At 31.1% G+C, this 57,671-nt stretch carries 60 protein-coding genes and 1 other annotated feature (1 of these 61 running past the window's edge); of the genes, 2 read left to right on the top strand and 58 right to left on the bottom strand.

Annotation, left to right across the window (positions count from 1 at the left end; translation table 11 throughout):
- From V7Q02_RS06010 to gpr, 21 genes are all read right to left on the bottom strand, one after another.
- On the bottom strand, positions 1–123 hold the beginning of the coding sequence (locus V7Q02_RS06010; RefSeq protein WP_333860107.1) for a cytidine deaminase. It extends 294 nt beyond the left edge of the window; 123 of the gene's 417 nt are visible here — the first part of the coding sequence; it begins with the start codon at positions 121–123; the stop codon falls past the left edge of the window.
- A gap of 45 nt (positions 124–168) precedes the next feature.
- A complete protein-coding gene (locus tag V7Q02_RS06005; RefSeq protein WP_333860106.1) occupies positions 169–867 on the bottom strand; it encodes a diacylglycerol kinase in 699 nt (232 codons plus the stop codon).
- A 46-nt stretch (positions 868–913) separates the two neighbouring features.
- The gene (gene ybeY, locus V7Q02_RS06000; RefSeq protein WP_333860105.1) at positions 914–1,408 is read right to left on the bottom strand and encodes an rRNA maturation RNase YbeY; all 495 of its coding nucleotides are present in this window, start codon (positions 1,406–1,408) and stop codon (positions 914–916) included.
- The gene (locus V7Q02_RS05995; protein WP_333860104.1) at positions 1,405–3,531 is read right to left on the bottom strand and encodes an HD family phosphohydrolase; all 2,127 of its coding nucleotides are present in this window, start codon (positions 3,529–3,531) and stop codon (positions 1,405–1,407) included. Before V7Q02_RS05995 ends, ybeY begins: the two co-directional genes overlap by 4 nt.
- Before the next feature lie 20 nt (positions 3,532–3,551).
- On the bottom strand, positions 3,552–4,739 hold the full coding sequence (yqfD, locus tag V7Q02_RS05990; RefSeq protein ID WP_333860103.1) for a sporulation protein YqfD: 1,188 nt from the start codon (positions 4,737–4,739) through the stop codon (positions 3,552–3,554).
- Entirely contained in the window at positions 4,726–5,007 is a 282-nt protein-coding gene (gene yqfC, locus V7Q02_RS05985; RefSeq protein WP_333860102.1) for a sporulation protein YqfC, read from the bottom strand. Before yqfC ends, yqfD begins: the two co-directional genes overlap by 14 nt.
- A gap of 265 nt (positions 5,008–5,272) precedes the next feature.
- Positions 5,273–5,518, bottom strand: a complete 246-nt coding sequence (locus tag V7Q02_RS05980; RefSeq protein ID WP_333860101.1) for a GatB/YqeY domain-containing protein — start codon at positions 5,516–5,518, stop codon at positions 5,273–5,275.
- Positions 5,519–5,546: 28 nt separating this feature from the next.
- Positions 5,547–5,723, bottom strand: a complete 177-nt coding sequence (gene rpsU, locus V7Q02_RS05975; protein WP_007061146.1) for a 30S ribosomal protein S21 — start codon at positions 5,721–5,723, stop codon at positions 5,547–5,549.
- A gap of 148 nt (positions 5,724–5,871) precedes the next feature.
- Positions 5,872–6,216 (bottom strand): histidine triad nucleotide-binding protein, encoded by a 345-nt coding sequence (locus V7Q02_RS05970; RefSeq protein WP_333860098.1) that lies wholly within the window; start codon positions 6,214–6,216, stop codon positions 5,872–5,874.
- 59 nt (positions 6,217–6,275) lie between these two features.
- A complete protein-coding gene (gene mtaB / locus V7Q02_RS05965; protein ID WP_333860141.1) occupies positions 6,276–7,580 on the bottom strand; it encodes a tRNA (N(6)-L-threonylcarbamoyladenosine(37)-C(2))-methylthiotransferase MtaB in 1,305 nt (434 codons plus the stop codon).
- Between the two features lie 87 nt (positions 7,581–7,667).
- A complete protein-coding gene (locus V7Q02_RS05960; RefSeq protein WP_333860096.1) occupies positions 7,668–8,423 on the bottom strand; it encodes a 16S rRNA (uracil(1498)-N(3))-methyltransferase in 756 nt (251 codons plus the stop codon).
- Positions 8,424–8,451: 28 nt separating this feature from the next.
- A complete protein-coding gene (gene prmA / locus V7Q02_RS05955; protein ID WP_333860095.1) occupies positions 8,452–9,390 on the bottom strand; it encodes a 50S ribosomal protein L11 methyltransferase in 939 nt (312 codons plus the stop codon).
- A gap of 87 nt (positions 9,391–9,477) precedes the next feature.
- Positions 9,478–10,620 (bottom strand): molecular chaperone DnaJ, encoded by a 1,143-nt coding sequence (dnaJ, locus tag V7Q02_RS05950; RefSeq protein WP_333860094.1) that lies wholly within the window; start codon positions 10,618–10,620, stop codon positions 9,478–9,480.
- Between the two features lie 130 nt (positions 10,621–10,750).
- Positions 10,751–12,598 (bottom strand): molecular chaperone DnaK, encoded by a 1,848-nt coding sequence (gene dnaK, locus V7Q02_RS05945; RefSeq protein WP_333860093.1) that lies wholly within the window; start codon positions 12,596–12,598, stop codon positions 10,751–10,753.
- A gap of 83 nt (positions 12,599–12,681) precedes the next feature.
- Entirely contained in the window at positions 12,682–13,329 is a 648-nt protein-coding gene (grpE, locus tag V7Q02_RS05940) for a nucleotide exchange factor GrpE (RefSeq protein WP_333860092.1), read from the bottom strand.
- 102 nt (positions 13,330–13,431) lie between these two features.
- Entirely contained in the window at positions 13,432–14,472 is a 1,041-nt protein-coding gene (hrcA, locus tag V7Q02_RS05935; RefSeq protein WP_333860091.1) for a heat-inducible transcriptional repressor HrcA, read from the bottom strand.
- A gap of 189 nt (positions 14,473–14,661) precedes the next feature.
- A complete protein-coding gene (gene hemW / locus V7Q02_RS05930; protein ID WP_333860090.1) occupies positions 14,662–15,816 on the bottom strand; it encodes a radical SAM family heme chaperone HemW in 1,155 nt (384 codons plus the stop codon).
- Positions 15,817–15,827: 11 nt separating this feature from the next.
- Positions 15,828–17,636, bottom strand: a complete 1,809-nt coding sequence (lepA, locus tag V7Q02_RS05925) for a translation elongation factor 4 (RefSeq protein ID WP_333860089.1) — start codon at positions 17,634–17,636, stop codon at positions 15,828–15,830.
- A 79-nt stretch (positions 17,637–17,715) separates the two neighbouring features.
- Positions 17,716–18,039, bottom strand: a complete 324-nt coding sequence (locus V7Q02_RS05920) for a hypothetical protein (RefSeq protein WP_333860088.1) — start codon at positions 18,037–18,039, stop codon at positions 17,716–17,718.
- 70 nt (positions 18,040–18,109) lie between these two features.
- Entirely contained in the window at positions 18,110–19,174 is a 1,065-nt protein-coding gene (locus tag V7Q02_RS05915; protein ID WP_373844592.1) for a stage II sporulation protein P, read from the bottom strand.
- A 140-nt stretch (positions 19,175–19,314) separates the two neighbouring features.
- Positions 19,315–20,289 (bottom strand): GPR endopeptidase, encoded by a 975-nt coding sequence (gpr, locus tag V7Q02_RS05910; RefSeq protein WP_333860087.1) that lies wholly within the window; start codon positions 20,287–20,289, stop codon positions 19,315–19,317.
- Between the two features lie 300 nt (positions 20,290–20,589).
- Here gpr and rpsT point away from each other — a divergent pair, with 300 nt between their 5' ends.
- Complete coding sequence (gene rpsT, locus V7Q02_RS05905; protein ID WP_333860086.1) at positions 20,590–20,856, top strand: 30S ribosomal protein S20; 267 nt, start codon at positions 20,590–20,592, stop codon at positions 20,854–20,856.
- Positions 20,857–20,885: 29 nt separating this feature from the next.
- Here the strand turns inward: rpsT and holA are convergent, their stop codons facing one another.
- From holA to V7Q02_RS05875, 6 genes are all read right to left on the bottom strand, one after another.
- Positions 20,886–21,920 (bottom strand): DNA polymerase III subunit delta, encoded by a 1,035-nt coding sequence (gene holA / locus V7Q02_RS05900; protein ID WP_333860085.1) that lies wholly within the window; start codon positions 21,918–21,920, stop codon positions 20,886–20,888.
- Between the two features lie 38 nt (positions 21,921–21,958).
- Positions 21,959–23,764, bottom strand: coding sequence for a ComEC/Rec2 family competence protein (locus V7Q02_RS05895; protein ID WP_333860084.1), 1,806 nt, complete (start codon positions 23,762–23,764; stop codon positions 21,959–21,961).
- 42 nt (positions 23,765–23,806) lie between these two features.
- A complete protein-coding gene (locus tag V7Q02_RS05890) occupies positions 23,807–26,395 on the bottom strand; it encodes a cation-transporting P-type ATPase (protein WP_333860083.1) in 2,589 nt (862 codons plus the stop codon).
- Between the two features lie 140 nt (positions 26,396–26,535).
- A complete protein-coding gene (locus tag V7Q02_RS05885; RefSeq protein WP_333860082.1) occupies positions 26,536–27,447 on the bottom strand; it encodes an AEC family transporter in 912 nt (303 codons plus the stop codon).
- Between the two features lie 51 nt (positions 27,448–27,498).
- Positions 27,499–28,689 (bottom strand): pyridoxal phosphate-dependent aminotransferase, encoded by a 1,191-nt coding sequence (locus tag V7Q02_RS05880; protein ID WP_333860081.1) that lies wholly within the window; start codon positions 28,687–28,689, stop codon positions 27,499–27,501.
- Between the two features lie 147 nt (positions 28,690–28,836).
- Entirely contained in the window at positions 28,837–29,439 is a 603-nt protein-coding gene (locus V7Q02_RS05875; protein WP_333860080.1) for a helix-hairpin-helix domain-containing protein, read from the bottom strand.
- Between the two features lie 246 nt (positions 29,440–29,685).
- Between V7Q02_RS05875 and V7Q02_RS05870 the strand changes: the two genes are divergently transcribed.
- The gene (locus V7Q02_RS05870; RefSeq protein ID WP_333860079.1) at positions 29,686–30,909 is read left to right on the top strand and encodes a D-alanyl-D-alanine carboxypeptidase family protein; all 1,224 of its coding nucleotides are present in this window, start codon (positions 29,686–29,688) and stop codon (positions 30,907–30,909) included.
- Between the two features lie 50 nt (positions 30,910–30,959).
- Here the strand turns inward: V7Q02_RS05870 and V7Q02_RS05865 are convergent, their stop codons facing one another.
- The 31 genes from V7Q02_RS05865 to V7Q02_RS05715 all read right to left on the bottom strand — a co-directional run.
- Positions 30,960–31,859, bottom strand: a complete 900-nt coding sequence (locus tag V7Q02_RS05865) for an RluA family pseudouridine synthase (RefSeq protein WP_333860078.1) — start codon at positions 31,857–31,859, stop codon at positions 30,960–30,962.
- A gap of 78 nt (positions 31,860–31,937) precedes the next feature.
- A complete protein-coding gene (locus V7Q02_RS05860; RefSeq protein ID WP_333860077.1) occupies positions 31,938–32,318 on the bottom strand; it encodes a RidA family protein in 381 nt (126 codons plus the stop codon).
- Positions 32,319–32,355: 37 nt separating this feature from the next.
- On the bottom strand, positions 32,356–32,931 hold the full coding sequence (gene yqeK / locus V7Q02_RS05855) for a bis(5'-nucleosyl)-tetraphosphatase (symmetrical) YqeK (protein WP_333860076.1): 576 nt from the start codon (positions 32,929–32,931) through the stop codon (positions 32,356–32,358).
- 32 nt (positions 32,932–32,963) lie between these two features.
- Positions 32,964–33,575 carry a nicotinate-nucleotide adenylyltransferase gene (nadD, locus tag V7Q02_RS05850; RefSeq protein ID WP_333860075.1) on the bottom strand — a complete coding sequence of 204 codons (612 nt, stop codon included), beginning with the start codon at positions 33,573–33,575 and terminating at the stop codon, positions 32,964–32,966.
- Between the two features lie 14 nt (positions 33,576–33,589).
- Positions 33,590–34,864, bottom strand: a complete 1,275-nt coding sequence (gene obgE / locus V7Q02_RS05845) for a GTPase ObgE (protein ID WP_333860074.1) — start codon at positions 34,862–34,864, stop codon at positions 33,590–33,592.
- 211 nt (positions 34,865–35,075) lie between these two features.
- Positions 35,076–35,378 (bottom strand): 50S ribosomal protein L27, encoded by a 303-nt coding sequence (gene rpmA, locus V7Q02_RS05840; RefSeq protein WP_333860073.1) that lies wholly within the window; start codon positions 35,376–35,378, stop codon positions 35,076–35,078.
- Positions 35,379–35,381: 3 nt separating this feature from the next.
- Positions 35,382–35,711, bottom strand: a complete 330-nt coding sequence (locus V7Q02_RS05835; protein ID WP_333860072.1) for a ribosomal-processing cysteine protease Prp — start codon at positions 35,709–35,711, stop codon at positions 35,382–35,384.
- Between the two features lie 3 nt (positions 35,712–35,714).
- Positions 35,715–36,026, bottom strand: coding sequence for a 50S ribosomal protein L21 (rplU, locus tag V7Q02_RS05830; protein WP_333860071.1), 312 nt, complete (start codon positions 36,024–36,026; stop codon positions 35,715–35,717).
- Positions 36,027–36,157: 131 nt separating this feature from the next.
- The gene (locus V7Q02_RS05825; protein ID WP_333860070.1) at positions 36,158–37,594 is read right to left on the bottom strand and encodes a ribonuclease E/G; all 1,437 of its coding nucleotides are present in this window, start codon (positions 37,592–37,594) and stop codon (positions 36,158–36,160) included.
- Between the two features lie 45 nt (positions 37,595–37,639).
- Entirely contained in the window at positions 37,640–38,356 is a 717-nt protein-coding gene (locus V7Q02_RS05820) for a TIGR03936 family radical SAM-associated protein (RefSeq protein ID WP_333860069.1), read from the bottom strand.
- Entirely contained in the window at positions 38,325–40,178 is a 1,854-nt protein-coding gene (locus V7Q02_RS05815; protein WP_333860068.1) for a TIGR03960 family B12-binding radical SAM protein, read from the bottom strand. Before V7Q02_RS05815 ends, V7Q02_RS05820 begins: the two co-directional genes overlap by 32 nt.
- Positions 40,179–40,318: 140 nt before the next feature.
- Positions 40,319–41,164, bottom strand: a complete 846-nt coding sequence (locus V7Q02_RS05810; RefSeq protein ID WP_333860067.1) for a M50 family metallopeptidase — start codon at positions 41,162–41,164, stop codon at positions 40,319–40,321.
- 18 nt (positions 41,165–41,182) lie between these two features.
- Positions 41,183–41,551 (bottom strand): endopeptidase, encoded by a 369-nt coding sequence (locus tag V7Q02_RS05805; protein WP_333860066.1) that lies wholly within the window; start codon positions 41,549–41,551, stop codon positions 41,183–41,185.
- 197 nt (positions 41,552–41,748) lie between these two features.
- Positions 41,749–42,873, bottom strand: a complete 1,125-nt coding sequence (gene rodA, locus V7Q02_RS05800; protein WP_333860065.1) for a rod shape-determining protein RodA — start codon at positions 42,871–42,873, stop codon at positions 41,749–41,751.
- A 69-nt stretch (positions 42,874–42,942) separates the two neighbouring features.
- On the bottom strand, positions 42,943–43,209 hold the full coding sequence (gene minE / locus V7Q02_RS05795; RefSeq protein ID WP_333860064.1) for a cell division topological specificity factor MinE: 267 nt from the start codon (positions 43,207–43,209) through the stop codon (positions 42,943–42,945).
- Between the two features lie 13 nt (positions 43,210–43,222).
- Positions 43,223–44,020, bottom strand: a complete 798-nt coding sequence (gene minD, locus V7Q02_RS05790) for a septum site-determining protein MinD (protein ID WP_333860062.1) — start codon at positions 44,018–44,020, stop codon at positions 43,223–43,225.
- Positions 44,021–44,034: 14 nt separating this feature from the next.
- On the bottom strand, positions 44,035–44,664 hold the full coding sequence (gene minC, locus V7Q02_RS05785; protein WP_333860060.1) for a septum site-determining protein MinC: 630 nt from the start codon (positions 44,662–44,664) through the stop codon (positions 44,035–44,037).
- Between the two features lie 228 nt (positions 44,665–44,892).
- Positions 44,893–47,574, bottom strand: a complete 2,682-nt coding sequence (locus tag V7Q02_RS05780) for a penicillin-binding transpeptidase domain-containing protein (protein ID WP_333860059.1) — start codon at positions 47,572–47,574, stop codon at positions 44,893–44,895.
- 42 nt (positions 47,575–47,616) lie between these two features.
- Positions 47,617–48,108, bottom strand: coding sequence for a rod shape-determining protein MreD (gene mreD, locus V7Q02_RS05775; RefSeq protein ID WP_333860058.1), 492 nt, complete (start codon positions 48,106–48,108; stop codon positions 47,617–47,619).
- A gap of 10 nt (positions 48,109–48,118) precedes the next feature.
- Positions 48,119–48,979, bottom strand: a complete 861-nt coding sequence (gene mreC / locus V7Q02_RS05770; protein ID WP_333860057.1) for a rod shape-determining protein MreC — start codon at positions 48,977–48,979, stop codon at positions 48,119–48,121.
- Between the two features lie 16 nt (positions 48,980–48,995).
- Positions 48,996–50,006, bottom strand: a complete 1,011-nt coding sequence (locus V7Q02_RS05765; RefSeq protein WP_333860056.1) for a rod shape-determining protein — start codon at positions 50,004–50,006, stop codon at positions 48,996–48,998.
- Positions 50,007–50,028: 22 nt separating this feature from the next.
- Positions 50,029–50,715 carry a RadC family protein gene (radC, locus tag V7Q02_RS05760; RefSeq protein ID WP_333860055.1) on the bottom strand — a complete coding sequence of 229 codons (687 nt, stop codon included), beginning with the start codon at positions 50,713–50,715 and terminating at the stop codon, positions 50,029–50,031.
- Between the two features lie 14 nt (positions 50,716–50,729).
- Positions 50,730–51,308 (bottom strand): Maf-like protein, encoded by a 579-nt coding sequence (locus tag V7Q02_RS05755; RefSeq protein ID WP_333860054.1) that lies wholly within the window; start codon positions 51,306–51,308, stop codon positions 50,730–50,732.
- An 11-nt stretch (positions 51,309–51,319) separates the two neighbouring features.
- Positions 51,320–51,580, bottom strand: a complete 261-nt coding sequence (locus V7Q02_RS05750; RefSeq protein ID WP_333860053.1) for a DUF4321 domain-containing protein — start codon at positions 51,578–51,580, stop codon at positions 51,320–51,322.
- Between the two features lie 182 nt (positions 51,581–51,762).
- A complete protein-coding gene (locus V7Q02_RS05745; RefSeq protein WP_333860052.1) occupies positions 51,763–52,449 on the bottom strand; it encodes an SPOR domain-containing protein in 687 nt (228 codons plus the stop codon).
- Between the two features lie 57 nt (positions 52,450–52,506).
- Positions 52,507–53,019: a GNAT family N-acetyltransferase gene (locus V7Q02_RS05740; protein ID WP_333860051.1), complete on the bottom strand. Its 513-nt coding sequence runs from the start codon at positions 53,017–53,019 to the stop codon at positions 52,507–52,509.
- Positions 53,020–53,171: 152 nt separating this feature from the next.
- A complete protein-coding gene (gene thrB / locus V7Q02_RS05735; RefSeq protein ID WP_333860050.1) occupies positions 53,172–54,074 on the bottom strand; it encodes a homoserine kinase in 903 nt (300 codons plus the stop codon).
- Positions 54,075–54,104: 30 nt separating this feature from the next.
- Positions 54,105–55,346, bottom strand: a complete 1,242-nt coding sequence (locus V7Q02_RS05730) for a homoserine dehydrogenase (protein ID WP_333860048.1) — start codon at positions 55,344–55,346, stop codon at positions 54,105–54,107.
- A 78-nt stretch (positions 55,347–55,424) separates the two neighbouring features.
- Positions 55,425–55,711 (bottom strand) — a binding site (T-box leader).
- A gap of 75 nt (positions 55,712–55,786) precedes the next feature.
- Complete coding sequence (locus tag V7Q02_RS05725) at positions 55,787–56,224, bottom strand: ACT domain-containing protein (protein WP_333860046.1); 438 nt, start codon at positions 56,222–56,224, stop codon at positions 55,787–55,789.
- 189 nt (positions 56,225–56,413) lie between these two features.
- Positions 56,414–56,962 (bottom strand): BMC domain-containing protein, encoded by a 549-nt coding sequence (locus tag V7Q02_RS05720; RefSeq protein WP_333860045.1) that lies wholly within the window; start codon positions 56,960–56,962, stop codon positions 56,414–56,416.
- 17 nt (positions 56,963–56,979) lie between these two features.
- A partial coding sequence (locus V7Q02_RS05715; protein WP_333860044.1) for a 4Fe-4S dicluster domain-containing protein occupies positions 56,980–57,671 on the bottom strand: 692 nt, incomplete at its 5' end.

The following is a 57,671-nucleotide window of genomic DNA, read 5'->3' as shown; positions in this document are numbered from 1 at the left end:
GCAGCCTGTATATATATTTCCATCCTCTGTCATCACAGCCGCTCCTACTCTAAATTTTGAATAAGGAGCATAGGCAAGTTTTTTCGCATTCACAGCTTTAGAAATCAACTTCTTATAATCCATATTATCCCCCCTGAAAGTATAAGCTTTCCCATTAAATAAACTTTTCTATCCAAATATTCTAAAAAGAAAAGCTGTTATCAAAGTCCCGAATATTCCTCCATAAACCACCTCCACTACAGAGTGTGCTTCCGAATCTACCCTACTCTGTGCCACTATAAAAGCTAAAAGATAACTTAAGACAACTACCGCTAACTGTCCCGTAATTAAAGCTATAGTAGTAGCTATGGAAAAAGCTAGAGCACTATGCCCACTTGGCATACCTCCTTTAAGTGGAGTTCCTTCTCCAAAGAGAGCCTTTACCCCTATAGTGGCTATACATACAACCATTAATATTATAAATATGGTATAGGGACTTGTACTTCTAACTTTCTTGATAACTATAAAATTTATATATTCTAATTTATCTCCAAATACTATAAATCCTACAGCTATAGCATTTATAGCAGTAATAAGTACCGCTCCTGCCGCTACATTCTTTGAAATTTTAGCTAATGGATGATAATAGTTAGTGGTTGCATCTATTGCAAATTCTACTGCGGTATTAAAGAGTTCAGCCATAATAACCATGCTTATAGTTATTATTACAGCTAGTATTTCTGCCCTGCTTAGGTCATAAAAAAAACATATAATCAACACTAAAAGAGCTACTGTCATGTGGATTCTCATATTCCTCTGAGTTCTAACAGAATATATTATCCCCTCGATAGCATAGTTAAAACTGTCCAATAACTTTTTTACCTTCATGACTCTCCTCATTTTATTAAATTAGAATTTACATGGTACCATATAATCACAATTTAAATTTCTCTAAAATATATTTTTCTCTTTGTCTCATGATTTTCTTGTCACCTGTATCTATATGATCATACCCTAAAAGGTGGAGAACGGAATGTACTATTAAATAGCAAGTTTCCCTGAAAAATGAATGCTCAAATTCCCTGCTTTGCTCTTCACATTTTTCAAGAGATATAACAATATCTCCAAGAACTAAATTTCCATCATCCATATCATATTCAGCAAATTTATGCTCCAAATAAACTTCCTTAAATACCTGGTGTTCTGGATAATCCAGCATGGGAAAAGATAAGACATCAGTTATTTTATCTATATTTCTATTTTCTCTATTTATGTTTTTAATATTCTCATTATCTACAAATACAACACTTATTTCACAGGGAACATTTACCTTTTCATCCTTTAAAACACATTCTATGCTGCTTGTAACAATATTTTGAAGTTCATCTGTGACTTCTATTTTATCCTGTCTATTATCTAAAAAAATCATTTTTTTCCTCCCTGTTTCAGTACATTAAGTTCTTGTAATTGTGCTACATGTTTTTTTGAGAACTTATCTTCTGGATATTCTATTCTGTGGTGATATATGCCAATTAAAACTGTTAAAAATGCTTTCTTTATTTTGCTCATATCCCTTAATGTAAGATCACAGTCATCAAGCTGTCCTTCGTTCAATCTATCTCTAAATATATTATCTATCATTTGCGTAATTTTAAATTCATCAGGTTCGTTTATGGATCTTACTGCTGCCTCAACGCCGTCGGCTAACATTATTATACCTGATTCCTTTGTTCTAGGAATAGGCCCTGAATACTTAAAATCATCTTCATTTATGCTCTCATATTCTTCACTTGAATTTTTCATAGTTAAATAAAAATACTTAACAATGGATGTACCATGATGTTCTTCTATAATATCCTTTATTATCTTAGGTAATTTATACTCTTTTGCCATCTCAGAACCATCTTTTACGTGAGATATTATTATTAAGGTACTCAAATTAGGTGTTAACTTATCATGGGGGTTGTCCTTGCCCAATTGATTTTCTTTGAAAAAATATGGTCTCTTTATTTTTCCTATATCATGATAATAGGCTGCTACTCTGGCCAAAAGTGAGTTACCCCCTACTTCTTCTGCAGCTACTTCTGCCAAATTTCCCACCATTATACTGTGATGATAAGTTCCCGGAGCCTCCATAAGCAACCTTTTTAAAAGTGGTGCATTAGGGTTTGAAAGTTCTAGAAGTTTTATAGTAGTTACTATATCAAACGCACTTTCAAATAATGGTAAAAATCCTATAACTAAAATTCCAGAGACTATACTCGCACTTCCAGTATATATACTTCTCTGTACTACATCTAATATGTTGCTGCTGACCAAAAATCCCATAGAAAAAGTAAGTGTGACATTTATAATAAACACATACAAGGAAGCTATTAATATATCATTTCTCTGCTGCATTTTCTTAAGTATAATGGATCCTACCACTGAATTTACAATAGCTAATATGGTTATATCCAAATTAAAACCCGATGCCACATTTATCAATACACAATTTAGCACACCTAATGTTAATGATATTCTATGGTTAACCAAAAGTGCCATTATCATAGGTATAAAAGTAATAGGCACTAAAAATGGAGAAATCATTCCTACAATTCTGGACAATAGTATAGCTGTACAATTTAATATATTTATCATCACAATCAGTTTTACATCCTGAAAAACTTTTTCATGATATTTATAGATATACATCCACTGTAATAATAATATCAATATTATAAGTATCGCTAGTGATAAATATATATGCCATTGAAAATAAGGGCTATTATTTAAAAGACCCAAATCCTTCAATATCTGTATTTGATGTTCTGTTACCGGCTCCCCTTCTTTTACTACGGTCTGATCCTTCTTTATCATAACAGGAGAAACTTTTTTTTCAGCTTCTTTTCTTAATTCTTCGGTTTTTTCTTTATCATAAAAAAAATTAGGTGAAATTTGAGAATATGCTATATTAGTTGCAAGAGTTCTCAGATCCTTAGATAGGTCAGAAGTAGTTACCTTTAACAATATATTTTCCTGAGCTTTTTTAATGTCATCTTGATTATCATTCTGAGTATTATCGCTTATGTTACTATTATCATATATATCACCTAATATTCTCTGGAGGAAATCCTGAAGTTTTTTCATGTCATCTTTTTCAAGCGTTATTACATCCCTATAAGTATCCTCTGTTATATTCATATTATATTCACTTTTTAATTTTTCTAACTTATCCTTCTCTGCAATTTGCGAATCTTTCAATTGACTTGCTTTAGTAAAAAAACCATTTAGATTATTTAATATATTTGTTTTCACTTCAGGATTCTTGTTATATTGAATAGGTACAGAATCAATAGCTTGCTGCAGCTTGGCATTTGTGGATACTTCATCTTTTACTTCCCTTGGAGCTTTTATATCAACCTTTGGAATATCCCCTACCTTCAGGCTATATCTTTTTGCGGTAAGTCCCGTGGCAAGTAAAAGATAAATAAATATAAAGCTTATTACAAAAACAATTATTTTATTAATATTTTTACCTAAAAAAAATCTTTTCAATGATAATTTCTTCAATGAAAATCACCCTTTGTTTTCTATTTTATATCTTCATACTGGTTTTCTTTATCTATGTTCTCAATTTTATCCTGAACTGCTATATTTTCCTCTGCTATAACCTGAACCTTAACTTTACAGGAATCTCCTTGTTCATAAGTAACTACTTTATCTAAAATATTTATAGATTTATTTAAATCAGAACATATATTCTTATATAACTTATTGCCCGTATCTTTTACTATTTTTTCTATATCCTTTTTTATGGGAACTTCTTTAACCTCAAAATAAGTCTCCTCTGTGAATATAAATTTACTTTCCTCTATTTTATCATACTTATTAAATTTGTTATCATTTTTTTTAAAATATAGTTTTTTTCCTCCCAAACTGATATAATAATTTTTTATCTTTTTCCCTGTTCTTTTTTTTTCTACACTATTTACACTTACCGTTTCCGTATCTTCATATAGAGTTCTACATATAACATACCCTCCTGCAGCAACACTATATGCGGAAGCTTCCTGACCCTGTTCTCCTTTTACAAGTATCTGTCCTTTTTTCACATCATCTCCTACTTTTACAACTGGAGTACCAAGTGTAGTATATATTCTTAATACCTTGCCATCCTTATTGGCTATTAAATTACAGAAACCCTCTTCTTTAATTATGTTAGGAGGGGACTTTCTTTCTATAGTTCTCACAGCTAATTTGGAACCTTCTATTCTTACCTTTGCCCACATTATATTATCATTGTTTTTCATAAGTTCTTTCTCTATTTTATACATATTTATTTTGCTTTTATTCACTCCAGGTTTTATACCATAATTTTTTAATTGCTGTCTTATTATATAAGGCGGAAGGCCCTTATCAGAAGTAATTTCTATACTCCATATAAATGTAGATAAATAATATATTATTCCTATAAATAAAATCATTCCTACTGCTAATGTTACTCTCTTTTTAAGTTTAATAATTAAAAATAAGATTCCTCTCCTTTTAATTATTTTTATTTTAGTTCCCGTTTTCTGAGCTATATCTTTTATATTATAATAATCCTTTAAGTCTATTTCCATAGTCATAGTGGTAATACTTTTCTTTTTTATATTTTTTATATAAATATTATTTTTCCACATAAGGTTAATAAATTTTTCAGGTATTAGAGACTGTATCTCGATTAAAATAATTCCTTTTCTATAGTGTGCTATATTAAATTTATTAATTTCCCTCATAAACTATAGAATTAAACCTCCCTCCTATAGTTATAGTGCTTCCTCCCATAAAAAGCACTTCAAATTTACTACCATATATAGATATTAAGCCTACACCAGAGTTAATTTTTATTTGATTTTCATCAAATAACACAATACCCCTATGATTTTCTATTACTATTTCATTTTTTCCCGTAATTTTAATCTGAGGCATGTTTAAAATTATATCTCTTGGCAAATCCAATTTATCTGCAATATTTCGTTTTGTATTATACATTTTGTCTCCCATAGTATCACCTCTAAAAATTTATCTATGTTAAATACATAGCCTTTACTAATTTATGAAACATATTTATAATAAATTCCTTAAAGGTTAAACTACATTTTAGGAGCACATAAATAAAAAAGCTGAGATAACTCCCAGCTTCTTATATTTATTTAAATATTTTTTACTATTTGACTCCTAAGCCTACCACTTTATATTATAGCTATAGTTCTTAAGTACAACAATTGTCATAATATTTTTATCTTTTATGCTTTCTGCACCCACCCTGTCAACTGCTTTCCCAAAACACGGAAAGTTTTTCCCTACTTAACTGCTGAGGAAGGTAATTCAACAAAATCCCTATTTCAGATCTCATCTTACGGATCAAATCCCATTTTTTGCCTTTTCGGAACTCAAATATAGATTGGAATTTTTGATTTAACAAAATAACCCATTTAGCTATACTTGCAGCATTTAATTTAAACTTACCTATTAATTTAAAATTATATTTCCGGCACTTTTGCTTAAGGGACATATTGTTTAATACCCTCTTTCAAAAAACTCTACTTAAACTTTCTCTTTCTTGCAGCTTCTGATTTTTTCTTTCTTTTTACACTTGGTTTTTCATAATGCTCTCTTTTTCTAACTTCTGAAAGAACACCAGCTCTAGCGCATTTTCTCTTAAATCTTCTCAATGCACTCTCTATAGTTTCATTTTCTCCAACTTTTATTTCTGACATATTATATCCCTCCCTCCGCTAGCTCAATTTAATTTTAAAAATTAAATACAGTTAACACGGGTCAAATAGCACATAGCCATTATACAATAAATCTTTAGACACTGTCAACAATTTCATGGCGGATTATACTAAACATGATTGTACTCCATTAGCCTGGAGGCCATTTTAGAGTTCTTCCTCCTAACATGTGAAAATGAACATGTGACACTGTCTGTCCTCCTTCTTTTCCACAGTTTGTTACAATTCTATATCCTTTATCTGCTATACCTAATTTAAATGCAATTTGTTTTGCAATTAAGTATATGTAAGCGATAAGCTTAGTATCCTCTTCATTGATGTCATTTATACTATCTATATGCTTCTTAGGTATTATAAGTACATGTACTGGTGCACCTGGCTCTATATCTTTAAAACATAACACCTTATCATCTTCATACACTTTTTCAGAAGGTATTTCTCCTTTTATTATCTTACAAAAAATACAATCTTCCATAAATTTCACCTCCTTTAACTGTATAATTTCAATAATTTATAATGAATATCCTTCTAAAATCACATGAAATTTTTAATCTCTCCTAAAATATATCCTTCTTTTACACTTTTAAGGTTTGTATTTAAAATTCTACCTTCTAAATTTCCCCCATCTGTAGATTCTGCAATTACCTTTATATAATTTGGCGTATAACCTTCATAATATACCTTATCTCCTGAAACTTTCTGCTCATATAACACATCCATATTATAGCCTAAAAATCTGTTCATAAACTGATTTTCCAGTACCTCATTTAACTTCATAATCTTATTACTTCTCTCATCTTTTATTTTCCCCTCTATTTGCCCCTCCATATTTGCAGCTTTAGTACCTTCTCTCCTGCTGTATTTAAACACATGAATTTTAGAAAGCTTTATTTTATGTAAAAAATTACAGGTTTTTAAAAATTCTTCTTCTGTTTCACCAGGAAAACCAACTATAATATCGGTAGTTATAGATACATTTTTTATACTATCCCTCAGTTTACAAACTATTTTTTCATACTCTGCAGTAGTATATTTTCTATTCATCCTCTTTAAAGTAGAATCACATCCACTTTGAAGGGAAAGATGAAAGTGAGGACATAATTTTGTCAGCTTTGCCACTCTATTTATAATATCTTCTGTGAAAAATTTAGGATCTATGGATCCTATTCTAACCCTATCAATACCTTTTATCTCATCTATTTCTTCCAGTATATTAATAAGGTTCCAATTTCCACTCATATCCGTACCATAAGAAGCAATATGTATCCCCGAAAGTATTATTTCCTTAAAATTATTAGCTTGAAGTTTTTTTACTTCTTCTATAATTTTATCAGGTTCTTTACTACACACAGGTCCTCTTACAAAAGGTATAAGACAATAGGAACAAAATCTGTTACACCCATCTTGGATTTTTAAAAACGCCCTTGTTCTATGTTGATATTCTCTTATATTTAAATCCTCAAACACTTTATTTTTTAATACATTATTTACTTTTATTATCTTTTTTTCATCCTTAAAGGCTTTATTTACAAAATAAAGTATGTCTCCCTTATTTTTAGTTCCTAAAACCACATCTACTCCCTCTATTTTAGATACTTTTTCTGGTGCAATTTGTGAATAACAACCCACTACAGCAATTACAGCACTGGAATTTTTCCTTTTAGCACGGTGTATCATCTGCCTTGATTTTTTATCTCCCATATTTGTTACTGTACATGTATTTATCACATAAACATCTGCATATTCTTCAAAATTTACAAGTTCATACTCTTTTTCAATAAATTTTTCAGCCATAGCTTCAGTTTCATATTGATTTACTCTGCAGCCGAGAGTTGCTATAGCTACTCTTTTTTTTCTGCCATATAGATAAAAAAATTCACCGCCTGAAAGTGTTAAATCTACTCTATTTGTGTTAATTGGTTCCACTTAACAAAAACCTCCTAAATCTCCCAATTCATACATAAGAAGTGTCATACATACAAATCCCGCAGTTTCTGTTCTAAGTATTCTAGGGCCAAGAGTTACTATTTTAGAATTAATACTTTTAAGTTCTTCTATTTCTTCTTCTTCAAATCCTCCCTCTGGACCAATTACAATGGCTATTTCCCCTATAGAATCTGTATATTCTATAGAATCTATTGCTTTTTTTATCCCAACAGACTTTTCCATTTCATAAGGGACTATAATTAAATCCATATGGGACAAATAATTTAAAAGTTCCTCAAAATAAATAGGAGACTTTACAGTAGGTATTATACTTCTTTTACATTGTTTGCAAGCCTCCAGTGCAATTTTATTCCATCTGTCTACTCTTTTAGATTCTTTAAAATCGCCTTTTACCACTACTCTATTGGTAATTATAGGGGTCACTTCCCATATTCCAAGTTCAGTAGCTTTTTGTACAATCAGATCCATTTTAGTAGATTTTGGCATACCTTGAAACAAATATACTTTAACAGGACTCTCGTTATATAATTTAAGTTCTTCTACAATATTTACCGTAACCTTATCTTTTTCTATGCTATCTATTATTCCTAAAAATTCTTTCCCATAGCAGTTATTTATGTTTACCTTATCTCCTTCTTTCAGCCTAAGTACCTTATGTATATGTTTTAAGTCATCCCCCTTAATGTATGCTGTATTAAAACTTATATTCTCTTCTGACACAAAAAATTTATTCATGGTAAATCACCTTTTTTATCCATAAAAATCACTTCATGGTTGACACTATACATACCCATTCACCATCTTTATTTATTTCCTTTATAAAAAATCCATTATTCCTAAGATTTTCAGCCACTTCTTCTTTTCTGTCTATTATTATACCTGAACATATAAAAACTCCTTGTGGAGCCAAAAACTTTTTAACTTCTTCTGTAAGAGAAAGGATAACATCTGCAATTATATTTATAACTATAATATCCGTCTTTCCATGAACATCTTCCATAAGATTTCCTTGAAATACCTCTATATTTTTTATGTTATTATAACTTATATTTTTTAAGGCAGATTCCACAGCTACAGGATCTAAGTCCACTGCAGTAACTTTCTTTGCTCCGAGTTTGGAGGCAGTTATAGCTAATATTCCAGAACCCGTTCCTATATCAAGCACATTTGAGTGAGGTTTAACATACTTTTCCAAGGCCTTTATACACATTCTCGTAGTCTCATGAGTACCGGTACCAAAGGCCATACCCGGATCAATTTCCACCACTATATCCTGAGCTTTATTTTCATACTCTTCCCAAATAGGCTTTATTACTATTTTTTCTCCAGCTCTATAGGGCTTATAGTACTTTTTCCATCCATTTTCCCAGTCCTCTTCATTTACTCTATTCGCTACAACCAAGCCTTTTCCTTTATCTATTCCCAAATCTTCTAAATTATTTACACTCTCTTTTATATATTCTAAATAACTAGAAAAACTTTCACTTTCTCTGTAATAGGCTTTAATCACTGCTCCTTCTTCAACTTTCAACAGACTCTCATCAAAATAATCCCAGTCTCCAGGATGTTTTTTCTTAAATTCTATATCTTTTGTATCTTCTATGGATATACCTTCAACTTCTGTATTGTATAATATTCCAGAAACGGCCTCTACTGCTTCGCTGCTTACAACTATGGAAACTTCTATCCATTCCTTATTCATATATTGCTCCCTTCTACACAAGTAAGTATACTAGCAGCATCAACACCGAAAACTGTCAGTATACTTACTTATTATAACTTTAAAATCCTATTTGGAATCATTTTTAAATAATTTATCAATAAATGATTTTCTTTCTCCATCTCTTGGCTGAATTTCTCCACTAGCTTCCATAAACATCATAAGGGCTTCTTTTTGTTTTTGATTTAAATTTTTAGGTACATCTACAATTACATTGACGTATTGATCTCCCCTACCTCTTCCATCAACTTTAGGAACTCCTTTTCCCTTCAATCTAAATACAGTTCCTGGCTGAGTTCCAGGAGGAATGTCATATTTAACATCTCCATCTATGGATGGAACCTTTAAACTAGTTCCAAGTGCCGCTTTTCCAAAGCTAATATGTGTATCTAAGTAAATATCGAATCCCTTTCTTTTAAATTTACTATGGGGAGAAACTCGTAAATTTATATAAAGATCTCCTGAAGGACCTCCATTTTTACCATGTTCCCCTTGTCCTCTTAAAGGTATTATATTACCTGTATCCACTCCTGCAGGAACTTTTACTTTTATCTTTCTATGCTTTCTTACTGTACCCTTGCCACTGCATTCTTCACATGGATTTTTTATTATGGTACCCTTGCCCCCGCATTTATCACAGGTAGTCATAGTAACAAAATTTCCAAGAGGGGTACTTCTTTGATTTCTAACCTGTCCTGTACCATTACACTTGTTACAGGTATGAGGATGGCTTCCTTTTTTTGCCCCTGTACCACCACAAGCCTCACATCTTTCATTTCTGGTCACAGGTACCTCTTTTTCCACACCAAAAACTGCTTCCTCAAAGGTTAAACTTAATGTATATTCAAGATCAGAACCTCTTTCCGGTCCATTTTTTCTTCTTCCAGAAGAAAATCCACCTCCAAAGAAAGAGTCAAATATATCTCCAAATCCCCCCAGATCTGAAAAATCAAATCCTCCAAATCCTCCTTGAAATCCTCCACCATTATTGAAATCAGTGGTACCAAACTGATCATATTGAGCTTTTTTCTGTGGATCTGTAAGTACTTGATATGCCTCATTTATTTCTTTAAATCTCTCTTCTGCTTTCTTATCATTTGGATTTCTATCTGGGTGGTATTTTAATGCTAATTTTCTAAAAGCCTTTTTTATATCCTGATCACTGGCTGCCTTATCCAGTCCCAGAATTTCATAATAATCTTTTTTTGCCATTTTTGTGTTTTTCACCACCTAAAACAAAAGTATAAATTACAATCTCTACTTAAATTAAGGGAAGAGCTAAAAACTCATCCCTTAACTATTACTATTATACACATCTATTATATAATCGTGAAGAGAAATATTATTTATCATCGTCTACTTTGTAGTCTGCATCAACTACATTATCATCTTTGGTATCTGTATTCCCTGTGGTTCCTCCTCCTGGATTCGCCCCTCCATCTGCTCCCTGCTGGGCATTTTGACTATATATTTTTGAGGAGATTCCATAGAAAGTCTGTGTTAGATCTTCCGTAGCTTTTTTAATCGCTTCAAGATCATCTCCATCTTTGACTTTCTTAACAGCTTCAGCCTTTTCTTCTATAGTTTTTTTATCTTCACTTGAAACTTTATCTCCTAAGTCTTTTAAAGTCTTTTCTGTCTGATATACTACCTGATCTGCATTATTTTTTATCTCTATAGATTCTTTTCTCTTCTTGTCTTGCTCTTCAAATTTTTCAGCTTCCTTTACAGCCTTATCTATTTCATCATTACTTAAATTAGTAGAAGCCGTAATTGTAATATTAGCTTCCTTTCCAGTTCCTTTATCTTTTGCAGATACATTTACTATACCATTTGCATCTATATCAAAAGTAACTTCAATTTGAGGTACTCCTCTTGGAGCTGGAGCTATACCTGAGAGAGTGAATCTTCCAAGGGTCTTATTATCTGCAGCCATTTGTCTTTCTCCTTGAACTACATGAATTTCCACTGAAGTCTGGCCATCTGCCGCAGTTGAAAATACCTGACTCTTTTTAGTAGGTATTGTAGTATTTCTTTCAATTAAAGGAGTAGCAACTCCTCCTAAAGTTTCAATTCCAAGAGTAAGCGGAGTTACATCAAGAAGTAATACATCTTTTACATCTCCAGTTAAAACTCCCGCCTGGATAGCTGCTCCCATAGCTACACACTCATCAGGATTAACCCCTTTAGATGGTTCTTTACCTGTAAAACTTTTAACCGCCTCTTGAACAGCCGGTATTCTTGTAGACCCACCTACCAATATAATTTTATTTATGTCATTTATTGTAAGTCCTGCATCATTTAATGCCTTTTTCATAGGTTCTATTGTTCTGTCAACCAGATCCTGTGTAAGCTCATTGAACTTTGCCCTTGTTAAACTCATATCTATATGCTTTGGTCCTGTGGCATCTGCTGTAATAAATGGCAAGTTTATGTTGGTCTGAGTTGAAGATGATAATTCAATTTTAGCTTTTTCTGCAGCTTCCTTCAATCTCTGAAGTGCCATTTTATCATTCTTTAAATCTATTCCATTGTCAGCTTTAAAAGTATCTGCTATATAGTCTATTATCTTCTTATCGAAATCATCTCCCCCCAAATGAGTATCTCCATTTGTGGCTTTAACTTCAAATACACCATCTCCAAGTTCTAATATGGATACATCAAAGGTACCTCCTCCTAAGTCATATACAAATATTTTCTGGTTGGTATCCATTTTATCCATTCCATAGGCAAGAGCTGCAGCTGTAGGTTCATTTATTATTCTAAGCACTTCAAGTCCTGCAATTTTTCCTGCATCTTTAGTTGCCTGTCTCTGACTATCATTAAAATATGCAGGTACTGTTATAACCGCCTGGGTAACAGTTTCTCCTAAATAAGCCTCTGCATCTGCTTTTATTTTCTGAAGTACCATGGCTGATATTTCCTGTGGTGTATATTGTTTTCCATCTATATCAACTTTATGATTTGTTCCCATTTCCCTCTTTATTGAGATTATGGTTTTATCAGGATTTGTTATGGATTGTCTTTTAGCAACCTGCCCTACCAATCTCTCTCCATTTGCCTGAAAAGACACTACAGAGGGAGTCGTTCTTGCACCTTCTGAATTTGCTATTACTACCGGATCCCCACCTTCCATAACCGCAACGCAAGAATTTGTTGTTCCTAAATCAATACCTATTACTTTTGACATGTTAATCTACCTCCTAATTTTATCAGTTGAAATTTGTCCTGTATACATCTTATTTATATAATTTAGCTTTACATGTTAAAAATTCAATTTGCCACTTTAACCATACTATACCTTATTACTTTATCTTCCCTTTTATATCCTTTTTGAAACACCTCTACAATAGAATTTTTGCCATATTTATCATCTTCTATATGCATAACTGCATTATGAATATTAGGATCAAACTCTCCTTCCGTAGAAATCTCCTCTACATTTAATTTCTCAAATGCAGTCTTAAATTGCCTTATTGTCATCTCTACACCTTTCTTCAAGTCATCTATATCCCCTTCTACTTCTACAGCTCTTTCAAGATTATCCAGAACGGGCAATAGTTCTTTTAATATGTCTTTACAGGCACCAGAATAAATAGCCTCTTTCTCCTTAGCTGTCCTTTTTCTGAAATTATCATATTCCGCTGCAGTTCTTGACAGCCTATCTTGCAGAGCTTCAAATTGAATATGGATTTTTTCATTTTCAGATTTTAATTTAATATTCTCATTCTTTAATTCCTCTTCTGAATTTTCCTTTGAAACTTCATCTTCTTCTAAATTTTCTGCCTTATCTTCTTCCATTTCTAAATCCACATCTTTATCATTTTCCAAGTTCTCATTATCCTGAAAATCCATATTTTCTTTATCTTTCTCCACATCATTTTGAAAATCTGGTGTATTTTTATCTTCTTCCTTTAACATTTTAAAAACTTCCTCCAATCTAATATTTTATCACTACTTAAACAACTAGTTTACATCACTATGCTAGGCAGTTTAAAACCATATTGGAAATCAAAAAATCAACTACTTTTCCTCTGAATAAGTATGGTTTAATATATAATTCATTTCCTTAACTACATTTTCTAATATTGATATAACTTTTGAATAAGGCATTCTCGTAGGTCCTATTACACCAATTTCCCCTATAGGTCTTCCATTCAAACTATAAACTGAACAGATTACACTGCAATTTTCTGCACCTTCTATATAATTCTCTTCACCTATCTTTACTGAAATATTTGAAGCACTGTTTAATAATCCACTCACCTTGTCTTTATTATCCAGCATAGACAAAAATCCTCTTGCCTTTTCTATGTCCTTATATTCCGGATAGTTAAATATATTAGTAGTACCCTGCATATATATTTGAGAATTATCTACGCTATTTAAACTTTCATATAGGGCAGATATTATATTATTGAATATGTCTTCATAGCCCTTTAAATCTATTCTCAGATCATTTATAACTTTTAAGTTTATCTGTTCTGCAGTTAAATTTTTAAGTCTGGCATTCAATATATTACTCAGTTTGGCAAGAACACTTTCTGAAATAGCCTTACCAACCTTTATCAAATTATTTTTTATAACCCCACTGTCTACTATAATTACTAATAGTATATTTTTACTGGATTCTATATTTATCAGTTGTATATGCCTTATACGTCCCTTTTTAATAGAGGGTGCCTTTACTATGGAAGTAAGCTTTGTCAATTCTGACAAAAGATTAACAGCCTGCTTTATTATCTTATCCACTTCAAATAAAGTTGCATCTATTATCTGGCTCTTTATTATATAAAGTTCCTCAGGAGTTAAATTGGGTATTTGCATTAGTTCATCTACATATAGTCTATAACCCTTATTGGAAGGTATTCTTCCTGAAGAACTATGAAGCTGCTCCAAATACCCCATTTCCTCAAGATCAGACATTTCATTTCGTATAGTAGCCGAACTTACACCTAAATTGTATTTTTTAGCTATGGTTCTAGATCCTACGGGTTCTGCTGTATTTATATAATCATTTACTATGGCTTGAAGTATTCTTATTTTTCTCTCATCTATTTCCATAACATCACCTCTTTATTAGCACTCGTTAGCATTGAGTGCTAATTACCATGATTAAAAAATATCACTCATAATTTTTTTTGTCAACATCATATAAATTATATTATTTAAGTAAATAGTTTAGTTTACCAGGTTTAAAACTGAATTCATGATTTTTTCTCATGTTTTCTCAAAATATCTAATATAATTAAATTAACTCAATATAAATTCACACATTATACTGTTAGATATCTCTATTCCTCTCCCGCTTAAATATAGTCTATCATCTTTTAATATTAACATTTTATTGTTTATATATTTAGATATTACATTTCCATATACTGAATAAATGTTTTTACTAAATCTATTGTTAAAGTCATTTATAGATATTCCCTTTGCTTTTCTAAGACCCATAAACATAAACTCTTCCATATCATTATAAATAGAATTCTTATATTTATCCAATCTTAAAAATCTTCCCCTTGTACCTTCCAAAATATATTGTTCTATATTTTCTGTGTTTCTATACCTATACCCTTTTACATAGGAATGTGCACCTGAACCACAACCTATATACTGATTTAAATCCCAGTATACCAGATTATGTCTGCATACATTATCCTCCCTGCAAAAATTAGATATTTCATACTGTTTATACCCTTTTTTAAAAAGAAACTCCAAAGCAAAATTATACATTTCCCTTTCTTCTTCTTCAGAAGGAAGATCTAACCTGTTTTCTTCATATAAATTATAAAAAGGTGTACCTTTTTCTATAATAAGACTATAGCAGGATATATGCTCCGGTAAAATTCCAACTACATTTTTAAGACAACTTTTCCATATATCCAAAGTTTGCCCTGGAAGTCCAAATATAAGATCTACATTTATATTTGAAAAGCCTAAACTCCTTGCCATTTTATATCCTTCTAAGAAATCCTCCAAGGTATGAATTCTTCCCAAGTTTCTAAGGATATTATTTTGCCAGGCCTGAAGACCTATACTTAACCTGTTTGCTCCCATATTCCTTAAGAATATGAGTTTTTCTTTGGTAAAAGTGCCTGGATTTGCTTCTACTGTAAATTCCAAGTCTTTGGTAATATTCAGCTTTTCTACGGCTCTATATATATTATACCATGCATCCAAAGATAAATAGGTGGGAGTTCCCCCACCTATAAATATAGTGTTTATTTCCCTGCTTCCTATAGTTTCTATATCTTTGGCCAATGCCTTTGAATAATCAATCATAAGATTTTCTTTTCCACTGTAGGAGGGGAAATCACAATACAGACACTTTTTCTTACAAAATGGAATATGTATATATAAAGATATAGGCTTATTATAATTTACTTCCTCTTTATTACCATACATATCATAACCTCTTATTCTTCAGTTTTCAGTATAGCCATAAATGCTTCCTGCGGAATTTCCACCGTTCCTACCTGTCTCATTCTCTTTTTTCCTTCTTTTTGTTTTTCAAGTAATTTTCTCTTTCTTGATATATCTCCTCCATAACATTTTGCAAGTACATCTTTTCTCATAGCTTTAACTGTTTCTCTTGCTATAATTTTTCCACCCACAGCAGCTTGTATAGGTATTTCAAAAAGTTGCCTTGGAATTATGCCTTTCAACTTCTCAGCTACGTCTCTTCCTCTTTCATAGGCTCTTTCCTCTGGAACAATCATAGACAATGCATCTACTATATCTCCGTTTAAAAGTATATCAAGCCTCACCAGTTTAGCCGACTTATAGCCCTTTAGCTCATAGTCTAAAGATGCATATCCTCTGGTTCTTGATTTTAAAACATCAAAAAAGTTATATATTATTTCATTTAAGGGTATATCATAATTTAAGGATACTCTTGTAGTTTCAATATACTGCATATCCCTAAATACCCCTCTGCGATTTTGTGAAAGTTCCATAACCGCTCCTACATACTCAGAAGGAGTTATTATAGAAGCTTTTACTATAGGTTCCTCCATATGCTCTATTTCTGGAACAAGAGGCATATTGGTAGGATTTGTGAGTTCCACTACTGTACCATCTGTTTTTCCTATTTTATATATAACAGAGGGAGCTGTGGTTATTATGTCCAAATTAAATTCCCTCTCTATCCTTTCCTGTATGACATCCATATGTAATAATCCCAAAAATCCACATCTAAATCCAAAGCCTAATGCTACAGAGGTTTCCGGCTCAAAATTTAAAGCTGCATCATTTACCTGAAGTTTTTCCAGTGCTTCCTTTAACTCTCCATATTTTGCCCCATCTACAGGATATATACCACTGTATACCATGGAAATTACAGGTCTATATCCCTTTAAAGGTTCTTTTGCCTGATTCTTAGCTCCAGTTACAGTATCACCTACCCTAGCATCTCTCACATTTTTAATGGAGGCAGTAAAATATCCCACATCTCCCGCTTTTAATTCACCTCTTGGCATAAAACTTGGAACAAATATACCTGTTTCTGTAACTTCGTATATCTTTCCAGCAGCCATAAGCTTTATTTCATCTCCAGGTTTTATGCTGCCTTCCTTTACCCTTATATGGCAAACTACTCCCTTATAACTATCATAATTTGAATCAAATATAAGTGCTTTTAAGGGTGCATTCTCATCCCCCTGTGGAGGTGGTATTTTATTCACTATTGCTTCCAGCACCTGCTCTATATTATGGCCTGTCTTTGCAGAGACAAGAGGAGCTTCAGAAGCTTCTATGCCTATGACATCTTCTATTTCTTCTTTTACTTCCTCAGCCCTGGCACTTGGAAGATCTATTTTATTTATTACAGGCAGTACCTCAAGATCATGTTCCATTGCCAAGTAGCAATTTGCCAGAGTTTGAGCCTGAATCCCCTGAGTAGCATCTACCACTAGGATTGCTCCCTCACAAGCTGCAAGACTCCTTGAAACTTCATAATTAAAATCCACATGTCCCGGCGTATCTATGAGGTTTAATACATATTCTTCTCCATTTTCCCTTTTATATATAAGCCTTATAGCTTGAGATTTTATAGTTATACCTCTCTCTTTTTCCAATTCCATATTATCAAGTACTTGGGAATCCATTTCTCTTTCAGTAAGCGTTCCTGTCTTTTCAATTAGCCTATCTGCCAAAGTAGACTTACCGTGATCTATATGAGCTACTATAGAAAAATTTCTTATATATTTTTGTCTCTCGGTGTGCATACTATTTTCCTCCAATATTACTAACTACATGGATAGCTACAGTAAATTATATCATAACGTATATATAGTGAAAAGCCTATTATTTAGTAAATTTATCTTCTATGTTTTCAAGTATATGTTCCGTTCCGTCTGAAACCTTGGAAATTCCAGAATGAATCTCCTCTCCTATGAAATTTACAAGTTTTTTTGTACCGTTTTTAAAATTATATCCTATTTTATTATCTATACATAAAGAATATTCTCCCATATCCACCTTGAAATAAAAAGGCGAAAGGGAACAATTTATTTTAAAACTTGAATTATCTTTTATAAATTCAGGCAGCCTTGCACTGACAATTGTAAATCCTGAAAAAATTATTATTATAAAAATTGTAATTATCATCATAAACCTTTTTTTACTCACAAAAATCACCCCCATAACAAACAATGTTTACATTATAAGGATGATCCTTTTTATGAATTTTATACAAATTTTACTTATTAAGTATTTCTGCTATTATCCTGGCCACGTATTTGCCTGTAGCTTTAGATTCATCAGATGTATTTATATCGGCTCCTATTTCCATAAGTACTGCATTATTACTTCTGTCCTGATTAAAATACCTAGTCCCATAATTATAATAACAGATGCCTTTTGCAAGTCCAGGAAATAAATTATTAGAAGTTTCTATTATTTTATTTGCCATAATCATATTTTTGTCAAAGTGAGGGTTCTTTCTAGCCATTACCAACATAAATTTAGATACATTTTCTCCATTTAATCTGGCAGTAACTGCCTTTTTATCCTCCACAGAATCTCTATGAAGGTCTATTATAAGTTTAAAATCTCCATATTTTTTTAAATAATTATCTAAAGTTACAGAAGATCTTGCATAACTTTGAGTATAAGCCTCCGCATCATGAACCGTTTTGTCATTTATGGCACATATGCCATAATTATTTTGGAGTTCATTAACTATTACATCTCCCACAGCACAAACATTTTGTGTATTATCAAAACTGTTTGCTTCTCCTGGTTTATAGCTTTCCGTGGTGTGGGTATGATATATAAGCACCTCGGGTTTGCTGGTATCTAAAGTCTTTTTAAGACTTGAATTATATAAAGTTGCAGTTTTGTTTTCCAAATTCAAATCATTCTGGCTGTCAGCATTTGATGCATCACTGCTTTTCTTAATCTCTTTATCTTCTAATTTGAATTCATTAAAACTCACATCCCTTGAGTCATTTAAATCCAAAAAAGCCATTTCCTTTCCTAAAAGCGACAGTACATTACCAGTATTTAATCCTATCATTTTCAAAGCTGTATTTCTTATGGAAAAACTATTTTCTGCCATATCATCTTCTGAAAAAGAGGTGACTTTTACAGTGGACAAGGTGTAATTTAAAACTTGAACATAAAACATATTCCTCTTTTTATCACTGCTGTATGAATTAGCTTTTACCATGCAAGGCAAAATGATAACTAGTATTATGGTTACTGCCAGCATACATATTTCCAACTTGGATTTACCTTTGAAACTCTTTCTTCTGTAATTCAATTCCTTCTGCTTTAAACTCTTCAAAGCAGCTTTCCCCCCTCTCGTAAACTTATTACTGTTAATTTATATGAGAGGTGGATTAGATTTATTACTTAATCTAATGCCAACAAATGTATTTACTTCTTGACACAAATTAAAGTTTAATTTAAGAATGTATTTATATCATCTAAATCCAGAGCAGGCTGCAGCGCTATATTTATTCCATTTGCAATAATTTTTGAAATTGAATCTATAACTAAATCCACATCTTTAGGTGTTACCATTATATTTTCTCCATAGGGTTCCAATATTTCTTTTATCATTTTTTGTTTTTCCTCCTTATCTATGGATTTCAACACCTTATAAAATTCCTTTCCCTTTTCACTCTGATCTATCATTTCATCTAAAACTAAATCAATGGTATCATTTGCCATAGTAGCTGCATCCACTACTGTAGGTACTCCTATGGCTATTACAGGAACCCCTAAAGTTTTTTCACTTAATTCCATTCTTTTATTTCCTATGCCAGAACCTGGAGATATTCCTGTATTGCCTATTTGTATTGTAGTATTTACTCTATCCATCTTTCTGGAGGCCAATGCATCTATACACACTATAATATTAGGCTTTATTTTATCTACAACCCCCTTTATGATTTCCCCCGTTTCAATACCGGTAATTCCTAAAACCCCCGGTGAGATGACACATACCGGTCTTATTCCCTCATCTATTTTATCAGGTACCAGCTCCTTCAAATGTCTGGTGACCATTAATTTAGAGGCTGTTTTAGGTCCTAGAGCATCCGGCGTTATATTCCAATTGCCAAGTCCTACCACCATAGCTGTCATACTTCCATCTACATTTATTACTCCAGATAATACCTTACCCATTACCATACTTACTTTATCTCTCATATCTCCGTCATAATGGGTAAATTCGGGCATATCTATGGTTATGTAAGACCCCTTGGGTTTTCCCATAAACTTTTCCCCTACATCTTCCACTATATTTACATAAGTTACCTTTATATTTTCCTCCATTTTTTCTTCTATTTCCACTCCTGGAATGTTACTCCCAATCTTTTTTTCACATATTTCTTTAGCTTCTACTGCTAAATCCGTTCTTATACTAAACATTTATGTACCACTCTCCATTTATAGATTAACATTAGAATTTAATTTCATTCCTTTTCTACATATACAATTATTATTGCTTATTTTCTCCTTCAGTATACTCCCATACAAAGTTCAGAATATATTAAGTAATATCTTGAATTAGTATTAGAAATGGTACCTTCTGAATAAATCAAAGCTATCAAATTTACCCTTGAAGTGGTTAAAATTTAATGTTATAATAGCATTTGTTAAATATAATGAACTCATTGGTAAATTTCCCCAAGGCTGTTGAGATCTAATAATTAATAAGGGGGTGAAAGCATGGCAAACATAAAGTCTGCAAAGAAGAGAATAAAGGTTATAAAAACTAAGACACTTAGAAATAAGATTATAAAATCTTCATTAAAAACTACTATAAAGAAATTTTTAGCTGCAGTTGAAAGTGGAAATGTAGAAGAAGCTAAAGCTAGCTTTACTGCAACTGTAAAAGCTTTGGATATGGCAGCATCAAAAGGTGTAATTCACAAAAATAAAGCATCTAGAAATAAATCTAAGTTGGCTTTGAAATTAAATAAATTAACAGCATAATAAATAAACCGGTATTTGCCGGTTATTTATTATGCTGCTGTATTTATTATTAGAAGCTCTATTTCAATTTTTCCATCTGTAGACAGACTTTTTAATTTTTCTTCTGTATTTAAACATGCTTCTACGGCTCTTTTTAACTGGTTCAAGGTAAACTTCTTACTCTGATTCAACATAATACTGTATCCGTATTCCGATCTAATATTTAATCTTTCCATAATTTCTTTTTTGGTACTTCCACATTCCAGGTGTAATTTTATCTTCAATAAAATATTAAACTGTCTTTCTATCATAGACAGAATATAGTTTATCTTGACACCTTCATAAATAAGTTCATTTAATATGTTAAGTGCATCTTTTACTTTCTTATTGGATATGGCATTTACAAGATCAAATATATCTTCTTCGCTACTTTTTAAGAATACCTTTTTAATATCTTCTCTTTCTATATTTCTTCCATAGGTATAACAGCATAACTTTTCAACCTCATTTTCTATCATACTCAAATTGTTCTCATTCATAAGACTACAAAATATTCTAAGATCCACCTTTTTTATATCTTTACCTCTTTCATGGAAAAAATTTTGAACTTTATCTTCTAGCTGGTACCCTTTCATTTTATCAGTTCTTACTATACACAAGTGCTTATCAAACCCATATATCTTCTTACTTATTTTATCCCTTTTATTTTTAAATAAATAATACAATATCAAAACGCAATGCTTAGGTACATTCTTTAAATAATTTTGTATGCTGTCAAATTCATAAAGAAGTTTACTTTTATTGTTCTGCTCACCACTTATAAAAGCAGCCCTATATACAAGTACCACCTTTCTTTCACTCATAAAGGGCAGTGTTTCACAGGCATTTATTACAGGATCAAAACTTTCAAGAGAACTTCCATCAAATTTTATATAATTAAATTCGATAAAATCAGGTTTTATAATTTTCCCAACTAATTTTCTTATATTCTCTTTTATAACAAATTCATCTATTCCACAAAATAGATAACAATTTTCTATATTGCCTTTTTTTAAATTTTTCTCAAAAGTAAATACATCTATCATTTATAATCACTTCCATTTTATTTAAATAGAATGAACTATTATTTCACTTTAAAAAGCCTATTTAGTATTATACCATATTTCACATTTTCTTCATCCTTTAATGACAACTTTTTATGCTTGCTATCATCATATTTATTATGTAATTTTGCCTTAGGTATGTATACATAATTATCTTTCTTGAAAATCTCTACAGATTCTTTGTAATACTTGGTCAACAAAAAGTTAAATTCCTTATGTCCATTATAAAATTTAATCTTTATATTATCATCCGTGTTATGACACACTTTCAAATACATATCTTTACCTACTTTATATATAAAATTTTCTTCGGGATTGGTTATTATATTTTCTACATCTTCCCTATCCTTTATATCCCTTATCCACTGAGTATTAACATAGTCATAATTGCATATAAAAGCCCTGTTAAAACCCTTTTTTATAATTATACCCTCCCCATTTATGTTATTCATAAAAGCTATGGTAGGAATAAAAACATAACTTTGAAACAAAATCAGAACTGTGCAAACTATAGGTACATACTTAAACCTTTTATATCCTTTCCTGAACATAATAAAACTTATATAGATTACAATTATAAATATTCCATCTACATATCTTAAATAAATTATATCAGGACAGAACTTTAAAATAATTGTGTTGAGTATCTCTTCCAAGACAAAAATAAAATTTATAATCCATGAAACAAGCTTAAATACAGGTTTAATAAGATACACACACAGTGCTGCATTTCCTAAAATTACTACAAGCGAAAATAAAGGAATCAGAAATAAATTTCCCGCTATAAACCCAAAACTAAAGTTTTCAATGGTAAAAGCTATATATGGCATGGAAAATATTTGTGAACTTAAACTAAGACTTATATTGCTGGCAATTTTAGTAGGCAACTTAAATAACTTTCTATAAATTTTTTTATTGTATAATATCATTCCGAGAGTTGCCAGAAAAGAAAGTCCAAATCCAATATTTACTATATAATAAGGTTTTACAGCCATTAAGATCAAAGCTGATAAACTTAAAGAAGATATGCTGTCATATTCTTTAAAAAATATTTTAGATAACTTAAATATTAATATCATTATAAAAGATCTCATTGTAGCAGCACCCATACCTGTGAAAATCACATATAAGCTTGATATGCCTACAGCAACTTTAAGGCCAAATATAAACTCCAATACCTTATATATTATAGCCATATGAAAACCGGATACACTCACAGCATGGATTATTCCAAGCTTTTGAAACTCCTCCATTTGATTGTCACTCATATAACCAGTTTCTCCATAACAAAGAGACATAACCATAGCTGCCCTGTTTTCCCCTATGTACTTTTTAAATCTTTCATATATATTCTTTTTAAATATATAAATGCCCTGTATTATATCACTTTTACATATTTTATATTGCTTCAAAGTGTAATTTCCCACTATACCCTTCTCTATGTAAGGATTCCTTTTAAAACTGCCATGTGCCCTTATTTTTTGTCCTTCTTCAAGTAGATTAACCTTGCCATTCAATATAATTTTTCTTCCCTTAAGATCCCCTATAAAATAATAATCCTTTTTTTCCACTATTCTGATTTCAATAACTTCTTTAATATCAATATAAAAATATATATTAAAGGATACCGTTCCAAAAATAAAAAATAATATATTGAGAATACAAAACTTAATTTCCAAAGTTAATAACAACATAATAAAAAAAGAAACAGCGAGCACCGCTGCTATAAAAATATTATCCAGAAATGTTATGGCGGATACACAGCCCGCCCCCAAGGAAATAGAATAAAATGCTAGTGGCCTTTTTACAATATATCTGCCATACAAAAAACCACCTCCTGTTATCATTTTATCCCCAAAAATAACAGTTTAAACAAATTCCTCCCTTTGAAATTTATAAAAAATACAGAAAACAGCCCATATTAAAATACTTATTAGAAATACTTTTAAATAAATGCTATTATATAAAATCATAAAGTTACTTACAATTGACGTTATTATAAATTGAATAAGTGTATTTATAATTATAATTGAATTTGATATTCTATTTTTAAAAAACTTCCTACTTGAAAAGCTGTAGGTAAATATTACTGCACAGGTATTTAAAATCCAGAGGGAATTCAAAAGGGCAAATTGAACTTTATATAAACTACCTATATAAAAACCTATAAAGGCCACAATTCCCATTAGAAATCCACCAGTTATAGTAAACACAAAATTATCTGTAACTATGCTTTTATCAATAGAATAGTATGTATAATCTCCCTCTTCCTCTTTATATTGACATATAAGAGCTAAAACAGATAAAAACATAAGTATACTGTTAAACCAAAAGGATTCTGCCATAATATTATTTATAATATGAAAATTAAACAAGAAACTTCCTATTAGAAAGGTTAAAAGTGCAAAATTACAGCTTATAATATATACAATTATTTTCTTAAATACTTTCATTATTTTTCTTGAATCTTCTATAGTACCTAAAATAGTCATAAAATCCATATTATCAGTAAATATATCACATAATCTCTTCACTATTTTACTTTTTGTATTTGTTATTCCCACATTAGATATTTTAAGGGCGGGTAAGTCAGTAAGTTTCCATCCTGTTATGGCGGTAACATAACCATAACCTTTTAACGCTTTTACTATCTGCACCTTGTGCTTTGAATTTACCCTGCAAAAAATATTAACTTTCTCTCCAATACGTTTAAATTCACTCTCTGTCATATTATCTATTTCTACTCCAGATAATATTTGGTGAAGCCTGGATACAATCTTTAATTTTTTTCCTATAGCTAGTGACGCAAGTTTATTATCTTCTGTAATTATAATGGGTCTGATAGAAAGAGCTGCGGATTTTTTAATAGAATCCACTGCATTTTCCTTTAGCATATTATCAAAGCCAATCAATCCTACAAATACAAGATTACTTTCGATATTCTCTTTGACACTAGGTTCATAATTGAAATTTCTATAAGCAAATCCTACCACATATAGGCATTCACCGGACATATTAATATTCCAGTCTTTTATGGCTTTTATATCTTCATCTGTTATTTCAACTTCCACACCATTTTTAAATATATGGGTACATCTAGCTATAATAGAATCCGGTGCCCCTTTTACATTGGCTCTATACTTTTTGCTCATCTTATTTACAGTTGTCATTATGCGCCTTTCACTGTCAAATAAAATTTGAAATATTCTATTATTAGCTTCCTCTAATTCCCCTTTATAAATACCATTTTGTTGTCCAAATCTTACTAAAGCCAACTCTACTAAATTTTCTTTTGAATTTTCCACATTAGTTTTAACAGTTCTGATATCATTACACAATATGCCTATATTCAGCATTCTATATAGACTTTTTCCCATACTTTCTTTTGAAACTTCTTCATCTATATCGATAAGTCCATTACTGTCGTAAGCCTTTACAATTTCCATTCTATTCTTAGAAAAAGCCCCTACTTTATCCGTGCAAATAGCCGAAACTCTTGAAAGCTTTTCCAAGCTGGATAAGTCTTTGAAAAAAATTTTCTTCTTGGTCAGTTTTCTAAATAGTATACTACCTGAAAGTAAAATAATTATAATCATTAACTGAGGAATTGAACTCAAAAATATAAGAGATATATCCTTTAAATTAGTATAAAAATTCTGTTTAAATATAAAAGTCAATATCAACTGAATCACAGAAAGAACCCCTATAGAAATCAAAGTAAACATATTTAAAATTTTATGAAGCCTAAAACCAAAGGACTTCTTTTCTGTTCCCTCCTCAATTAAAAGCTTAACTATATTGGCTACTTGTGTATCCATGCCCACTGACACCACTATTCCTGTGCCATCTCCTGAAACCACAGAGGAGGATTTAAACAATATATTTTTCATATCTGACAAAAGTAATTCCTTATCATCTATTTTAGATTCATATTTTTCAGAAATAAAATTCTCTCCTGTAACAGAACATTCATCAACTTTCAAATCATTACTTTCTATAATTCTCATATCAGCAGGTATTCCTTCTCTTTCCCCTACAATAACTATATCACCAACTACAAGTTCTTCTGAAGGTATTTTTATAGTTCTTCCACTTCTTATTACCCTAGCCATGCCCAAATTTAATTTTTGCAATTCTTTAATATTTTTTTCTTCTTCATATCTTTCAAGTGCTACACATAATATATTAAAAAATATAACAGCTACGCATACAGCCCCATATATAAACATATTGAAATATACAAATACAACCATACACAAAATTAAAAATACAATCCAAATTTCTTTAAATTGTATAAACATAAGATAAAGCAGTCCTTTGGTAGAGGGCATACTAATTTTATTTTTCCCATATTTTCCCCTGCAGAGTTCTATTTCATCATCCTCCAGTCCATAATATACATTACTGTTTAACTCTTTTACCACTTCACTCCATGGATGTCTATACCAATTAATCATATCCCAACACCTTCCCATATCAAGTGATTGTAACTCATTTTACTTTGTCCTCAAATAATATTTATTACCTCATATAATAATCGATTTATACTATAATATACTTTAATATATAACTAAAATAAACCAGAACTTTTAAATTCTCATAAACAAAACTTAATTATTAAAGGTATTGTAGCCATAGAAAAAAGTGTGGACAATGAAACTATAAATACAGAATATTCTTTTCCCTTATTAAAATTCTCTGCAAAAAGAGAAGTTGTAGCACCTGCTGGCATAGCCTGCATTAAGATAAAAGTTTTCATAACTATAGAGTTATCTTTTAAAAAAATTGAAACTATATATAAGGCTGCAGGTATAAATAAAAGCTTAATAAAACTCCCATAATACATACTGACATCATTAATAAGATTTTTAAAATTAGACTTTGATAATAAACTTCCTATTATAAGCATGGATATGGGGGTAGTCAGCCCTCCTACTGCCTTCATGGTATCTTGGAGTACGGAGGGCACCTTTATAGAAAAGATCATAATTAAAATTCCAATTAAAGCAGATATTATTCCCGGATTTCTTAATATCTTTCCAACTTCTCTAATAGTTTTTACTTCGCTAAATAACATTATTCCATAAGTCCATACAAAAATATTAAAAACCATATTGAATATAGATGCATATATAATTCCTTCATTTCCAAAAATACTCTGAGTTATAGGAAATCCCATAAAACCACAGTTTGAAAATACCATAGCAAACTGAAGTACATCTCTCTTTTCCTTTCCAATCTTTATCAATAAAGGCTTCACTATTAATGGAGTTATGGTAAATATAAGTACTGCATAAATAAATGCCTTAACTATGTTATCTACTATATTCCTTTCATAAGTAAAACTAAAAGAAGATATGATCAAAAGAGGAAGAGTTACCTCTAGTAACAATTTAGAAAGTTGATTTGAAAAATTCTCATCAATAATATCTTTTTTCCCACAGTAAAAACCTATTACTGAAATTATAAATAATGATGCTATTTGTTTAATTACTGTATTCAATATCATACAATCCCCTTTTACAACAACTCATACTTTAAAAGTTCACATTATAAAATATTACTTTTTATACTCTTCTGCCAACTTTTTAAATACAGGTAATGCATTTAAAATTTGCTGTGTCTCTACACAATAAGAAATCCTAACATGGCCAGCACAGCCAAAATCATCTCCTGGTACCATTAAAAGATCATATTTTTTAGCCCTTTCACAGAATAAGTCTGCATCAGGCTCTAGGGATTGAGGAAATAAATAGAATGCCCCCTGAGGTTCTACACATTTATAACCCATTTCTATTAATCCATTATACAGTAGATTTTTATTCTTTTCATATATTGAAATATCAGAAGTCTGTCCAACACACTTTGCAACAACTTTCTGAAATAAACTAGGTGCGTTAACATAGCCAAGTATTCTACCTGCACCACAAATAGCAGCATAGGTATCTTTAAAGCTATCCATTTCACCAGGCACAACTATATATCCTATTCTCTCTCCTGGCAGGGATAATGACTTGCTATAAGAATAACAAACAAAAGTATTTTTATAATAATTGGTTATATAAGGTACCTCAATTCCTGCATATGCAATTTCCCTATAAGGTTCATCAGATATTAAATATATAGCATGTCCATATTCTTTGGATTTAGACTCTAAAATAGATGCAAGCTTTAATATGGTTTCTTCTGAATAAACAGCTCCTGATGGATTATTGGGAGAATTGACAATAACAGCTTTTGTATTTTTATTAATTCTCTTTTCAAATTCTGGAAAGTTTATTTGAAAACTTTCTATGTCCGCAGGTACAACTACAAGTTTGCCCCCTGAACCCTGTTCCACAAAGCACTTATATTCTGGAAAAAAAGGGGCAAAGGCAATGAATTCATCTCCTGGATTTGTTAATGCCTTAAAGCATATACTTATGGATGCTGCAGCACCTACAGTCATATATAAATTATCCTTTGTAAAATTTGTATGAAATTTTTTATTTATGGACTTTGCAATTGTATCTCTTACATTGTCGTCCCCCTGCGCGCTGGTGTATCCATGTACTGCAGTAGATTTTTCATGCTCTAATATATCCAAAATTGCATCTTTTACTGAATTCGGTGATGGCACATTTGGATTTCCCAGACTAAAATCATATACCTTATCTCTTCCAACTATAGCCGCCCTTTTCCTGCCAAATTCAAATATTTCTCTAATAGTAGATCTTTTACTTCCTAATTGCACCATATCTTTTGACAACATGTTTTTCCCTCCATAATTATATATATTATATTAAGTTTTTATCCAATTGAGATAGGGTTTCATAAGAAATACCCTTCTCCATCTCAACTTTCTAAAAGCATCAGTAGTATGTCATATAAATATTTTAAAATTATCTGAAATTTCAGTTTACCTTACATCCACTTTATCTCTTATTTTTTCTAAAGTTTTATCTCCTATTCTATCTATATTTTTTAAATCCTCTACTGATGAAAAACCTCCATTTTGTTCTCTATAATCCATAATTTTTTGTGCAGTTACATCACCTACGCCAGGTATAGTTTTTAATTCTTCCTTATTAGCAGTATTTATATTTATTTTTGCATTTTCCGATATCTTTACCTGTTCTCCATTTTGCTGCTGCACATGTTCATTATCTAACTTCTTATCTACATATACATAATCTTCATCTTTTAACTTTTTAGCCAAATTCAGTTTATAACTATTAGCCTCATTTGTAAAGCCCCCAGATGCTTTTACCAAGTCCTCCACCCTACTATCTTGTTCCAGCTTATACACTCCGGGATTCTTAACTTCTCCATTTATATAAACAGTTATGTTACTTGAAGATTGTTCTTTAATATTTGCAGGAGAAGACTGTTCTTTAAATATCTCTTCTTTATTACTGGATATATCCTCTACAGGTTTCGAATTAATATAAAATACTACTAAAAACAAACTAAGTATTGCTAAAATTACAGCAGAACCTATAATTTTCTTTTTATATTTCATTTTTTCCCTCCTAAAATATCTTTTTCTCTTGGATATTAAAATAAAAATATGTAAGCTGCATTATATTCTGGACTAAAATGGCTATAATTTAAGGATATATGGAACTTTATATATTTTTAATTTAAAATAAAATATATATTAAATACATAATTTATATTTGAATTATTGACAACTTTAAAAAAAATTTGTCGCATCTATATTATTTTTTTGATATAATATTTAATGATTATGTTAAAGGAGGAAAAAATGAAAAAAATAGTTACATTTATGTTACTTTTTCTAGCTATCTGCTATACTAATTCCTATAACGTTTACGCTACCCAAACACTTCCTTCTGTTTCAGCCGATAGTGCAGTACTTTTGGATGCTGCAACAGGTGAGGTTTTATATGCCAAAAATCCTGACTCCGCCTATCCCCCTGCATCCACCACAAAAATAATGACTGCACTTTTAACCCTTGAAAATACGAATCTAAACGATAAAGTAATAGTCGGTAAAAATCCACCTTTGATAGATGGAAGCAGAATAGGGCTTTACGAAGGTGAAGAAGTAACTGTAAAAGATCTGCTGTATGGCCTACTGCTGGCTTCTGGTAATGATTGTGCAGAGGCACTGGCAGAATACATAGGAGATGGTTCCTCAGAAAAATTTGCAATTAAAATGAATAAAAGAGCCCATGAACTTGGAGCTTATAATACAAACTTTGTAAATCCCAGTGGATTATTTAATGAAAAACACAAAACTTCTGCAAAAGACCTAGCCCTTATAATGAGAGAATTATGCAAGAATCCCGAATATTCAAAAATAGCCACTACACTATATTACACCATTCCTCCCACTAATAAATCAGCCCAAGAAAGAGGCCTATGGAATGAAAATAAATTGATACAACCAAACTCAACTTATTATTACAGTGGCTGTGAAGGCGGTAAAACAGGATACACCACACAATCTCTGCACTCTTATGTATCTGCAGCTACAAGAAATGGTCAACGTCTTATTGTAGCCCTAGTACATGATAAAGATAAAACTTTTTTTCAAGATTCCATAGCTTTGTTTAATTTTGGATTTGACAATTTCAGTCTTGTAAAATTGTATTCAAAAGGAGATTTAGTTACAACTTATAGTAAAAATGATCTCTCTGTACCGCTCATTGCAGCTTCTGATTTTTACTATATTAAAAATAAAGATGACACTGCCGTTCCCAGTTTCACCTTGAAAAATTCAAATTTATTAGTTAAGTTTTTTAATACCGGAGAAATAGTTGAAGAAGCCACTATATCCTTTAAAGGAAAGACTATAGGAAAATTAGATCTTCTAAGCAACTCCAGCCATTATGAAAAACAAACAATGGCCTCTACTCATATAGAAAATATTATAAAAAACAAACATATAATTTTTATATCAATTATGGTTATACTAACCATCGTAGTTTCTTTTACCATAAGAAGATTTGTTATTTCCAAATAAAATAGTTTTATTTACAATAAGGCATCCAAACTTAAAATAAAAAAGATGCCTTATTGTATCTCTTTTATTAAATGTGAAATATCTTCTGGTAGATTAGCTTCTAATTCCAATATTTTATTCCCCCTAGGATGAGGAAATTTGAGCTTGTAGGCATGTAGAGCCTGTCTATTTATATATTTATTATCTCCCCCTATTCCATACAGTATATCTCCATATAGAGGATGATTTAAATGGCTTAAATGCACCCTAATTTGATGTGTTCTTCCAGTTTTTAATATAAGCTTTAACATCTCACCATCTTTAAATTCTTCTATAACTTCATAATGTGTAATACTTCTTTGCCCCCTTTTATCCACAACTCTCCTTATATCATCTCCTTCTGGTCTATATATAGGTAAATCTATAATACCCTGTTTTTCTCTCATCTTTCCATGAATAACCGCAATATAACTTTTTTCAAAATCTTCACTTCCCATATCTCTCGATAGGCACATATGGGCAAACTGATTTTTTGCCACTATTATAAGTCCAGAAGTATCCATGTCCAGCCTGCTTACTAATCTCACTATACAATTTTCTCCGTTTTTTCTAAAATAATAAATAAGGCCATTGGCCAGAGTCCCACTAGGATAACTTCTTGTAGGATGCACTACTACTCCAGGTCTTTTATTTACTACTACTATATCCCTATCTTCATAAACCACTTCTATATCCATTTTTTCCGGGGTTATATTCTGGGATTCTTCCTTTACTAGATTAAAACATATAACATCTCCTGACTTTAATATATGATTAAGTTTTACCCTTTTGTTATCTATTTCTATTCTTCCACTTAAAGCTGCTCCTCTTATAAGCCTTCCTGAAAACTTTTGAATTTCTTTTAAATACTCCCTTAATTTTAATCCTTGTTCTTCTTCTTTAACTTCAAATACTATTTTATTTTCCTCCATTTAACTTCTCTCCTGTTAAATTATTATATAGCTTTAAAAGAGTGAACCTTTTAAAGTTCACTCTTTTAATATGTTGAATTAGTCTATTGATGCAATTACCTCTATTTCAACTAGAGCATCCTTGGGAAGTTTTACCTCTACACAGGATCTTGCAGGCATGTCTTTTTGAAAATATCTTGCATATACTTCATTTACCTCTGTAAAGTCAGACATATTCTTTATATATACTGTTGTCTTAACTACATTTTCAAAACAAGTTCCCGCTTCTTCAAGTATAGCTTTTATATTTTCAAGACATCTTTCAGTAGCTTTTTTTATATCTTCTGAAATCAACTCCCCAGTTTCTGGCACTAAAGGAATTTGACCTGATGTAAATAAAAAACCTCCTGCTTTTACAGCCTGTGAATAAGGACCTACCGCTCCAGGAGCCTTAGTTGTATTTATTATTTCTTTTTTCATTACAAAACCTCCTATACTCATAAATATGCTCTACATTCTACCTTTCTCTGCTGTGAAATACCAGATAATTTCTTCCTTCTATGGTATTTAAGTGTAAAAGCTGACCTCTATTTATCACTACTTGAATAGTATTATTGAAAGCATCCAGTATTGCACCATCTAGATCTATAAAAGCTTTCTTTCTAAGTTCCTCCACTCCCGGAAAATTTCTGGCAGGTTCTATATAATCTGCAATATATATTATTTTTTCCAGAAGATTCATATTTTTTTTCCCAGTGGTATGGCAAGCTACAGCACTCAATACTTCTTGATCAAAGACTCCCATGATTTTCTTTGCAACCACACTCCCTACATTACCGTGAAGAAGCTTTGGGTTCAATCTGCTTACTTCATCCACAAAAATTCCATTTTTATCTGCCAAACTTAAAATTTCATCATCTGACATATGTTTTGCACAATCATGTACAAGTCCAGCTAATGCTGCCTTTTCTACCTCTCCTTTATAGGTTTCAGCCAACTTTACAGCTGTTTTTTTCACATTCAAGCTGTGTTCATATCTCTTTTCTGACAATCTCTCCTTTAAATATTTTTTTATCTCCTCTTCACTCCACATCCTATATCACTCCAAAATAAAAATTATCCAACCTATTTATAAAGGTTTAATTGTTTTATAATATTACAAACACTTTCAGGCAAAAAGTAGTTTATATTTTTTCCTTCCTTTACACTGTTCCTTATAACTGTAGAAGAAATATCAAATAGAGGAGCATCTAAATATATTATGTTAGTAGAGTACTTATCTTCTATTTCCTTCTTCTGTTTTTTTATACTTTCTGTGGTAAATGCAGGAAAACCCGGTCTGTTAAATACTATAAATTTACATAACTTAAATATGCTATCCACTCTACTCCACTTTTCTATATTCATCAAACAATCTGCTCCAGTAAGAAAATACCATTCAGTTTCTGATTCCAAATTATTGAAATGCTCCAAGGTACTATAAGTATAACTCAAAGTAGGCTTATTTACTTCATAGTTGCTTACTATAAATTTACTTTCTGATCTTATAGCTACCTTTACCATTTCATATCTTAAAAAAGCATCTGTTATGCTCTTTTTTGCCTTATGTGGTGGATTTCCCGTGGGCATAAATACAATTTTATCTAATCCCAATCTATATACTGCCTCATAAGCTATATGTATATGCCCGTTGTGTATAGGATCAAAAGTCCCACCAAAAATAGCCTTCTTAATCATCTATGTTCTCTCCATTATAATATATAATCAAATTCAAAATCATTGAGTCTAACTACATCTCCATCTTTAATTCCCATATCCATTAACTGCTGCATAACTCCTTTATTTTTAAGTACCTTATGAAAATATCTCAATTCGTTCGCATCGTTTACATTAATACTTTCCAATAACCTGTCAACAAAACTTCCTTTAATCAAATATACATTTTCCTGTTTTTCTATTTCATAGGTAAACTTCTTTTCCTCTGGTATAAATTTGTCTTCTTCACTTATATACATATCTGTTACAGGTATATTAGCAAGTGAAGCTGCAGCTTCCTTCATAAGTTCTATCACCCCCTGCCTGGTGGCTGCAGATATTTTAAAAACTTTATTATATCCTAAACTTTCTACTTTTTTCTTAAAATTCTGGAACATACTATCATCATACAACATATCTGCTTTATTAGCTGCAATTATCTGAGGTCTATCCCAAAGCTTTACATCATATTTTTTCAACTCTTCATTTATCTTGATGAAATCCTCAAAGGGATCTCTTCCTTCTAATCCAGATATGTCCACCACATGTATTAAAAGCCTAGTCCTTTCAATATGCCTCAAAAAGTCTATCCCAAGGCCCACTCCTTCTGCCGCTCCTTCAATTATACCTGGTATATCCGCTATAACAAAACCTTGTATTCCTGGAATATTCACCACTCCCAAATTAGGCGATAATGTTGTAAAATGATAGTTTGCAATCTTAGGAGCTGCTTTTGTAACTACAGACAAAAGAGTTGATTTACCTACATTTGGAAACCCCAGAAGTCCTACATCTGCCAAAATCTTAAGTTCCAAGGATATGTATCTTTCTTCTCCTGGCATTCCTGGTTCAGCAAAATCCGGTGCCTGCCTCACAGCAGTGGTAAACCTTACATTACCTCTTCCTCCCTTTCCGCCTTTTGCTACTATATATTTATCTCCGATATGGGAAAGATCAGCCATTATCTTATTTGTCTCCACATCTCTTACAACTGTTCCTAAAGGCACTTTTATATATAGATTTTCTCCATTTTTTCCAAAACACTTAGAGCCAGAACCATTTTCACCCTTCTCTGCAATATACTTTTTCTTATATGAAAAATCTAAAAGTGTCGTAATTTCTGGCTCTACTGTTAATATGATATCTCCACCTTTTCCTCCATCTCCACCATCTGGCCCACCTCGAGGTACATATTTTTCTCTTCTAAATGAAACAGAGCCATTTCCCCCACTGCCTGATTTTACAAATATTTTAGCCCTATCTACAAACATACTAATCACTTCCTTATAATAAAGTTATGAAACAATTCTTAGATCTAGATAAATATGCATATAGCCATTACCTTCCTTAACCTAACAACACTTACCAAATGGCACAACAGTTATACTCCAAATTCAAAAAAATTTGGAGTATAACCATAGTACATCAGTCGAAATTACATTTTCAAAAAAGCACCCTCTTATCAGGGTGCCTCAATAACAACTATTCAGCTACTAATTCTTCTACCTCTAAAGGATATACGCTGGCTTTCTTTTTTGTCTTTCCATATCTTTCATATCTAACTATACCATCTACCTTGGAAAACAAAGTATCATCAGAGCCTCTTCCTACATTTTTTCCAGGATGAATTTTAGTTCCCCTCTGTCTAACTAATATATTACCTGCTAAAACAAACTGCCCATCAGCAGATTTGGTTCCAAGTCTCTTGGATTCACTATCTCTACCATTTTTTGAACTACCCATACCTTTTTTATGAGCAAATATCTGAAGATTCATAATAATCATAAATTACACCTCCTCCATTTCTTTTACAACTATATATTCACCAAAGTTAATCTCAATACTCTTTAATCCAAGTAACATAGTTTTCATAAGCACCTGGCACTTTGAAACATCATTTTCCTCCATGCCATTCAGTGAAAAACTTAAAAAACCATCCTCTAAGGAATATTTTATATTTAAATTTAAAACTTCTGTTATTCCGATTAAAATACTCTGGGATATTGCAGAAACAGCACTACATACCATGTCATATCCTTCATCCACTGATTCTGCATGGCCTTTTACTATAACTGAAACTAAATTATCACACTTTCTATTAAATACTGCTTCAATCATAACTTATGCATCAATTTTTTCAATTTGCAACTTAGTGTATGGCTGTCTATGTCCCTGTTTCTTTCTGTAATCTTTTTTAGGCTTATACTTAAACACTATAATTTTTCTTGCTTTTCCCTGCTTCAATACTTTAGCCTTTACTTTAGCTCCTTCAACTACAGGTTTTCCAACAACTAATCCTTCGTCCTTGTTTACCATAAGTACTTTGTCAAGTTCAATTGTAGAATCAACTTCAGCCTCTAATTTTTCAACATATATTATGTCTCCTTCTGAAACTTTATACTGTTTTCCTCCAGTAGCTACAACTGCATACATAAAAACACCTCCTCAATCCAGTCTCGCCTAAAAGGTATATTAGGAAAAACTTTCCAAACAATTTACATAACCTTTTTTGAGCGGTCTACAGCTGTCATTTTAACACATATGCCTCTCTTTGTAAAGTTCTTTCAATTTACTCTGAAATTCATAAAATTTTCTATATCACTTGCAAATAAAAGTGCTTCTAACTTGAAATATAGTCTTTTTCCATAGGTAATATATACTCTCTTATCTTCACCACCTATGTCTTTTACAAAATCCTTAATATTCTTTTTTATATAACTTTCATAATAAGGATCTATCTCAATATGAATATCCTCTACATTATTTTCACAACACATATTTAAAATTTCATTTCTAATAAGTAAAGTCATATAAGATACTTTCATTTTCTTACCCGTTCCCTGACAGCATCCACACTCTTCTTCTATGTAATCATTTATAGATTTACCCACTCTTTTTCTAGCTATCTGTACTAAATTCAACTCTGTAAAAGGATATATTACAGTCTTATTTTTATCCATTAAAAATCCTTCTTTTAATTTATCCATAACTTTTTTCTTATTTTTATTATTGTCCATGTCTATAAAATCTATAAGTATTATACCATTTAAATTCCTAAGTATTATTTGTGCTGAAATTTCTTCTGCGGCCTGAAGATTAGTTATAAGTACAGTTTTATCCATAGCATTACCCTTTATATTTTTTCCTGAATTAACGTCTATTACAAACATGGCTTCTGTTTTATTTATCACTATATACCCGCCGCATTTTAAATCTATTTTATTATTCCTCAAATTTAATATCTTATTTTCCAGTTCATAATGAGAAAATAGACTTTTATTTCCTGTATACAATTTCAAATTTACATGTGCATTATGTAATCCTTTTAAAAAATCTTTTACATATTTATAATCCCAGGGATTATTCGCATATATTATAAAATCATTACCAACAAGTTTATCTCTAAGTACTTCTCCCAGTATTCCTCCATTATCAAACAATAACCCCGGTTTTTTCAGATATGCGGCATATTTCATTATCTCATCATATTTTATATATAATTTTTCCATTTCACTGCATACTACTTCCATAGGAACATTTTCACTTTCAGTTCTTATCATAAGTCCAACCTTTGCAGGCAATTTTAATGATTCTGATATACTTTTTTTGAAAGATTCACTATGTATCTTCTTTGAGAATTGTATTCCATTATAAGAACTATTTAACACACAATATTTTCCCGGAATACTTACATTTTTTACAATCTTAGCCCCTTTCTTGCCCTGATCTTCTTTCACAACTTCTCCTATAACCATATCTCCCTTTTTCAAATTAAGGTTTTTAAATTTTTTATCCATATACATATAGGCATTCCTTTTGCATCCTATATCTATAAAAGCACATTTTATAGCCGGAACTATATTTTTAACTACACCCATATATATTTCTCCGGGATAAGCATTCCCATCTTTCTCCCTTATAAGGCATTCCTTGACTATTTTTTGATGTGTTATAATTATTCTTAAAACTTTTGATGTTCTCTCAATAAATATTTCTTTCAAATATAATTCACCTCTTCTAAAAGCCTGATGTCTAAAAAATAAACTTTAATACATTTTTTCTACATATTCATATAACGGAACTAAGTTATTTTCCATTTCCCCATACATTTCCTCTCTCATTATATTAACAAAAGAGTTCTTATCAGCCCCTTTAATATTGTCTTTTATATAATCTGATAGGAGTGCTGGTGACAAATTGTCAACACTTCCACTGGAAATAGTAGTATCTAAAATCAATTTATTGCCATAGACAAAATAATCCATATATTTTACCAGTACCTTTATATTTATTTCTTTTTCTCCTTTTTTAGTTTTCTTTAAACTATTCCAGGCTATCATATTCATTAAATTCTCCATGTGTATTTCTATTTTGCTGGTGTCCTTGAAGGGTATTTGTATATTATACTTAGCCGCCCTGACTGCCGCCATGGATTTAAATACCTTTTTACTTTCCATATTATAAACTTTATTGACTTTTAATATTTCTATGCCTAAAGGAGCATTCCTATTTAATTTTTCTAAGATTTCTTCCTCTGACACTCCTTCTTCAAAATACAAGTCCATATATTCTCCGCAGGAATATATTCCAACAGCAAGAGGTTGGGCTATAGACATATTTATATGGGGGTTGAATCCTTTTGAATATTCCACTGGAAGATCTGTTCGCTTTATCATTCTCTGCAAGGTTCTCATTAAATCCAAATGTCCTATAAACTTTATACTGTCTCTTTTACTGAATTTTATTAAATACTGATCCTTCAAAGCATTTACCTCCTAAGTTAACATTCACCCCACAATTTTTACATCCCTTTCTACAATCAGGAGTTACTAAAGCTTTTTTAGCCTTTTCATTTTCTCCTATTAAAAATTCCTTATCCACTCCTATGTCTATGAAATCCCAAGGAAGAGTTTCATTATAACTTCTACTTCTATAAATATAAAAATCTGAATTTACTCCACACTCTTTAAACGCTTCCATCCATAATTCAAAATTAAAATATTCAGACCATCCATCAAACTTAGCCCCTTTTTCATAAGCTTTAACTAATACATCACACATTTTCCGATCTCCTCTGGCAAAGGCTGTCTCCATATAGCTTACTGGTGTTTCATGCCAATTATATACTATATTTCTGCTTTTTATAGAGGATCTTAAAACTTTAATTTTTTCCCTTATCTCCTCCATTTTAGCTTGAGATGACCATTGAAAAGCAGTAAAAGGTTTAGGTACAAATATGGATGTGCTAACTGTTATCTTAAGTCCTCTTTTTCTTACATTTTTAGGAGTTTTAAAATACTCATCTACAACTTTTTGAGATACTTCTGCTATACCTTCTACATCCTTCACATTCTCATAAGGAAGTCCTATCATAAAATACAATTTTATAGTAGACCACCCGGACAAGAATGCACTTTTTACAGAATTCATTAAATCCTCTTCCGTAACACCTTTGTTTATTACATCTCTCATCCTCTGGCTGCCTGCTTCCGGTGCAAAAGTAAGACCTGTCTTCCTTACTTTTTGAATTTCATTTATAAGTTCTACAGAGAAAGAATCTATTCTAAGAGAGGGAAGAGATACTCCCACCTTTTTCTTTTCATATTTTTCAATAAAATTATAAACTAAATTTTTCAAATCAGAATAATCACATATACTTAACGAAGTTAATGATACTTCAGAATAGCCAGTATTTTTTATTAATTTATCTGCCTGTTCCAACAATTTTGATGTATTTTTTTCTCTTACAGGTCTATATATCATACCAGCCTGACAAAATCTGCATCCCCTTGTACATCCCCTAAAGGTTTCAAGAACTATTCTATCATGTACTATATCTGTATAAGGTACTATAAGTTTATCTGGATAAACCACATCATTAAAATTCTTAATTATTCTTTTGGTAATTTTTTTAGGTACATCTTCATATATAGGGATAAATTCTTTAATGGTATCATCCTCATTATAATATACTTCATAAAGGGAAGGTACATATATTCCTTCTATATGGCATACATTCCTTAAAAATTCCTTTTTATTTTCCTTATAATTTTTGTATAAATCCATAACTTCATTGATTTGTTCTTCTGCTTCTCCTATACAAAATAAATCAGCTATATCCCATAATGGTTCAGGATTATATGTACAGGGTCCCCCACACATAATTATAGGCATATCTTCTCCCCTTTCAGAAGCTCTAACTGGCAATCCTGCTAAGTTTAACATATTTAAAACATTAGTATAACTCATCTCATACTGCAGAGTAAATCCTATAAAATCAAAATTACCTATGGGTTCCTTACTTTCAAGTCCGTATAAATATATGTTATTTTTTCTCATAAGTTCTTCCATATCCGGCCAAGGTGCAAATACTCTTTCACAATAAGTATCTTCCCTTTCATTCAATATGTAATATAATATCTTCATACCTAAATGCGACATACCAACTTCATACACGTCTGGAAAACAAAATGCATAACGAATGTCTATTTTCTCTTTATCTTTTATATAAGAATTTATTTCACCACCAATATAACGACCGGGTTTTTCCACCTTAAATAGTATATCATCAGAAATTCTATTCATTAAAATCCTCCTCTTAGGTATTATCATTATATTTTAGCATACCCCTAAATAATTTCAAATGCAAAAGCCAGCATATATATTATCATCTTTTAATTTAATTAAATCACAAAAAAGCACAGATGCAAAAAGCATACTGTACTTTATCCGCTTAACTTTATAAACTCTTCTATGGTTATATTTCCATACAATTTTAAAGCATCAATTATTTCCTCTTCATATATTAAATCCATCACATTCATCTCATCATCTAATACTGTAAACATATTATATTTGCCCTTATCAAATAGTCCCATAGCTGTGAGAAGGTTTTGTTTATAGTATATAGATAAATTTCTATTTTCAATGTATCCTCTTTTTATAAATTTATATTTCTTTTTAACAATATCGCCCATAATTATATAAGATGTCCTTTCATTTTCTTTCAAAGATGTAGTCATTATAAATGTAGCTATTATTCCAATGGTGAAATTATTATGTCCATTTAAAAATAGTAATACATAAATTAACATAAGCATTATTCCAACAATTATACTCACTAATATGGTAATTTTATTTGCCATCCTATATGGTAGTTTAAGATTTAGAATACTTCTTAATATTCTCCCTCCATCTAAAGGAAATGCAGGTATCAGATTGAACAATCCTATAGCTAAATTTATAGAAAAAAACACATAACAAAAGTTAAAATATGATATTTTATACATAAAATAAAAAAGTCCGCTGAAAATCAAATTAAATATGGGACCAGAAATAGAAATTATTAAATCCTCTTTAGGAAATGCTTCATCTAAATCTTTAAGTTTTATAACAGCCCCCACTGCTATGAATTCTATGCCAAATCCAGAAAATTTATAATGTCTAGAAAATAAATAATGAATAATTTCATGAAAAAAAACTACTATAGCCGTATAAATAATCTGCCCTTTATAACCTACTACAATCAAAAGTATTATATAGGGAATAAAATATTTATTTATTTTAATCACAAAAATACCTCTTAAAATTTATTTTTCCCCATTAACCCTAAGTTCCTTAATTGTATTTTTTATATTATCTCCCACATAATTTATATTAATGCTATTTAATTGAGTTTTTAGCTTACTGTAATTATAGTTTTCATTTATTATGCTCTTAGAATAATTATATACACTTCTAGCTTGAGGATTTGAAGTTACTTTACATAATATAATAAATATAAATAATACTAGCACTCCTATTAAATCTCTTATAATTCTCTTAACTAAGTAACCCCTTTTTTTATTGCCATAATTTTCTTTATTGTATACTTTTCCGCCATAGCAACCGGGAGCATAATTTAGTTTTCTTCTTAAGGAACCATAATATTTTTCATATTCTGAATCATAATATCCCACAGCATCCTCCTTTTTAAATAACCTGCTACTTAATATATATTTAAAGTTGCTCCTATTTATTACTTTCAATTTAAGAGGACTACCCTGAAGTATACTGTTAAAAAGACTTTATAAAATCTAAAAACAAAAATTTTATAAAGTCTTTTTAAATCATATATTTACTATACTTTAATTATCACTTTTTACTTCCATATGCCTTAGAAGTTAATTTTCTTTCTTCTCATTCCTATATTTAAGATAAGAGCTATACTTATAAAAGCCGTTAATATAGAACTTCCTCCATAACTCATAAAAGGCAATGTAATCCCTGTTATAGGCAATAAGCCTATAGTCATGCCCACATTTTGAAAAATTGAAAACAGCATAGAAGACACAATGCCTACACACACCATGGAACCAAATATATCTTTAGACTCTCTAGCTATATTTATGGAACGGTATATTACAACTCCATAAAATGCTATTAATGAAAGTGCCCCTATAAGCCCCCACTCCTCTCCAACTACAGAAAAGATAAAGTCTGTATGAGATTCTGGAACATATCCTCCAGATATTTGAGTTCCATTTAAGAAACCTTTCCCAAATATTCCGCCTGATCCAATTCCTATCTTTGACTGTGTAAGCTGAAGTGCAAAGCTTAATTGATATTTATCTGCATTAAACAAAGATATAATTCTCATTCTTTGATAATATGGTATAAGTGTGGTTTTCCAGGCTATAGCAATCACCAATATTAACCCTAACATTCCCCCAAGTATCACCCTTAAATCCAATCCTGAAATGAAAAATATTCCAAGTACAGTAAAAAAACAAACCATAGTCATTCCCATATCAGGCTGACTTACAATTAAAGCCATAGGAATAGCCGCATAAATTGTAAGTTTTAAAAAATTTTTTAAGTTGTTGATATTTCCCTCCATATCATCTAATTCTTTTGCCAGCATCAGTATAATTCCTACTTTGGCAAATTCAGAAGGCTGCATGGTAAACTTCCCAATTTTAATCCATGAAGAAGCCCCATTTACGGTATACTGAAATGCAGGAATACAGTTTATAACCAGTAAAAATACTCCAAGCCAGTATATTACAGCCGCATAACTTTTTATTAAGGAATAATCTATTAAGAGTATGAAATAAACCAGTATAAATCCCATAATTATCCAAATAATCTGAGATTTTAAATATTGATTACCATAACTCAAATGGGAGGCACTATATATATTTAAACTTCCAAAAATACATATAACCAATATCGTAATAAGTATGGGAAAATCAAGTTCTCTCAAAAATCTTTTACTAATGGTAAACCTTTCAAAAAACATCTGTATCCCTCCAATATAACTATAATGATTATACCACAGCAAAGTAAAAAAGCTATGTATAATACACAGCTATTTATTATACTTAACTTTTTTTACAGGTATATTGGCAACAAGTGCTACCGGATCTTCTTCAACTTTTTCGGTAACTGTCATTCTCACATCTATTTCAGCATAATTTATTTCCATATATTTTGAAAGCACCTTAAGTATATCTTCCTTTATATCTTCTAATACTTCCTGTGGCATACTGCATCTATCATTTATAAGTATCAGCCTCAGTCTCTCTTTAGCTATATCTTTGGAAGATGGCTTGGAAAACGCCCTAAATAAATCCATTTCCCTACACTCCTTATTTAATACCAAATATTTTTTTTATGGATGAAAATAATCCTTCTTGCTCACTACTCAAATCTATAAGAGGTACCTCTTCCCCTATTATTCTTCTTGCTATGTTTCTAAAGGCTTGACCTGAAATAGCATTTTTATCTAGAACTATTGGTTCACCTTTATTGGTTGAAACAGTTATACTTCTGTCATCTGGCACTACCCCTATAAGTTCTATAGCTAAACTATCTAATATATCATTTACATCTAACATATCTCCATTTTTAGTCATCTTATAATTTATTCTATTTATTATAAGCTGATGATTTTCAAGACCCTTTGCGTCCAGTTTACCAATAACTCTATCAGAATCCCTAACAGAAGTCACCTCGGGATTTACTACTATAAGTGCCCTATCTGCACCTGACACAGCATTCTCAAATCCCTGTTCAATCCCTGCCGGGCAATCTATTACTACATAATCATAACTAGCTTTTAATTCATTTACCAAATTTATCATCTGCTGTGCACTTATATCTTCTTTATCCCTTGTCTGTGCAGTAGGTAAAAGATATAGATTGGGTAATCTTTTGTCTTTTATAAGGGCCTGTTTCAGTCTGCATTTATTTTCTATTACATCCAATAAAGTAAACACTATTCTATTTTCAAGTCCCATAAGAATATCTAGATTTCTAAGTCCAGTATCCCCATCTACTACCACTACACTCTTATTTAAAGCCGCCAATCCTGTTCCTATATTAGCTGTAGTAGTAGTTTTTCCAACTCCTCCTTTGCCTGATGTTACTACAATTGCTTCTCCCATTTACACTACCTCCCTTAAATAAACTTATTAGGCAAATATGGTTCTACTATTATTATGTTTCCTCTAATTTTAGCTACTTCTGGATATTGGGGTTTCATATTATCTGGGGATCTAGTTACCAAATCAGCAATTTGAAGCATTTCCGGCTGCAGGGAAATTGCAGCAACTATTGCTTTGGAATTTCCCCCAAAACCTGCATGAGCATATCCTCTCAAGGATCCAAATACTATTATATTACCACCTACATATATTTCCGAACCAGCATTTACATCTCCTATTATAACTATATTTCCAGGATAATTTACAACTTGTCCCCCTCTTATAGTCCTCCTTAAAAATTTAGTCCTTCCCTCATAAATACCAGAAAATATTTTACTAGGTTTTTCGTTACTGTCTTCAAATATACAATCCTTTATAAAAAATTTTTCAAATAACACCTGTTTTAATTTTGCATATTGTTTTTCGTTTATATTCTTCAAATCTGTAATTATTTTTAAATTACATCCTTTATAAAACATCTTTCCTACTGAAAGTCTTTTTACTAAGGCCTCTAACATTTCTTCAAAATCTTTAAATTTATTTATATTTATAACTATATTTATGCCCTCTTTATTACCCTTAACTAATATATTATTATCTATCATAAATTAGCCTCCATAAGTTACCTCATAATAATATTTCAACATTATTCATATAAATCCTCCTTACATTTTAACTTTATTTATCAAAAATTCTTATATTCTCAAATTTTTTTGTATTTTTTAAAATATCTTATTTAAGCTAACTTTTATCTTAATACATAATACTACATTAATATCTTATAAGAATTTGCGAATAGATTAATCTATTCGCAAATTCTTATATCATTACTATTATTCACCAGAAACCGAATTTTCTTTACTATTTTCCTGATTCAAATTAAAATATGCAGAATAAATATCCCTTGCAATATAAGCAGAACCAGCTCCCATACCTCCGTCAAATACCACTACACATACAGCTATTTCAGGGTTATCCATAGGTGCATAGCCTACATATTCCGCATAGTCAGTTCTTCCAATCTCATCCTGATTGCCTAAACTTGCAGTACCTGTCTTTCCTGCAGTTTTTATAGGGAAATTTGCAAAAGCCTGGGATGCAGTACCTTTTTCATTAACTGCCTCCATTCCTGCTTTAACCGCTTCTATATTTTCGGCTTTCACCTCTGTGTTTTCAAGGACTTCCGGTTTCACTTGTTCAATAACATTTCCATCAGAATCCAAAAATTTATCTACCAAGTGCAATTTGTATCTGGTTCCTCCATTTGCTAGGGTTGCAATATAATTTGCCATCTGGAGGGGAGTAAATTGATTTAACCCCTGGCCTATAGCAGCATTTTCTACATTAGCTGGTACATTAAGCTGGGCATTGGCATCTGAAACAGCGGTGTAATATATAGCCTCAATTAAACTGTTCATTTCTTTATCGCTAACATACTTTTTGTTATTTGGATCTTCCACCGTCAGTTGTGAAAACAATTGTTTATATTTATCTTTATCAAAGGAACTGTTGCCGCCTTTTATGGAACTTTGTATTAAAGTTTTTATTTCCTTTTTCAATGATTTAACCTTATCAGAATCACTATCATTATCGTATAAATCTATTTTAACTATACTATTTTCCTTATCATCTACTCCACTTTTAAGCAATGACATAATCTTCCAAAGATAGGTATTGGCATAAGTATTTTCATTGGACTGAGTATTATACACCTGTCCAAATTTTTCCGGAATCTCTATGCCAGTAGCAGGCTTTACCTCGCTATTTGTAGGTACTCCGAGTCCAAATTTCCAGGCATATTTAGCCAGGGTATTATCTCCAAAAGCATTTCTAAAAAGCCTGGCCACCTCCATAAAATAAGGGTTACTGGACTTTTGTATGGCAGTTGTAAGGTTTACCAGTCCATTGGCTCCATCCAATTCAAAGTTTACAAGTCTTCCCCCCTGATTATAAGTACCGTTATCATAATAACTGAAATCAGGTGTTATAACACCGCTTTCCAATCCTGCAATGGCAGTCATGGGTTTAAAGGTAGATCCTGGAGGTATTAGAGACTGAGTAGCATAATTATAAAAAGGTTTTGCATATATATCATATACATCCTGTCTTATGGTAGTATTATTTTTTATACTTTTATCAATAGGAAAAAGTATATTTAATACTTCATCCTCAGTTTTTCCGGGATAATTAGATGTAATATTTCTTGCCCTTATATACTCTCTCCCAAATTTCTCTAAATCAGGATTAAAATATTGGTTATATGCTTCTGTTGAAAGTTTCCCAGGAGTTGCAAAATCATTTGGATCATATCCTGGTCTACTGGCCAGTGCTATTATAGCCCCTGTATTCACATTAATCACCACTGCTGCACCTCTGGTTGCATTAGTGGTATCTGATCTCCTTTGACCATAGGGATTCTTTCTTAATTCTGCCATTCTCTCATCCAGTGCCTTTTCTGCTGCTGCCTGCACATCCTTGTCTATAGTAAGCTGTATAGTCTGCCCCGGGTAGGAGTCCCTGCTGCCAAGTTCTTCAAGTACTCTTCCATTTTTATTAAGTTTCACTATCTTGCCGCCTTTTGAACCCTTTAACCTGTCTTCAAAAGCCGCTTCAATTCCAGCCTGACCCACATAATCGCTGCTTATATCATAGCCCTTGTCTTTATATTTTTCATAATTGGAGGCTATTTTTGATATGTATCCTAAAAAAGCAGAACCAAGTTCTCCATTTGGATAGGATCTTATAGGTTGAGTGCTTACATCTATATTAGGAAGCTCATTTAACATCTGTAAAAACTTGAAAGCAATGTCTTTACTTATATTACTTGCTATTGTTACAGGTTTATACCCTGAAAAACTCTGCATCTTTAAAGTGTCTCTTATAATCATAAATCTTCTTTGCTCTTCCTTGGAATATCCACTTGGAATTTTATATTCTTTCAAAAGTGCATTAAAGGTATCTTCTGCGGATATTTTTAAAAGTTCTTTATTAACCTGATTTTTTAAATCATCATCTGAAATATCTTCATCTTTACTTTTAATTTTTTTCTCTATGGCTTCATTCAGCCCTCTATCTCTTTTAAACTTTATCTCTAAAGCATCTCGAGTATTCTTATCATCACTTCTAAATTCAAATTTAAAAGGATTCACCTTAAGTTCAAAATCATCCTGCTGATTTACTTTATTTTCGTCCAATATTTTAAATACTTTGTCCATAGTAGTAAAGAATGTATTATTACTTTCATCTGTATCCTCATCTTCGTCAGGCTGGTTATATACAAGTACATACCCTTGAACACTTCTAGCCAGCTTATTACCCTTGCTGTCTAAAATATCTCCTCGTGGAGCAGTATCAGGTATCTCTCTTATAGATTTATTATTTGACTGTTCCTTATATTCCTTACCCTGCACCACCTGGAGGAAAAAAAGTCTCATAGCCATGGTTACAAAAAGAATTGACATAATTACTATAACCATGGTATATCTTGTAATATTATGGTGCTTCTTATTTTTCATAAGATATTCCCTCCAACTATAAAATAGTGCCATATTTCATTTTTAAAATTTCCACTTAATCTGCATATACTCTTTATTACAAAGGTTATATATAGGTCTATACATAAAAATACATAATATCATATCATAAACACTTATAAAAAATACTCTGCTTATATTTACATATATACCATACAAATATAACAGTCCAAATACTAAAATACCCTTAAATAAAGCTAACAAAAAACATGAAATAACTGGAATAAACCTTTTTTCCTTGAATATATTATCTCCTATGACTCCTGCTGTGACACATATTATCATATTTGTAAATGCATTAATTCCAAACCCCTGGGAAAAGTATACATCCTGTAATAGTCCTACAAATACTCCAAGCCATAATCCTTCCCACTTTCCATTTACAATAGAATAACAGATTATAAAAATGAAAAGAAGACTTGGATAAAAAGTTTTTACAGCAAAAAAAGGCATTAATACATTGTCTAATATGAAAAACACTACAGACAAAACACTTAATACTAATATTTTTTTCATTTTCATCACCCTAGTATTTTATATCTATTTTATTTTTAGGGATTACTATAAGCAACTGTTGAATTTTATCAAAGTTCACATAAGGCTTTATTAGGGCATTTTTCATTACTTTTCCTTTATCCGTTTCTACATCTACTATAGTTCCAATCCTAATTCCACTAGGATAGGAATTGTCAATTCCTGAAGTCAATACAGAATCTCCCTTTTTTACAGTAGATTCCTGTGGAAGATAATAAAGCTTAGCTAAAAACTTGCTATCATCACTTTTATATCCTTTTACAATACCGCTATTTATTGCTCCGCTTTCATCTCCTGTTTTGTTAACAGTTCCTCCCACTGCCATATTTTCATTGGTTAAGCATTGAACTATAGCCCAATTTTTTTCTACATATACAACCTGGCCTACCAAACCCTCTGTAGTAACAGCTATCATTTGTTTTTCTATGCCATCGTTACTTCCCCTATTTATGGCAACTTGATCCAACATTCCACTACTGCTTTTTCCTATTATGTCACAGCCTATATAATTGTATTCCTCCCTTTCGCTTTTAAAACCCAGTTCTTTTCTTAAATTTGAATTTTCATCCTTTAAAGCATTATATTCCACAAGCTTATTTTCCAGGGAACTATTTTTTTCCTTAAGCTCTTCATTTTCTTTTTTAACATCAGAAAAATTCAAAATAAAACTTATGGAATCTTTTATTTTACTATTGATTTTATATAATCCTCCCTGTAGGGAATTAAAAGTAATACCTACACCATTTCTTATAACTGAATTACCATTACTCTTGAAACTAACAGAAATTAATACTAAAAAAATAATCGAGAGTACTATTATAGTTATTACAAGTTTATCTTTCAAAAATCGCATAATACATCACTCATAATTATTTTCTACTAGCTACTATTTTATCAATAGTATCTAATGCCTTTCCTGTACCCAGAGCAACACAATCAAGAGGTGATTCAGCTATATGTACTGGCATATGTGTTTCTATATTTATTAACTGATCTAATCCTTTAAGCATTGCTCCTCCACCTGCCAGCATGATTCCCTTATCCATTATATCTGATGCAAGCTCTGGTGGTGTTTTTTCAAGAGTTGTCTTTATGGAATCAATTATTGATACTATTGGTTCTCTTAAAGCATCCCTAACTTCACTTTCAGTTATATTTATAACTTTAGGTAATCCCGATATCAAGTCTCTTCCTCTTATTTCCATGGAATTTTCTTCTCCCATGTCATATGCAGATCCCAGCTGAATTTTTACATTTTCTGCTGTTCTCTCACCTATCATCAGATTATATTCTTTCTTTATGTAATTTATTATAGCTTGATCCAATTCATCTCCAGCAATTCTAAGTGACTTACTTGTAACAATTCCTCCAAGGGATACCACAGCGACCTCTGTAGTTCCTCCACCTATATCTACAATCATACTCCCTGTGGGTTCATGCACTGGCAATCCAGCTCCTATTGCAGCTGCCATAGGTTCTTCCATAAGGAGTACATCCCTAGCTCCTGCATGCTTTGTTGCCTCTTCTATTGCCCTTTTTTCCACCTCAGTAACTCCAGAGGGAAAACACACAAATATCCTTGGACTTGTAAATGCCGATTTAGGACTTACCTTCTCTATAAATTTTCTAAGCATAGTATGAGTTATATCAAAATCAGCAATAACTCCATCCTTTAATGGTCTTATAGCTACTATATTACCTGGAGTTCTCCCTATCATATCCTTTGCCTCGTTACCTATGGCCATTACTTTTTTTACATCTTTATTTATAGCCACTACAGAAGGCTCCCTAAGTACTATTCCTTTTCCTTTAACATATATAAGTGTATTGGCTGTTCCCAAATCAATTCCCATATCTCTAGACATTCCAAAAAAGCCCATTTTTATATTTCTCCTTTCAATCTCAAAAAATTCCTCTTTCTTTTAAACTTACAAATATCCCATTTCCTATTATTAAATGATCAACTAATTGTATTCCTAAAAGCTCACCACACTTTTTCAATCTTAAAGTTACGTTTACATCTTCACCGCTGGGAGATGGATCTCCTGAAGGATGATTATGACACAGAATAATGAAAGCACTATTCTTTTTTATTGCATAAAAAAATATTTCTCTTGGATGCACTATGGATGAATTTAAGGTTCCAATAAATATATTTTTAATTCCCAGAACCATATTTTTTGTATTCAAGAGAATAACCTTAAGGTGTTCCTGCCGCATACCTTTCATTTCTTCCATAACAAGCACTGCAGCATCTTTAGGACTACTTATCCTATAGTCATCTCCATCTTTGTAGGACCTAAATCTCTTTGATAGTTCTGCCATAGCAATTATTTTAGCTGCTTTAGCTTTTCCTACCCCTGAGATACTTAAAAAATCTTCTAAATCGGAATTAAAAATTCCTTTTAATCCCCCGTTATCCTTTATTATTCTATTACTTAAAGATACTATATTCTCGCCTTTAATACCAGTTCCAAGTATTACCGCCAAAAGCTCTGAATTAGATAAAGCTTCCGATCCATATCTAAACAATCTCTCCCTGGGCCTTTCATTTTTGGGTAAATCCATAATCTTTAAATTATTTTTCATTTCTAGTCTCCCTGCTATAAATTTACCCCCATCCCACTTAACATATTATACAACTTATTTAAAGGTAATCCTACTACATTATAATAACATCCATAAATTTCTTTTACAAAAACCCCCCCATAACCTTGAATAGCATAAGCTCCTGCTTTATCCTTATATTCTCCTTTTTGTAAATAATCTCTTATACGCTTATCATCTATTTTAGAAAATCTTACAGTGGTACAGACAAAATCCCTAACTGTTCTATGCAGAGTATTATCTATTATGGCCACCCCTGAATATACCTGATGTTCATTTCCACTTAATGTCTTCAGCATATAAAATGCTTCTTGTATATTTCTTGGTTTTCCCATTACTTTTCCTTTGAAAAACACTGCAGTATCACATCCTATAACTATGGGACTTTTATCAGTTAACTTTCCACATACATCTTTTGCCTTACCTTCAGCCAGTTCCATAACATAGGATTCACATTTTCCCTGAAACACCACAGAATTTTCATTAAAATTACTTGTAACCACTTCGAATTTTTCTATTAATCTACTTAAAAGTTGTTTCCTTCTACTAGAAGCTGAAGCCAATATAATTTTCACGTCATCACTTCCTAATATTTTCTATACAATATTACTGCTATGATTATACCTATTATAGTCATAATATTTATACTGAAATTTATGCCTAAAGTCAGCACCATAACTTTGAGATTTAATACGATTGGTTCTGTCATTCCTATTGAATAAAAATTTTTAAAAAAATTTAAAAAACTAAAATTATTCCCAATAGCATCTCCTATAAGACTGCCACATATAGCTCCTAGAAATATAAAAAACCATATAAAACTTTTACTTTTTCCGGCCCCTTTCATATAAAATCCCCTACCTTAACAATATATCTTATATAGTTTATCATTTAATAAAACCATAAACAAGTAAATATATTATTGTTAAAAAAATTTTTTAAATTATATATAAGAATGACAAGTATTAGCAATAAATTCCTATACTTGCCATTTGCCTTAAAATTTATTCATGAGCAATATTTAATTAATTAACTAGAGCCTTCACTTATTTTTTTTAATATATTAAATATGTAAATATAATTTTGTTCACCATCTTTTTTTTCAATTTCCTCTGGAAGTTTATTTATATATTCTTTTATTTCTTTTAAAATTAATTTACTATCGTTATTACTACCCTTTACATCTTTTAAAGAAGCACACCATTTCTTTAACTCATCTGTTTTTATAGATTTTACATCACTTTCTGACAATTTATTTAATATCTTGAGATTTGCATTTATTATTTCTATTAATTCTACATTATACAAATCATTTTGATATACATTAAATACTATTTTTGTATTATCTACATTATTTTTTCTAAGAGAATCCATAATCTGTTTTGCATTTTCATCAGTATAAACGCCTATACAAACTCTTGTCTTATCCGAATCCACTATAGAAAAGGGTATTCCATAACTAGATAATAAATTTTTTTGCGCATCTGCATTATTTTTATCCTTATAAATTCCACCTTGAACAGCTACAAACTTTATGTACTTGTTACTAGGATTAGAGACTTTTACATTATTTGAACTAAAACTAGCTGCATTTTTTACAATTACTTTAAATACAAAAGTGCCTATTACAAAAGCAAGAAAAAATATCATTAACAGTACTGCTATAAAAAACTTAACTCCATTTTCCTTCTTTAAATCATATCTTGTGTATCTCATATTTTCACCCCTACTCAAGTATCCCTATATATTATTATTACAGAGCAGAGAAAAATATTACTGAGACACACCAACTTTTTTCATAAGCATCATATCTATATGTTTTCCATTGACATTGTAAAAATTTTTTACTATTCTTATAAGGTTAAATCCTATATTTTTCCAAAAAACTATATTATTTGTTTCATCTTTAATTACTCTCGCAAAGAAAGTATCAACTCCATATCTTCTATTAAAATAGTTCATTAAATAATTTATTATGCCGCTACGTAAATCTTCATTATTACATATATTATCCAAATAAAAGAACCATATCCACAGTTCATTTTGTTTTTTAAATTCAATTCTTCCTTTTAAAATACCTGATAGCTTTTCACTCTTTTCTATTTTAAAAAAGAATTCACACTCACTTATGTAACTTTCCAGAAATCTATTTTTCAATTCTTCCAAGGTAGATTCTTCCTTTAAAAAAACCTTATTAGCTTCCATCCATTTTTGTATTCCAATTAAATCTTTTTCTTCTACACCTGAGATTTTCATATCTTTAAAATTTATCTCAACATCTAACATAATTCCACCTCTTTATATTCATCTATGAGTTTTAAATTCTACATAAATAATTAAATTCCTTTATTTCAAATATATTGAATAAACCATAAATAAAATATTTTATAAATTAAGCAAAGTAAAGGATAATAAGAGGTATATCTTATATTATAATATTAAATCTCAACAACTTTAACTCCTTCTAAATCCGGTTCAAGTAAAACAATATCCCATTTATCTTCTAATCCTCTTAAGTACTTCTTCATGGATATAACAAATTTATCCTCATCCTTGTTTAACACAGCCATAAGTGTAGAACCTGATCCACTTATAAATTCTCCTAATGAGCCAAATTCCATTGCTTTTTGAAAAATATCATCAGAATTTTTTATTAAATTTTTTCTATAGGGTTGATGAATTTTATCTTGAAAACACGTTCTAAGTTTATCAAATTCGCCGTTATAAAGAGCGCTTATAAGCATAGAACATCTTGATATGTTAAATATGCATTCCTCTTTTAAATAGGATTTAGGTAGAACTTTTCTAGAAAGAGCCGTATTCACCTGAAAAGATGGTATCATTGCTGCAAACTTTAACTGTTTGGGCAATACTACTTTTGAAAATTTTATATCATCACCCATCTTTAGAGATACTACCATCCCTCCTACTATTGCAGGTACTACATTATCTGGATGCCCCTCTATTTTAGTAGCTAAGGCAATCATATCTTCCAAATTCAATTTATTCCCCATAATTTCATTTGCTATTTTTATGCCTCCAACTATACAAGCAGAACTACTTCCAAGTCCCCTGGATATAGGTACATCACATTTAACTACATCAATCTTAAAACCTTTATAGGCATATTCTCCTTTATCCAGAGTTTCTATTATGCTTTTATATATAAGATTATTTCTAAAATCCTCTTCAGATTCTAAACCATTATTGTATATTTGCGTTTTTCCCTCTATTTCTTCTACTTCAATTTCATTATATAATTTTAAAGCCATACCCAAAGTATCAAATCCCGGTCCCATATTTGCAGTGGTAGCCGGTATTCTAACTTTCACTTTAGCCATATTTAATTTCCTCCCAATTAGATAGACTTTTTAATGCAAAACTAGCAACTTTTTAACATCACAGGCTTCTCCCCTTGATTTCACTTTTTCAATATAATTATCTACACAGACCTCATTATCCGCATTTACAAAAGCCACTACTTCTTCTTTATTTCCAGAAAAAGTACTAGATAAAATATAACAACTCTTAAAACTTGAAGATATACCCTGTATAATTTTTATTCTATTTTGTGTTTTTACTCTAAGAAACCACTTTCCTTTAAGATCCCAACTTTTATCTATATCTGCCTTTTCACTGCTAAAAGTAATACATTTATTTCTCTTTTGTTTAACTATATCTGCTATATCTGCAAATACAGCACTGGCAGTAGGAAACATTCCTGCACCTTTTCCTGAAAACATAACATCTCCCACAGCATCTCCCTCTACCAAAATGGCATTATACTCGTCCTCAATTTTTCCAAGAACAGAATCTTCCTTTACCATAACTGGCATAACTGTAGCATATATATGCTTACTTTCTAACTTACTAATTCCCATTAATTTTATACTGCATTTCTCCATCTTGGCATATTTAAAATCATATTCATCAATTTCTGTAATTCCCTCTATATTTATGTCTTTCCAATCTACTCTTCTATTATAAGCAATAGTGGACAAAATTGAAAGTTTTCTAGCTGCATCATATCCCTTAACATCTGATTCTGGATTGGATTCTGCAAAGCCCAATTTTTGTGCAAGGTTAAGTGCTTCTGTATAGCTCATGCCATTATGGTTCATTTTAGATAATATAAAATTAGTAGTGCCATTTAATATGGATTTTATGCTTTTTATTTCATTTCCTACAAGACATTCATTTATTGACTTAAGTATAGGTATTCCTCCTCCTACACTAGCTTCAAAATGAATAGTAACTCCATTTTTCTTTGCTATCTGTAAAAGTTCATAACCATATTCAGCAATTAAATCTTTATTGGCTGTAACCACATGTTTTTTCATACTTAAAGCCCTTTTTACATATTCATAGGACGGATTAAGGCCCCCCATAGCTTCAACTATAATGTCCACTTTTTCTTTAAAAATATCATCTACATTTTCTGTCAAAAGTTCTTTATTTTCATTATCTAAATATTTTTTAATATTTCTAACTAAAATTTTTGACAATACCAGTTCTTCATTTAATTCATCTTTAAATTTATCTTTGTTCCTAAGTATAAGTTCTGCTACACCACTACCCACTACACCATATCCCAGCATTGCTATATTAGCCATATTTATTGCCCTCCTTTTTATTTAACACCTTTAAACAAATGAATTAGTTCCCCGGGTACGAAATAAAAAACTCTTCCCCTATGGGACGAGTTTTATCGCGATTCCACCCAACTTAACAGTAATATCTAATAAAATTACCCACATACACCAAATTATGTGCAACAACAAATAACTTTATATTAATTATAATTTCACACTGTTATCTCTATATCTATAACGCAGATTTGCGGAAATACCTAATAAAAATTTCAGTATACAACTCCAAGGTGGTCTTCAATAATTCTTTCTTAAGGAATATTTCAGCTTTAGAATTCCTCTCTCTTTAAAGCAGTTTATTATTTACTCTTCCTTTTCATAGTTTTATTTATATATAATTACACACAGTTAAATCATTAAAAGCATTTAAGATAACCACACATAAACATCACTAAACATATCTTTCATTCCACTGCAACTAAAGTTACCTTTATTACACTTTTTAAAGTTCTTATCTCCTCCATAAGTTCGTTAATCTCAACCTCTAGCTGAGAAGCATCAAGGGTTATGGATACATTAGCCGCATTATTGATAGGTATATCTTGATTTATAGTGAGGATATTTCCTTTTTTCTGAGCTATATTATCAAGTATTTTTGACAACGTACCTGCCTTGTGGGCTAAAGTCAGTCCCAGAGTTATCTTATGCCCTGCTATGCCTTCAGACAAAGTAAACACTGAATCTTTATATTTATAATAAGTACTTCTGCTTATGCCTACTTGCTTTACTCCTTCTGATATATCCTTCACATAACCGATTCTTAAAAGTTCTTTTACCTTTACCACTTTGTCAAATACATCAGGAAGTATGCTAGTATCAATTATAAGAAATTTATTTTTCATAGCTTCACACCTTGTCCGCAATTGAAAGACATGTGTTTTCCAATTGAATATATGAATTATATTACCACATATAAAAAAAATATTCAATAACTTTATAAAAAAAATTACTGCAAAATTAAATTCCAGTAAAATGAATGATTCATCCTACTGGAATTTATATAAAATATTCTCTGTTTTAATTTTTGTCCATTATAACAAATGTGGCAATAAATCTCTATTTGGTCCAGATATAACTTCACTGTTTACAAGCATTCCAGTTTCAAGTGAAACATTAACTCCTGCTTCTACTGCATTCTTAACTGCACTTACATCTCCTGTTAAAGTTACAAAAGATTTTCCGCCCATTCCCATTCCTAATCTAACTTCTATAAGCTGTACATCTGACGCTTTAGCTGCCGCATCTGCTGCAACAATTCCTGTTGCCACACTAAAGAATTCCATAACTCCTAAATCCTTTAATTTTACAACACCTGTAGCCTCATTTACTGCAGGAATTACCTGTTCATGAACATTTGGAAGCAACAACTTGTCTACTACATGTTTTCCTCCTATGCTCACTGCTGCCTCTATTGAAGCTGTAACAGCTCCTACATTTCCTGTAATCATTACAATGTATTTACCAGGACAAATAGTTTTTGCTAACAGTAATTCAACTTCTGCTGCCTTTATCATGGCATCTGCTGTCTTTATTCCTCTTGCTATACTGTTTAATTCTATCATTCCTATAGTTCTTATCATGGTTATCACCTCAACCCTTAAATAGCTTTTATGACTACATTTTCATTTACTTCAACAACAGTTCCATCGATGCTGGCATGTACATTTGTTCCCATTTTTCCTTCGTCTATTGCCCCTATCATCTGTCCTTTTTTAACCACATCTCCTACTTTTACAACTGCTGTAGACGGTGCACCTATACCCTGCTTCAATGGTATACTTACCTGTGCTGGTACTAACTCTTCATTTTCTTTATATGGTTGTCCCTTATACTTATTCATTCCAAGTCTTGTTATAAGCATACCTGTAGGAACTTTTCTGTATTCTCTCTGCGGATCCCCTGTAAATACGTCTGTTTCATTCTTCCATTTTATACCTTTTGCTCCCATTTGTGCTTTAACATATCCATTTATACGTCTTGGAGATAACCCATTTGGACATGCATACATTTCACATATTCCACATTGGCAGCATATTATTGCTTCCTTAAGAACTTCTTCATCGGTTTTCCCTAATGCCATAGTTCTCATTATTTTGTGTGGGTGCAGTGGATGTCCAATTTGATATCTAGGACATAACTCTGTACAAGAACGGCATTGTTCACAGGCTGATTTAGCTCTGTTTATCATCTGTTCTATAGTAAGTCTTTCTCTTTCAGCTACATAATGATCCTTCGGAATTACTATAATTCCTCCGTTTGTTTTTGTAATAAATGTGTTTGCTGCTTCCT

It is taken from the genome of Clostridium sp., from assembly GCF_036781005.1.
GTDB lineage: Bacteria > Bacillota > Clostridia > Clostridiales > Clostridiaceae > Clostridium_B.
The sequence above is the reverse complement of the archived record's forward strand: the minus strand, read 5'-3'. Positions and strand labels throughout refer to the sequence as shown.

Coding starts and splice junctions, on each gene's coding strand:
- V7Q02_RS05880 (WP_333860081.1), bottom strand. CDS start 28,689: ATGTTGTCAAAAGATATGGTGCAATTAGGAAGTAAAAGATCTACTATT.
- radC (WP_333860055.1), bottom strand. CDS start 50,715: ATGAAAAATAATTTAAAGATTATGGATTTACCCAAAAATGAAAGGCCC.
- V7Q02_RS05730 (WP_333860048.1), bottom strand. CDS start 55,346: ATGGCTAATATAGCAATGCTGGGATATGGTGTAGTGGGTAGTGGTGTA.
- V7Q02_RS05835 (WP_333860072.1), bottom strand. CDS start 35,711: ATGATTGAAGCAGTATTTAATAGAAAGTGTGATAATTTAGTTTCAGTT.
- lepA (WP_333860089.1), bottom strand. CDS start 17,636: ATGCACACCGAGAGACAAAAATATATAAGAAATTTTTCTATAGTAGCT.
- V7Q02_RS05860 (WP_333860077.1), bottom strand. CDS start 32,318: ATGAAAAAAGAAATAATAAATACAACTAAGGCTCCTGGAGCGGTAGGT.
- hemW (WP_333860090.1), bottom strand. CDS start 15,816: ATGTATGGTAATAAAGAGGAAGTAAATTATAATAAGCCTATATCTTTA.
- V7Q02_RS05980 (WP_333860101.1), bottom strand. CDS start 5,518: ATGTCCCTTAAGCAAAAGTGCCGGAAATATAATTTTAAATTAATAGGT.
- hrcA (WP_333860091.1), bottom strand. CDS start 14,472: ATGGAAATAGATGAGAGAAAAATAAGAATACTTCAAGCCATAGTAAAT.
- V7Q02_RS05750 (WP_333860053.1), bottom strand. CDS start 51,580: ATGAAAGGGGCCGGAAAAAGTAAAAGTTTTATATGGTTTTTTATATTT.
- grpE (WP_333860092.1), bottom strand. CDS start 13,329: ATGTTAAAGGAAGAAGATAAAAATACACCAGATTTTCAAAATGATGTG.
- V7Q02_RS05780 (WP_333860059.1), bottom strand. CDS start 47,574: ATGAAAAATAAGAAGCACCATAATATTACAAGATATACCATGGTTATA.
- V7Q02_RS05870 (WP_333860079.1), top strand. CDS start 29,686: ATGAAAAAAATAGTTACATTTATGTTACTTTTTCTAGCTATCTGCTAT.
- V7Q02_RS05885 (WP_333860082.1), bottom strand. CDS start 27,447: ATGATATTGAATACAGTAATTAAACAAATAGCATCATTATTTATAATT.
- rpsU (WP_007061146.1), bottom strand. CDS start 5,723: ATGTCAGAAATAAAAGTTGGAGAAAATGAAACTATAGAGAGTGCATTG.
- mreC (WP_333860057.1), bottom strand. CDS start 48,979: ATGCGATTTTTGAAAGATAAACTTGTAATAACTATAATAGTACTCTCG.
- mreD (WP_333860058.1), bottom strand. CDS start 48,108: ATGAAAAAAATATTAGTATTAAGTGTTTTGTCTGTAGTGTTTTTCATA.
- yqeK (WP_333860076.1), bottom strand. CDS start 32,931: ATGTGGAGTGAAGAGGAGATAAAAAAATATTTAAAGGAGAGATTGTCA.
- yqfC (WP_333860102.1), bottom strand. CDS start 5,007: ATGGGAGACAAAATGTATAATACAAAACGAAATATTGCAGATAAATTG.
- V7Q02_RS05865 (WP_333860078.1), bottom strand. CDS start 31,859: ATGGAGGAAAATAAAATAGTATTTGAAGTTAAAGAAGAAGAACAAGGA.
- thrB (WP_333860050.1), bottom strand. CDS start 54,074: ATGGCTAAAGTGAAAGTTAGAATACCGGCTACCACTGCAAATATGGGA.
- prmA (WP_333860095.1), bottom strand. CDS start 9,390: ATGAATAAGGAATGGATAGAAGTTTCCATAGTTGTAAGCAGCGAAGCA.
- dnaK (WP_333860093.1), bottom strand. CDS start 12,598: ATGTCAAAAGTAATAGGTATTGATTTAGGAACAACAAATTCTTGCGTT.
- V7Q02_RS05740 (WP_333860051.1), bottom strand. CDS start 53,019: ATGTTAGATGTTGAGATAAATTTTAAAGATATGAAAATCTCAGGTGTA.
- minC (WP_333860060.1), bottom strand. CDS start 44,664: ATGATAGATAATAATATATTAGTTAAGGGTAATAAAGAGGGCATAAAT.
- V7Q02_RS05745 (WP_333860052.1), bottom strand. CDS start 52,449: ATGAGATACACAAGATATGATTTAAAGAAGGAAAATGGAGTTAAGTTT.
- holA (WP_333860085.1), bottom strand. CDS start 21,920: ATGATAGATGTATTTACTTTTGAGAAAAATTTAAAAAAAGGCAATATA.
- obgE (WP_333860074.1), bottom strand. CDS start 34,864: ATGTTTGTAGATAGGGCTAAAATATTTGTAAAATCAGGCAGTGGGGGA.
- yqfD (WP_333860103.1), bottom strand. CDS start 4,739: ATGAGGGAAATTAATAAATTTAATATAGCACACTATAGAAAAGGAATT.
- dnaJ (WP_333860094.1), bottom strand. CDS start 10,620: ATGGCAAAAAAAGATTATTATGAAATTCTGGGACTGGATAAGGCAGCC.
- V7Q02_RS05890 (WP_333860083.1), bottom strand. CDS start 26,395: ATGATTAATTGGTATAGACATCCATGGAGTGAAGTGGTAAAAGAGTTA.
- minD (WP_333860062.1), bottom strand. CDS start 44,020: ATGGGAGAAGCAATTGTAGTAACATCAGGCAAAGGAGGAGTTGGAAAA.
- V7Q02_RS05765 (WP_333860056.1), bottom strand. CDS start 50,006: ATGGGCTTTTTTGGAATGTCTAGAGATATGGGAATTGATTTGGGAACA.
- gpr (WP_333860087.1), bottom strand. CDS start 20,289: ATGTTTAGTATAAGAACGGATTTAGCAGTAGAAGCTAAAGAAATATGT.
- ybeY (WP_333860105.1), bottom strand. CDS start 1,408: ATGATTTTTTTAGATAATAGACAGGATAAAATAGAAGTCACAGATGAA.
- V7Q02_RS05970 (WP_333860098.1), bottom strand. CDS start 6,216: ATGGAAGATTGTATTTTTTGTAAGATAATAAAAGGAGAAATACCTTCT.
- nadD (WP_333860075.1), bottom strand. CDS start 33,575: ATGATTAAGAAGGCTATTTTTGGTGGGACTTTTGATCCTATACACAAC.
- rpmA (WP_333860073.1), bottom strand. CDS start 35,378: ATGATTATTATGAATCTTCAGATATTTGCTCATAAAAAAGGTATGGGT.
- V7Q02_RS05960 (WP_333860096.1), bottom strand. CDS start 8,423: ATGAATAAATTTTTTGTGTCAGAAGAGAATATAAGTTTTAATACAGCA.
- rpsT (WP_333860086.1), top strand. CDS start 20,590: ATGGCAAACATAAAGTCTGCAAAGAAGAGAATAAAGGTTATAAAAACT.
- V7Q02_RS05720 (WP_333860045.1), bottom strand. CDS start 56,962: ATGATAAGAACTATAGGAATGATAGAATTAAACAGTATAGCAAGAGGA.
- minE (WP_333860064.1), bottom strand. CDS start 43,209: ATGGATTTATTTAGGGCGTTTTCCAAGCCATCTTCCAAAGATATAGCT.
- rplU (WP_333860071.1), bottom strand. CDS start 36,026: ATGTATGCAGTTGTAGCTACTGGAGGAAAACAGTATAAAGTTTCAGAA.
- rodA (WP_333860065.1), bottom strand. CDS start 42,873: ATGTTTTTTGAAAGGTTTACCATTAGTAAAAGATTTTTGAGAGAACTT.
- V7Q02_RS05725 (WP_333860046.1), bottom strand. CDS start 56,224: ATGAAAAATAAATTTCTTATAATTGATACTAGCATACTTCCTGATGTA.
- V7Q02_RS05815 (WP_333860068.1), bottom strand. CDS start 40,178: ATGAATAGAATTTCTGATGATATACTATTTAAGGTGGAAAAACCCGGT.
- V7Q02_RS06005 (WP_333860106.1), bottom strand. CDS start 867: ATGAAGGTAAAAAAGTTATTGGACAGTTTTAACTATGCTATCGAGGGG.
- V7Q02_RS05875 (WP_333860080.1), bottom strand. CDS start 29,439: ATGAAATATAAAAAGAAAATTATAGGTTCTGCTGTAATTTTAGCAATA.